We start from the raw sequence: 53098 nt of genomic DNA, 5'->3' as shown, positions 1-53098 counted from the left end.
GGGTGCTGCCGCCCCGGCGCCGGCGCCCGCGCCGCTGCCGCCGGTCGGCCCGATCGTCTTCGCGGAAGAGAACAAGGTGCGCCAGGTGGTCACGAACCTCATCGGCAACGCGCTCCGGTTCACCAAGGACGACTCCCCGATCGAGATCGTCGTGGATGTCGACCGCGCGGGGCGCTACGGCGTCATCGCGATCGTCGATCACGGTGAGGGCATCCCGCCGCAGTTGCGCGAGAAGATCTTCCAGCGCTTCTTCCGCGCCGACAGCTCGCGCACCCGCGACACCGGGGGATCGGGCCTCGGCCTCGCGATCGTGGCAGGAATCATCGCCAACCACGAGGGTTACGTCGAAGTCGTCGAGACACCGGGAGGTGGCGCGACCTTCCGGGTCAGCCTTCCGCTCCTCCCCAGCGACACTCCTGCCGCTGCATCCCCCGAACCGGTTCCTCCACCACGGGGGCGTGGCCGGCGTCCCTAGCGTTCCGGCTATGACCAGATACCAGATCGACTCCGAAGCGGTCGCCGCGGCGACCTCGTCCGTTCAGGCGGCTGCCGGCCGCATTCAGGCCGACGTCAGCGGACTGCACGCCCAATTGCTCGACCTCCAGAGCTCTTGGACCGGTCAGGCGGCCGCGGCGTTCCAATCCGTGGTCGCCGACTGGACCGCGACACAGCGGCGCGTCGAGGAGAGCCTGCAGATGATCAACGCCGGCCTCGCCCAAGCGGGGCAGCACTACGCCGAGATCGAACTGCAGAACGCCCGACTCTTCGCCCGCTGACCCACCCAGGTCAGTGGTTTGCGTCGAGTGCCCGCAATCACTCAATTGCCCTCGACGCACATCGGTGCTCTCGAACGACAAAGCGGGCGGCTCCTTGTGGGAGCCGCCCGCTGATCTGTCGCAGTGCGGAGTGGGGTCTCGACACGCGTCGCGCTGCGCGCGGCGCTACTCGACCTTGACCTGCGATTGAGCCTTCCTACGGAAGCCTCAACCTACGGTCAAAAGTCCATTCCACCCGTCGGGTCGCCGGCCGGAGCGGGGTGCCTCTCGGGCTTGTCGGCCACGACCGCCTCGGTCGTGAGGAACAGACCCGCGATCGACGCGGCGTTGAGCAGCGCCGACCGGGTGACCTTCACCGGGTCGTTGATGCCCGCGGCGAGCATGTCGACGTACTCACCGGTCGCGGCGTTGAGTCCGTGACCGACCGGCAGGTTGCGCACCTTGTCGACGACGACGCCGGGCTCGAGACCCGAGTTGAGCGCGATCTGCTTGAGCGGAGCGTCGATGGCCACACGCACGATGTTCGCGCCCGTCGCCTCGTCACCCTTGAGGCCCGTGACGGCCTTGCCCTCGAAGGCGGTCTTGCCGGCCTGGATGAGCGCGACGCCACCACCGGCGACGATGCCCTCCTCGACGGCGGCCTTCGCGTTGCGCACGGCGTCCTCGATGCGGTGCTTGCGCTCCTTGAGCTCGACCTCGGTCGCGGCACCGGCCTTGATGACCGCGACACCACCGGCGAGTTTCGCGAGGCGCTCCTGCAGCTTCTCGCGGTCGTAGTCGCTGTCGGTGTTCTCGATCTCCTGGCGGATCTGCTTGACCCGTCCGGCGATCTGGTCGGCGTTGCCGGCACCTTCGATGATCGTGGTCTCGTCCTTCGTGACGATGACCTTGCGTGCCTGGCCGAGCTGTTCGAGCGTGGCGTTCTCGAGCTTGAGCCCGAGCTCTTCGCTGATGACCTCGCCACCGGTGAGGATGGCGATGTCGGCGAGCTGCGCCTTGCGGCGGTCACCGAAGCCGGGGGCCTTGACGGCCACCGACTTGAAGATGCCGCGGATCTTGTTCACGATCAGGGTCGCGAGCGCCTCGCCGTCGACATCCTCGGCGATGATCAGCAGCTGCTTGCCCGCCTGGATCACCTTGTCGACGATCGGCAGCAGGTCCTTGATGTTGCTGACCTTGCTGTTGACGATCAGGATGTAGGCGTCTTCGAAGACGGCTTCCTGACGCTCCTGATCGGTGACGAAGTACTGCGACAGGTAGCCCTTGTCGAAGCGCATGCCCTCGGTGAGCTCGAGGGTCGTGCCGAAGGTGTTCGACTCCTCGACGGTGACGACGCCCTCCTTGCCGACCTTGTCGATCGCCTCGGCGATGAGCTTGCCGATCTCCTCGTCGCCGGCGGAGATGGACGCGGTGGCGGCGATCTCCTCCTTGGTCTCGACCTCCTTGGCGTTCTTCACGAGCTCAGCGGTGACGGCCTCGACGGCCTTCTCGATGCCGCGCTTGAGGCTGATCGGGTCGGCGCCGGCCGCGACGTTGCGCAGGCCTTCGCGAACGAGCGCCTGGGCGAGCACGACCGAGGTGGTCGTTCCGTCGCCGGCGACGTCATCCGTCTTCTTGGCGACCTCCTTGACCAGCTCGGCGCCGATCTTCTCGTAGGGGTCGTCGAGCTCGATCTCCTTGGCGATCGAGACGCCGTCGTTGGTGATCGTGGGGGCTCCCCACTTCTTCTCCAGTACGACGTTGCGGCCGCGGGGCCCGAGCGTGACCTTGACGGCGTCAGCCAGGATGTTGAGCCCACGCTCGAGGCCGCGGCGGGCCTCTTCGTCGAAAGCGATGATCTTTGCCATGAGTGTGTGTCGTCCCTCCCGGACGTAGAAACTTGGCACTCGCGACGCGCGAGTGCCAGGGTTTATCTTGGCACTCGCCTACGGAGAGTGCAAGCCGCGGGCCGACCGGCTACGGTGCGGGAGGCTCTGTCGGCACCGGCGCCGGGGGTGCCGTGAAGGCGACACTGCCCGCGTTGGGCACGAGTTCGACCCAGCTGTTGCCCGGGGCGAGCTGGATGACCGTTCCCGTGTCGTCGACCAACCGGATGGGGGCGGTCTGCGAATCCTTTGACCACGTCGCGTGAATCGTCATGCCGCCGCTGCTCACCCAGGCCTCACCCGAACCGATCAGCTCGGTCTTGGGGATGCTCTGCGTCACGGTGACGGGCACGCGCACGATGACGATGTTGACGGCCGAGAAGGGCACGCCGCCGGTGTCGAGGTCGGGAGTGCCGTTCTGCGATCGAGCCCACACGCCGCGGGCGGCATCCCACACCCAGGACGGCGCGGACGCCGCACCGAAACGCAAGGCCATCGACTCGGTCGGGGTGCCTCCGATCACGGCCGACGACGAGGCGACATCGGGAGCGAAGGCGAATTGCTGAACAGGTGCCGTGAGGTCGAGATGCCGGGCGATCAACTCCGGAGCCCGCACGAGCACGTCGTGGGGGCCGGGGCGTCCGTCGACGCGAAACATCAGGTCGTCGGTATCGGCCTGTCCGTGGATCGCGTTGTAGACGTTCGTCTGCTGCATCATCACGACGAACCGGTACTGGCCGCCCGAGTAGGCGATGATGCCGCCCAGTGGCGACACGATGTCGGGATCCATCGGGCGGATGCTGCGCACCGGGCCGATCTCGGCGGGCACGTCGGAATGCCACACTGCCACATAGCGGGTCAGCCCGCCCTCGACGAGCTCTTCGAAGACGAGGTCGGTGCGCTCGAGCCCGAACTGCGGGCGGGCATTCGGATGATTGTCGACCTTCGCGGCGAGCGAGGGTGCCGTCAAGGATCCGGCCGGCACCGTCTCGCCCGTCAGCGGCGCAAGAGCGGTCGGCTCGGGCGTGAGGTACGTCGACGAAAAGGTCGGCGTCGGCATGGGGGTCAGGCTCGGGCCCTGATTCGCGCACCCGCCCAGGAGCACGACGACACCGACCGCGGCGAGGGTACCTCCTCGCGATCTCCTACCCCGACTCATGCCGTCATGGTAGGCGGAGGCAGCTCAGACCGGCCGTACCGACTCGGCCTGCGGGCCCTTCGGGCCGGTGCCGACATCGAAGGTCACCGCCTGGCCCTCGTCGAGCACCTTGAACCCGGGCATGTCGATCGCCGAGTAGTGCACGAAGACATCGTCGCCACCCCCGTCCAGGGTGATGAAGCCGAAGCCCTTCTCGGCGTTGAACCACTTGACGGTGCCCTGAGCCATCCGTACTCCTCTGCTGCGTATCCCCGCGATCCCAGACCGCGGCTCTGCTCGAAATGCTAACGGCGGCATGCGGAACGAATTCGCCACCGGCTGGCCGTGCGCGGCCGATCGTCGAGGATTCAACACAGATTAAACACAGCCGTAACATCCCTGACCCCTACGGGGCAGGAATCCCGGAACTCAGGCGGCCGGCGGGGTGTAATCGGCGCCGAGCACGATCGTGACCCAGGCGCCGAGGTAGGCGTCGGAGTTGACGATGTTCGCGGGGTCGGTGCCCAGCAGTTGGGCGAGGCCGAGGGCGATCGGCTCGTACTGCGCGCCGTTGTAGTAGATGACCGTCGACTCCTGGTCGCGCGAGGTGGCGACTGCCGCGGCTGGTTCCGGCCAGCCGGCGAGCGCGATCTGGGTCGAGGCGGCGTCCTCCTGATCGGCGGTCGGCGAACCGTTGAGCACGGAGATCGTCAACGTGAGGGCGGGGTCTACCAGGGCAGGATCGGTCAACGGGGTCGCTTCCGGTTGCGGGGTCGCCGTGACTCCCGGCTCCGCCCCGCCGCCTGCCAGCACCGGGATCTCGAACGAGATCGCCGGGTTGACGCGGGACAGGCCGTACAGGCCGCCGACGATGAGCACACCGGTTGCGAGTGCAGCCCAGGCGAAGTTCACCCAGCCGCGACCGCGCCGGGCGGGCGCACGATGCGCCCCGACGCGCCGGAGGTCGTCAGGGATGTCGTCGAAGCGATCGAGGGGCGTGCTGGCCATCTAGTCGGTACGGTCCTGGCTGTCGGAAGGAATGCTGCTGCGGGAGATGAACGGGCGGGCTCGAGCTCGACGCCGCGAGCCGCGGAGCCGCTGGAGACGGCGTACAAGGAGCGGATCGTGGCGCACCGCGATGGGTGAATCGATGAGCGCGTACAACATTTGATAGTACCGAGCTGAAGAGACGCCGAACTCGGCCCGGATGGCGGCCTCCCGATTGCCCACCCGGTCGGCCCACGATCGCTCGAACGCGAGCAGACGCAGCTCGGTCTCGTCGAGTTCTGTCCGCGGGGGTTCCGCGGCGCGCGGGTCGGTCACGCGGCGATCTTAGGGATGGGCGTCGGGCAGGCCAGGATGCCTCGCCGCGCTCCGGCGGACGCTCAGAGCCGTCAGGCGGTCGCCGTGGGGACTCGCCTCGGCGATCGCCTCACCGTCGAGGGCCAACACGAACCGCCCGGCGGACACCCGGCCCTGCGGCCGGTCGGCGATCCCGCTCTGCTCGAGGGTGACCAGGCGTGCACCCGCCTCGGCGACGGCGACGGGGAACGCCGCGCGTGCCTCGGGCGGCAGGTACACCAGCGTGCCCAACGACACGACGACGAGCGTGAGGTCGGCCGGAGCCTGGGCGGCGGCATCCGCGAGATCGTGCAGCGCGTCGCCGGCGATCACCCGCGGCGGGTCGTCGCGGGCGGTGGCGAGGGCCGCGCGGAGCCGCGCCCGGCGATCGGATCGGTCGAGCGGCACCAAGGCTTCGAGCCACCCGGTGTCGGCGGCATCCGCGACGGAAAGCGGGTGCAGGTCGAGGCCGAGCTGCCAGCGGATGTCGGGGAGCGAATCCGGCACCAGGTCCGCCCCTTCGACGACACAGTCGATCAGCGGCTCGCCGGCGCCGAGGACCGGGCGTTCGCCGAACCGGTAGGCGTACCGTTCCGGGATCGCGCACAGGCCGGCGGCGGCGCCGACCTCGAGCAGGGCGAGGGGGCCGGGGATGCGGGCGAGCGCGACGACGAGGGGCGCGCACCGACCGACCTCGTTCGTCTGAGTGCGACGCTCGCGTGCGACCGCTTCGACGGCGGGCCAGTGCTCGACGAGCCAGGCGCGAAACGCGGGGTAGTCGGTCGCCTCTGCGCCGAGCCAGGTGGCGACCGAGAAGATCAGCGACGGCTGGCGCCGCTCCCGGGGCAACCGGTCGAGAAGCCCCACCACGTCGTCATCCGCGGCCACGCCGGCCGCCCACTCCACGTGCAGGGCGGAGTGCCCCACGAGGTCACGCGTGGCGGCGCGGTCGTACCAGTCGGCCGTGTCGAAGGGCATGGCCGTCATCCTGCCAGGCACCGCTGAACGGCGGCGGGAACGGAACGGCCCCGGCTCGGGTTGAATAGGGAGGCGGCCATCCGGCCCGCCGTGGATGCCCGAAGAGGACACGAGATGAACACCAACGGCAAGGACTACGCGGTCGAGAAGACCGACGAGCAGTGGCGGGCCGAGCTCACGCCCGAGCAGTACAAGGTGCTGCGCGAAGCCGGCACCGAACGCGCCTGGACGGGCGAGTTGCTCGACGAGAGCCGCTCGGGGCTGTACACCTGTGCGGCCTGCAACGCCGAGCTGTTCAAGAGCGGCACCAAGTTCGACTCCGGCTGCGGCTGGCCGTCGTTCTACGACTCGGTGAATCCGGATGCCGTCGAGCTGCTGGAAGACCGCTCGCTCGGGGTCGTGCGCACCGAGGTGCGGTGCGCGAACTGCGGCTCGCACCTGGGGCACGTGTTCGACGACGGCTTCGGCACCCCCACCGGCCTGCGCTACTGCATGAACTCGCTGTCGCTCGGGTTCCACGCCGAGTCGTGACGACCGGTCCGATCGCCGACGGGATGCGGCGGCGGCGCTCGCATCCGGCGGTGACCGACCATGCGCCGACGAAGCGCGAGCTGCTGCCGCTCATCGAGGCAGCGGCATCCGTCGCCGACCACGGCTCTCTCCTGCCGTGGCGCCTGATCGCGTTGCGCGGAGAGGCCCGCGTGCGCCTCGGCGCGGCGATCGTCGAAGCGCTTGGGCTCGAGGGCGGCGCCGCCGAGAAGATGGCAGCCAAACCCCTGCGGGCACCTCTCCTGCTGGCGATCGTCGTCTCTCCGAAGCCGAGCCACAAGGTTCCGGGGTGGGAGCAGGAGGCGGTCGCATCAGGTGTCGCCCACGCGCTGAGCCTCGTGCTCGACGAGGCCGGGTGGGGAGTCATCTGGCGCACCGGACCCTACACCCGCTCCGGCGCCGTGCACCGCATGCACGAGCTGAAACCCGACGAGTATCTGCTGGGCTGGCTCTACGTCGGCGGCACGAAGAAGACGAAGGGCGGCCGGCGCAAGCCGGTGAAGGCGAAAGACCTGCTCAGCTCGCTCTGACTGCGCGGGTCGGCCACGCGGCCACGACCACCGCGATCATCACGAGCACACCTCCGATGACGGTGACGAGGTGAAGGCCGGAATCCGACACCGGCAGTACCAGGTCGAAGACGACGGATGCCGCCACCTGCCCGGCGAGGAGGGCGAGCCCCATGAGCAGCACGCCCGTGTGCCGCACGATGATCGCTTGAGCGCCGATGAAGATGCAGCCCGCGAAACCCCCGAGGTAGAGCCACCACTGCGGGGGAAACTCCGGATCCCATCCCGCGACGGCGATGTGGATCACCAGCGCGAGACCGAGAACGACCGTGCCGACCACGAAGTTGCCGAGCGTCGCCGTGAACGCCGAACCCGACACCTGTCGCACCTGGCCGTTGACGGCCTGCTGCCACCCGACGACGAGGCCGGCCACGAGCGGGATGACCAGGGCCAGGTACGGAGCGTCGGGGCGCAAGCGATCGGAGACGGCGACTCCGACCGCGATGACTGCGAGCGCAGCCCCGACAACGCGACGCGGGGTCGCCGGGGTCGCCGGCATGAGGGGGTATCCCCGGTGCGCGAGCCCCCAGTGGTCGAGCAGCAGCGAACTCACCGTCTGCCCGCAGACCACCGCGATCGTGTAGAGCGCCACCCCGAGCAAGCCGATCGTGAGCCCCTGCCCGAGCACGAAGAACGCGCCCCCCGCGCCCCCGAGCACCAGCCACCAGGGGATGCTGCGCTCCCGCAGGGCCACGGCGACCCGCACGACGCCGCGTCGACCGGGACGCCAGAACACACTCGCGACCGCAAGGATGACGAGTCCCGACCCGAACGAGATGAAGGCGGCCAGGAACCCGTCGCCGAGCCGCAGCCCGAGCTCGCCGTTGATGCGACTCTGGGTCGCCACAATGACGCCGGTCCCAAAGGCGGCAGCGAGGGCGACGGCGAGCCGGGCTGGGGACACAACGGGGATGGGCGAGGACATCAGTAGGAGAGCCCGGCCCGATACCGCTCGCGGCGGTAGTGGCGACCCTTGCCGCGATTGCGCGCCTTGAAGGTCGGCAACTGGCTGTCGCAGTTGGGACAGATCATCCGCACGTTGTCGCGCACGTGGTTGCCGCCGTCGCCGTCGATGTGGTCGAGCACGAACACCAGCGTGGCACCATTCCAGGTCGGGGCCAGACCGCAGATCTGGCAGAACCCGTTCTGCTCCATCATGATCCACTCCCGGATCGCGCGGCGGAGTGTCTGCGGCCCGGGCAAGCCTGTCGCGAGCCATCGCTTGATGTGCCGCTCAGCGAGGGCATCCCGGTGGCACGCCAGTGAGCAGTAGAGACGCCTCCGCCGGTCGACTGGAGCGCGACACAGGCGACACTCGCTAGGGGCCTCGCCGTGGCGGCGTACGCCACGGTTGGTGACCGACGCACTGCAGCTCTTCGAGCAGAACTTGGGGTTGCGGGTCTCGGTTCCACAGTGGGCGCAGGGCTTCATGTGCGCACGGTACGACCGACGCCAGAGAGAGCCTCCTGCCGGTCACGATCCGGCCGCCTTTTCATTACAAGTGAAACGCTCTACCCGATGAGCTAAGGAGGCGAGAGGTCAATCGTACTTTGCTACGGGGCGGGTGTCTCGGTCGTCGTCGGCGTGGGGGTGGGCGTCGGGTTGTCGCTGAACGACTGCCCCGCCGCGCGGGCGACGAACTGCGCGAACTCGTTGGGGTCGAACGCCGTTGTGTACGTGAACTCGACGCCGTTGACGATGATCGTCGGCGTCGACGCGATCGCCTCCACCTCGGTGCCGGGGATCGGGCCGCTGAGCGCCCGCTGGGTGGCCTCGGTCACCCAGACCCGGAACCGCTGCTCAGCGACGCACTTCTCGAGGTTGCCGAGTCGCTCGACGCCGGCCGCCCGGGCGATGTCGATCAGCTCGTTGTCGGTGAGCCCGGGCGTGTTCTCTTCCGGCTGGTCGGCGAACAGGGCCTCGTGGTACGCGAAGAACTGGTCGGGCGAGAGTTCGGCGACGCAGGCCACCGCGTTCGCAGCCCGCAGGGAGTACTGCGTGCCCATCGACTTCGGCGTGAAGACCGCGATCGGGTGGTACTCGACGGTCGCTGCGTTGTTCTCGATCCAGTCGCGCAGTTGGGCGCCGTTGCGTTCCTCGAAATCGCCGCAGTTGGGGCAGAGGTAGTCGTAGTAGATCTGGATGTCGACGACATCCGACGGATTCGGCTCGGAAGCGACCGGGCTGTCGCCGACCTTGAGAGCCGGTGTGCGCACGGCTAGGAAGCCCTCCCCGATCTTGAGTCCGTCGCTCTGCATGTTCTGCGGGCCGCGCGTCGCCGGGGGCGTCGAGGTGATGAGCACGAGCGTCACGATGAGCCCGGCCGCGAGCACCCCGCCGACGATCCCGGCGGTGATTCCGAACCGACGCCGACGGTCGCGCTTGCGGTGCTCTGCGCGCAGTTGGCGCGCACGCTCCCGCGCGGCTTCGCGCGATTCACTCATGAGTCCTCGTTCGGGTGGGTCAAACGGCGCCAAGCTACTGCACGCGCCGGGCCAGGAGCAACCGCGGTCAGAAGGCGGGCCCGGGTGCGAGCGTAGGTGGCCTCGCTGGGAGGTGGCCGGATACCGGCTGAATCGCCGCCGCGCCGACGTGCCATAATCGGGTGGTGCCGAGCGTTCCCGCTTGCGCACGTTTCATCCATTCACTACGGATCGTCCGGCACGTACCTGCCGGTGAACGGGAGCAGTATTCCTATGGCTACGGTCACTTTCGATAAGGCGAGCCGGGTCTACCCGGGCTCGACCATCCCCGCCGTCGACCAGATCGACCTCGAGGTCGCTGACGGCGAGTTCCTCGTCTTGGTCGGCCCCTCGGGTTGCGGCAAGTCGACGACTCTCCGCATGCTCGCCGGCCTCGAAGAGGTCAACTCGGGCCGCATCCTCATCGGGGATCGGGACATCACCGATGTTCCGCCGAAGGATCGCGACATCGCGATGGTCTTCCAGAACTACGCGCTTTACCCGCACATGACGGTCGCCGAGAACATGGGCTTCGCGCTCAAGATCGCCGGCGTCAACAAGGAGGAGCGGGCGCAGCGCGTGCTTCAGGCCGCACAGCTGCTCGACCTGGAGCCCTACCTCGGTCGCAAGCCGAAGGCGCTCTCCGGTGGTCAGCGTCAGCGCGTCGCGATGGGTCGCGCCATCGTGCGTCAGCCCCAGGTGTTCCTCATGGACGAGCCGCTGTCGAACCTCGATGCGAAGCTGCGCGTTCAGACCCGCACCCAGATCGCATCCCTCCAGCGCCGCCTCGGCGTCACCACGGTCTACGTCACCCACGACCAGACCGAGGCGCTCACGATGGGTGACCGCATCGCGGTCCTCAAGGATGGCGTGCTGCAGCAGGTGGGCACCCCGCGTGACCTGTACGAACACCCCGAGAACGTCTTCGTCGCCGGTTTCATCGGCAGCCCCGCGATGAACCTGTTCGACGCCGACATCGTCGACGGCGGGCTGAAGTTCGGCACGGGTACCGCGAAGGTCGACCGCGAGGTGACCGCCAACACGAAGGCGAAGAAGGTCACGATCGGCGTTCGCCCCGAAGACCTGGTCATCTCCACGTCGGGCCAGGGTCTGCCGGTCGAGGTCGATGTCGTCGAAGAGCTCGGTGCCGACGGCTACCTGTACGGGCACACCGAGGTCGACGGCTCGCGCGTCGAGATCGTCGCGCGCGTCGACGGCCGCAACCACCCGAACCCCGGTGAGAACATCATCGTCAACCCGACGCCGGCGCACATCCACGCGTTCGACTTCGAGACCGGGCAGCGCCTCTCGAAGCCGGTCGCGACGAAGAGCGCCGCCGCTTCCTGACCCAACCGCGTTACGGCCTCGCTCCCTACTGGGGGCGGGGCCGTTTCGCGTTCAGAGGCGTGGAAGCGGGGGGAGCGCGGCTCGGGCCGCGATGAGGTCGACGGCGTGGGCATCCAGTCGCCGGTCTTCGTCGCTGACCAGGTCGAGCGACCGCACGGGGAGCGCGCGACCGTCGGGCCCGCGATCAACGAAGACGGTCATGCACAGCGTCGTCGCTGCCATCGCCGTCGGATCGGTCGCCGGCCCTGAGCGCACGTGCACGGCCACGTGCATGCTGTGCGGGCCGGTGTGGATCAGCCGAGCGTCGAGTTCGACGAGGTGGCCGATGCGGATCGGCTGGAAGAAGTGGATGCCGCCCGAGTAGACGGCCACCGCGCGGTCCGACGACCAGCTCGCCGCGCAGGCGAACGCGGTCTCCTCGATCCAACGCATCACCGTGCCGCCGTGGGCGTTGCCGCCGAAGTTGGTGACGGCCGGTTGGGCGAGAAATCGGAACGTCGTGCGCGGTGTCGTGCCGGCATCCGTGTACTGCTGCGCGAGCATCGCGTCGCGGATCTCGCGGCGCGCCTCGAGCCGGCCGGCGGCGTTCTCGTGCAACAGCCGATCCTCTTCCGTTCGCGGCGACCAGGTCGGCACCTCGCGGGGGCGGCCGTCGCTGTCGACCGCCACGAAGACGAGGATGCAGTGGGTCGCCCTCGCGTAGACGCGCGTCTGCACATCCGCCGCTTCGATCACGACGAGCACCTGCATGCTGGAGCGGCCGGTGTGGATGACACGGGCGTGGGCCTGCACGAGGTTGCCGGCGGCGATGGGTCGGCTGAAGTGCACGTTGCCGACGTACGCGGTGACGCAGTACCCCGCCGACCAGCCGACCGCGCAGGCGTAGCCCGCCTTGTCGATCCACTCGAGGACGCTGCCGGCGGCGACGATCTCGCCCCCGACCGTCGAGTCCTGGGGCGTCGCCAGGAAGCGCAGCGTGATGCGGTCGTCCATCGCCCCAGGATGGCAGCTCTAGGCTCGATGGGTGCCATCACCCCCGCTGTCGATCACCTCGGCCGTTCCCGACCCGGCCCTGCTCGACCTGCCGTGGCACCTGCCGCTCGAACTGTGGCCTGATGAGACGATCGCCGCGCTGCCGAAAGGCATCTCGCGCCACCTGGTGCGGTTCGTGCGTTTCGGCGAGCACGTGCTCGCGATCAAAGAGACCACCGAAGAGATGGCGAAGGGCGAGTACGACCTGCTGCGCACCCTGAACCGTCTCGACATGCCCTGCGTCGAGCCGATCGCCGTGATCACCAACCGCCGGGCGGCCGACGGTGAATCCCTCGCGCCGGTGCTGGTCACCCGGCATCTGCGCTTCTCACTGCCCTACCGCGCGATCTACTCGCAGTCGCTGCGGCCCGACACCGCGACCCGGCTCGTCGACGCGCTCGCCGTGCTGCTCGCGCGGCTGCACGTCGCCGGGTTCTTCTGGGGCGACGTATCGCTGTCGAACACGCTGTTCCGCCGCGACGCGGGTGCCTTCGCGGCATACCTCGTGGATGCCGAGACCGGCAAGCTCTACGACGCCCGGCTGAGCGACGGGCAGCGTGACCAGGATCTGGAGATCGGGCGCGTCAACATCGCCGGCGAGCTGCTGGACCTGCAAGCGGGCGGCAGGCTCGATGACGATGTCGACCCGGTCACCGTCGCCGACCGCATCGTCGCGGCGTACCGCGAGCTGTGGACCGAGCTGACGGCATCCGAATCGTTCCCCGAGAACGAACGGTGGCGCATCGCCCGCCGCGTCGAACGACTCAACGACCTTGGGTTCGACATCGAGGAGCTGAGCATCAGCCGCGACGACACCGGCGCCCAAGTGCTCATCCAGCCGAAGGTCGTGGATGCCGGCCACCATTCGCGTCGGCTCCTGCGGCTCACCGGTCTCGATGCCGGGGAGAACCAGGCACGGCGCCTGCTCAACGACCTCGACGCTTACCGCATGGTCGGCACCCGGGCGAACGAAGACGAAGAGGTCGTCGCGCACGAGTGGCTCGCGACGGTGTTCGAGCCGGTCGTCCGGTCGATTCCCCGCGATCTGCGCGGCAAACTCGAACCGGCCGAGGTGTTCCACCAGTTGCTCGAGCACCGCTGGTATCGCTCGCAGGACGAGAAGCGCAACGTGCCGCTCGCCGAGGCGCTCACCTCGTACATCGAGACCGTGTTGCGGCACCGGCGCGACGAGATGACCGTGGTCGGGCCGCCGACCGGGGCGATCGGCGCCGTCACCGGGCCGAACGAGGTCGTCGACTGGCGCGACAAGGTCTGACCCGATCGGCACCGCGGATGTCGGTGCCGACTTGTTTACTTGCGAAGCGACATGCCGCTAAGTACACTGACGCGTAAACATAGGAGACGATGTGACGCGGATCGAACCGGAACGCTCCCGGCTTCCCCGTGCGGCGCGCCGGGAACAGATCCTCGAGGCGGCAACAACGGCATTCGCGCGCACCGGGTTCGCGGGCACGGGGCTCGACGACATCGCGTCGGAGGCCGGGGTGACGCGGGTGATTCTTTACCGGCACTTCGACTCCAAGACGGAGCTCTACCGGGCGAGCCTGGACCGCTTCTGCGCGGTGCTCCGCGCTCACGTGTCGAAGCCCGTCGGTGGCTTCACGGATGCGACGATCGACGGGCTCGTTCGTGCGGCGGCGACCGAGCCGGACGGCTTCCGGCTACTGTTCGTGCACGCGGCCCGAGAGCCCGAGTTCGCCGCGATCGCCGAACGATTCCGTTCAAGTATCACGCGAACGGCTCGCATTCAGATCGCGGGCGTCGTGGCCGACCGCGCCTGGGCCGACTGGGCGGCGGAGCTGGCCCCGACGGTGGCGATCGAATCGATCGTCGCGTGGCTCGACGCCGGGCAACCCGATCCCGATCTCACCGCGAACCGCATCCGCCATCTCATCGCCGAAGTCATCGCCGCCGCCGGATCCACGGTCGAGCATCCCGACTCGCTGCCGCCCACGAGGACACCATGACGGGATCCGCATTCCAGACCGCCAGGGTTCTGCGCACGTGGGAGAAGAGCGCCCCCGACTTCGACCGGAAGATCGCTTCGTTCGAGAAGGGGCCGTTCGCAGGCGGCCGGGAGTGGATCGGGGAACGCGCCACCGGGCGGATCCTCGACGTCGCGACCGGAACGGGTCGCAACCTTCCCCACTTTCCGGCGAACGCGACCGTGACCGGAATCGACCTGAGCCCCGCCATGCTGAGTCTGGCCCGCCGACGGGCCGGCGACCTCGGTCGCGACGTCGCGTTCGAGCAGGGTGACGCCGAGCAGCTGCCGTTCGAGGCGAGCACCTTCGATACGGTCGTATGCGCGCTTTCGCTCTGCTCGATCCCCGACCCGACCGCCGCCATCGGCGAAATGAAACGAGTTCTCACCCCCGGCGGTCGACTCCTGCTCGTCGACCACATCCGAAGCACCTGGCCCCCGATCTTCGTCGCGCAGTGGCTACTGGAGCGAATCACCATCCCCATGGCAGGAGAGCACTTCACCCGACGCCCCTTGATCCTGGTCCAATCGGCCGGCTTCGAGATCGTCGAAGTCGAGCGACTCAAGGCGGGCACGATCGAGCGGGTCTACGCCCGCAAGCCGCGATGATGATCGGACCCGCCCTCGGGGCCGGCCGGGAAGCCGAGGTGTTCCCGTGGGAGCCCGACGCGGTCGTGAAGCTCTACCGAACCGGATTCCTCGGGTACGAGGCGGAGGGCTCCGCCCTGCGACTGCTCGACGTTCACGGCATCGCGCCGAGACTGATCGACGTCGTCGACGTCGACGACCGGCGGGGGCTGGTGCTCGAGCGCCTTCGCGGGTCCGACATGCTCACGATGCTCGAACGCCGCCCCTGGCGTCTCCCGTTCCTCGCGCGACGGCTTGCGGCCGCCCACCTTCGCTTCAACAGGATCACGGCGCCCGACAGCCTCCCCGATCTCCGCGAAGTCATGGAAGCGCGAATCCGTCGCGCGCCGCTGTCCGCGGAGCTGCGCGCGTTCGCCTTACGCGAGCTCTCGGCTCTGCCCGGCGGCGACCGGCTCACGCACGGCGACTTTCACCCCGGCAACATCCTGATGACCGGCGACCGGGATGTCGTGATCGACTGGGCCGGCGCAGCGCGCGGTGCTCCCGAAGCCGACCATGCCCGCACGCTGCTGCTGCTTCGATGGGCCGATCCGCTGCCCGGGACGTCGCCGCTGGCGCGCAGACTGATCGTCGCCGGTCGGTCGATCTTCGCCCGCGCCTACGCGTACCACTACCGGCGCGGTGGGGCGGCATCCCCACATGACCTCTCGTCGTGGCTGACCGTTGTCATTGCCGCACGCATGAGCGAGGGCATCGAGGGTGAGCACCCCAAGCTTCGCGCCCTCCTCGAAGCAGCACAGCGTCGGAGCCTCCGGCACCATGCCGGAACCGACTGAAAGGAACTGATCGGATGGCTGAGACGCTCCCCCGACCTCGACCCGGCGCGGTCAGCCGACTCGCCGGCGTGACGGCGCGGCATCCGATCGCAACGGTCGTCGCCTGGGTGCTGCTCCTGGCGCTGGCGGTCGGCACCGCGGTGTTCGGCCTCACCGGCGAGACGCTCTTCCAGCGACTCGAAGGCGACGCCCCGAGTGTCGACGGGGAGGCCTCTCACGCCGACGACGTGCTCGCCGGCGACGAGGCCGAGCGGGAGTCGTACACGGTTCTCGTCTACGGCGTGCCGTGGACCGACCCGGGTGCCGCAGCGATCACCGCGGATCTCGCCGCCGAGCTCGCGGGCGACGACGCCGTCACCCTCGCGGCGCCGTTCGGAGTTCCACCGCTCGCCGACGGCTCCCCCGATCCGCGCGTCGCACGCCTCGTCGCCGAGGACGGCGAGGGCTTTCTGATCACCGCGACCGTCGAAGGCTCGGCGACCGAGGAGCCGCCTGCCGCGCTCGTCGACGAGGTGCTGACGACCGTCCAGGAGGCGGCGGACGACTTCCGCGCCGAGTTCCCCGACGCGACGGTGGAGGTCGGAGGCAGCTCTCTCATCGTCGACTCGATCCTCGCGATCTCCGAGAACGACCTGCGGCGCGGCGAGACCGTCGCCCTGCCGATCGCCCTCGTCGTCATGCTCATCGTCTTCGGCGGGTTCATCGCCGCGGGAGTCCCGCTCGTCGGCGCGGGAGCTGCGATCGGCGGCGGCCTCGGCATCCTGTTCGGTGTCACCCTCGTGACCGATATCGACACGACGGTCATCAACGTGGTCACAGCCGTCGGGCTCGGACTCTCGATCGACTACGGGCTGCTCATGGTGTCGCGCTTCCGCGAGGAGTATCGGGGCCGGGCCGGCGTCGACGGCATCGGGCGGGCGACCCGGCTCGCCGCGATCGCCCGCACCGCCGGGTCGGCGGGTCGCACCGTCGTGTTCTCGGGGGTGATCTTCCTGATCGCGTCCGCCGGGCTGCTCGTCTTCGAACCGCGGATGGTGCGCGCCGTCGGGTTGGGCGCGATGGCTGTCACACTCATCGCGATCGTCTCGGCGCTGACCCTCATCCCGGCGCTGTTGTCGCTCACTGGTGACCGCCTGCTGCGCCCCGGCCTGCTGACCCGCATCCCCGGCGTCGGCCGGCTCATCTCCCGGTTCGGCGACGTCGCCCCCAAGGAGGGGTTCTTCTCGAAGCTCACGCGACGTGTGCAGCGGCATCCCGCGATCGTGACGATCGCCTGCGCGCTCGCGCTGATCATCGTGGGCAGCCCGATCGCGACGCTGCGGCTGGCGAACACGAGCGTCGACGCGACGCCAAGCTCCTCGGTGCAGTACGACTTCATCCGCACGCTCGAGACCGAGTTTCCGGATGCCACCACCCCGCGGGTTGCGCTCGTGACGCAAACTGAAGCCGACGGCGAGGAGTGGGGGCAGGCGGTCGCCGACCTCGAGCACGTCGCGTCGGTCGGCGACACCCGCGAGGTCGGCGAGGCCTGGCAGACGGATGTGCGGCTCGACGATCCCCAGAACGGAGTCGCCGTCGTCGGCGAGATCCGCGCGGACCGGGCCGCCGTGCAGGCCGACGCGCGGGCCAACGGGCTGGGTGACGCCTGGGTGACCGGCACCGACGCCCGCACGACCGACCTCGGCAACTCGCTGTTGGCATCCGCGCCATGGGCGGTGCTCATCCTCGCCCTCGGCACGATCGTGCTGATGTTCCTGATGACGGGGTCGCTCGTCATCCCGATCAAGGCCCTCGTCGCGAGCGCCCTGTCGCTCGGAGCGTCGATCGGCGTGCTCGTCTGGGGTTTCGAGATGGGCAACTTCGCCGGCATCATGGGCTTCGACGCGAGCACCGTGCACGGCGTCGACGTGCTCGTGCTGCTGTTGACCTTCATCTTCGGCTTCGGTCTCGCGATGGACTACGAGATGTTCATCCTGTCGCGCATCAAAGAGCAGGCGGATGCCGGCGTCGAAGCGACGGAGGCGATCGCGATCGGCCTGCAACGGTCGGGCCGCATCATCACCTCGGCTGCGCTCATCATCATCGTCGTGTTCGCCGGCTTCGCCACGGGCGACCTCATGGTGATCAAGCAGCTCGGCACGGCCCTCGCCGTCGCCGTGCTGCTCGACGCGACCCTGGTGCGGTGTCTGCTCGTGCCCGCCTTCATGACCTGGCAGCGCCGCATCATGTGGTGGGCACCCCGCTGGATGAAGCGCCTGCACGCCCGCTTCGGGTTGACCGACTGACCCGTCAGAGCAGCGCCGAGACCGGATTCTCGATACGGCGCACGAAGGCGGCCATCCATTCGGCTCCGACGGCGCCGTCGACGACCCGGTGATCGGCCGAGAGGGTGACGGTCATGACCGTCCCGACAGCGAGCACTCCGTCGTCGGCAACCGGCTGCTGTTTGGCGGCGGCGACCGCGAGGATGCCGGACTGCGGCGGGTTGAGGATCGCCGAGAACTCGTCGACGCCATACATCCCGAGGTTCGAGACCGAGAAGCTGCCCCCCTCGAGCTCGTGCTGCTGCAGCTTCCCCGCCCGCGCACGTTCGGCGAGTTCGGCAACCGTCGCACTGACCTCGAGGAGTGACATCCGATCGACCCCGCGCAGCACGGGCGTCAGAAGGCCGCCGTCGACCGCGACCGCGACCGCGATGTCGGCTCCCGTGAAGCGCAGGAGGCTGTCGCCGCCCCAGATGGCATTCGCCGCGGGCACGTCGATGAGGGCTCCCGCGACGGCCTTGAGCACGAAGTCGTTGACCGAGACTTTGCGTTCGGCCGCCTCGTTGACCTGAGCACGGAGCGCCATGAGCCGATCGACGCGGCAATGCGCCGTGATGTAGAAGTGCGGAACCGTCGTCTTGCTCTCGGTGAGCCGCCGCGCGATCGCCTTGCGCATGCCCGTGAGCTTCTCGGGGATGCCCTGCGCCGCACCCGCCGACGGGAGCGGGGGCTGGGTCGCAGCACCAACCGGCGCGGCGGCGACACCGTCGAGGTCTCGACGCACGATCCGTCCCCCGGGTCCGGTGCCGGCTAGCGTCGCGAGGTCGATACCGCGCTCGCGCGCGAGCCGTCGCACGATCGGGCTCGCGACGCGCCTGCTGGGATCGGCCTGCGGCGGAGGCGACGCCACCGATGCCTCCGCCACAGGGATCTCTGCCGCCGGCACCTCGGGCACCGGGACCTCCGAGGCGCCGGCGGCGGCGAGCGCGGGCCCGATGGCATCCTCCCCTTCGCCCGTCGCGAGTATGACGGCGATCGGCGCGCCGACCTCGATGCTGTCGCCTTCGCTGACGAGCAGCCGTCCGACGGTGCCCGCCACTTCGCTGGCGTACTCGACGACGGCCTTCTCGGTCTCGATCTCGGCGAGCAGATCGCCGACGGCGAGCTGCTGTCCGGGCTGGACGATCCAGGTCTGGATCGCGGCTTCGGTGACCCCGGCGAGAGCGGCCGGCATCCGCACCACGCTCACCATCAGCGGCCGCCCATCCCCGCGCGCACGCGTTCGAGGCCGGCGACGACCTCTTCCGTGCGGGCGATGGCGGCGCGTTCCAGCACCTTCGAGATGCTCGGGCTGGCCTCGCTTCCGGTGACCCGCTGCACCGGCTGATCGAGCCAGTCGAACAGCCGCCGCTGGATCTCGTCGGCGAGCCAGCCGCCATACGACGTGCCCTGCGCGCCCTGCTCGACGATGAGCACGGCGTTGGTCTTCTTCACACTGGCCTCGATCGTGGCCCAGTCGAGAGACGCGCGGTCGAGCCACCGCAGGTCGATCAGTTCGGCGTCGATGCCGGTCTGCTCGATCGCCTCGAGGGAGTGCCCGACCATCGAGAGGTAGGAGATGACGGTGACGTCGGAGCCTTCCCGCCGGATCGCCGCCGTGCCCGGCGGGATGATGTAGTCGAGGTCGCCCTCGGGGACACGATCGGCGGTGCCGTACAGATCGACGTGCTCGATCACCAGCACCGGGTCCTGGAGCGCGAGCGCTGCGTTCATCAGGCCGACATAGTCGGCCGCCGTCGACGGGGCCACGATGCGCCAGCCGGGGGCGGTCGCGAAAATGCCCGCCGGGTCCATGAGGTGCTGCGAGCCGTAACCCGAGCCCATAGCCACCTTCGTGCGCAGTACGAGCGGTACCGGGTTGTCGCCGCCGAACATGTGGCGGGCCTTGCCGATCTGGTTGAACACCTGATCCGCGGCCACCCACATGAAGTCCGGGTACATGAACTCCACCACCGGCCGGAAGCGGCCGTCGAGCGCGAGTCCGCCGCCGAGGCCGGTGAAGGCGTTCTCGCTGATCGGGGTTCCGAGCACGCGCCCGTCGCCCGGGGCGTCGGCTCCATACTTCTTCCACAGACCCTTGGTCGCTCCGTTCGTGCCGCCGTTCAGGCGGTGCACATCTTCGCCCATCACCACGATGCGCGGGTCCTGCTCCATCCGGCGGTCCATGACCCCGGCCACGGCATCCACGAACGTCGTGTCGGTCCAGGCGCCCGTGTGCGTCGCCGGTTCGAGCACGCGCATCCCGTCGAGCTCGCTGCCGTCGCCGCGGATGCCGACATCGACGAAGCCCGGGTCGGGCCACAGCTCGGGCCGGATGCGGCGCTTGCCGGGGTTGTCTGGATCGGCTTCGACGAGTTCGCCGGCGACCTCGGCCATCACCGCTTGAACCGTCGCGCGCACGGCGAGCGCGCCGGCGTCGTCGAGCAGTCCGAGCTTGGTCATCTCGGTCGCGACGCGCTCGAGCGGGTCGCGACCGCGCCAGGCTTGCTCCTCTTCCTTCGTGCGGTAGCCGAAGGCGCTTCCCGGGTACGGGCCGTTCTGGTGGAAGAACCGGTACACCTCGGCCTCGATCACGGCGGGGCCGTCGCCCGCGCGCATCCGCTCGGCCGCCTCCTCCATCGCGAGGTGGACGGCGAGGGGGTCCATGCCGTCGACCCGCCAGCCCGGGATGCCGAAGCCCTGCCCGCGCACGGACAGGCGGGTGTCGGCGGTGATCTCGGAGACGTGGGTGGAGACGCCGTACAGGTTGTTCTCGATGAAGAAGGCGACGGGCAGCTTCCAGGTCGCGGCGAGGTTCATCGACTCGAGAACCGAGCCGATCTGGCTCGCGCCGTCGCCGAAGTAGTTGATCGTGAGGTCGCTGGTGCCGCCCGCGGGAGTGCTGTGCTTCTGAGCCCAGGCGTTGCCGGCCGCCATCGCCGCGCCGCCGCCGACGATCGCGTTGGTGCCGAGCGCGCCGGCCTCGAACCACTGGAGGTGCATGGAGCCGCCCCGGCCGCGGCAGTACCCGTCGGCGAGCCCGAGGATCTCGGCGAGGGTGCGCCGCAGCACCGTGCGGATCTCGGGCGTCACCGGGTTCGCCAGGTCGAGCCGGCCGCCGGAGACGTGCGTGATCGCCTTGGCGAGGAATTGGTGGTGCCCGCGGTGTGAGCCGTTGACGGCATCCGTCGAGCGCAGCCCGACGATCGAGCCGACCGCACCACCCTCCTGCCCGATGCTGGAGTGCGCGGGTCCGTGAACGAGGCTCTCGGCGGCGAGCTCGAGCACGGTCTCCTCGAAGGCGCGGATGAGGTGCAACTGGCCGAGCATCGTCTGAAGCAGCGCGGGGTCGGCAGCCTTCCAGTCGGCGGGGGTGGTCGAGAGTTCGACCCAGGGCGTCCCGGTCTGCAGACTCCGTCGTTTCGGCATAGGGGCAGAGTAGACCTGATTGAATCCAATCGCAATCCAAGCGCCGCAGAAAGGCCTCATCTGGGCCGGTCTGTTCGTGTTATTGTATCCAACATGGCGACTATGCCGGGACTGCGTGGTGCCGAGCACCTCGGTTTCACGGTGCCCGATCTCGACGAGGCGGAGCGTTTCCTCGTCGAGGTGCTCGGCGCCGAGAAGGTGTATTCGCTCGGCCCGTTCGAACGCGACGACGACTGGATGAGCGTGCACTTGGGCGTGCACCCGCGCACCGTCATGCGCGAATTGCGCTTCTTCCGCCTGGGACATGGGCCCAACCTCGAGGTATTCCAGTACGAACCCGCCGACGGTCAGAACCCGCCGCCCCGCAACAGCGATCTCGGCGGGCACCACCTGGCTCTCTACGTCGATGACCTCGATGCCGCGATCGCGCACCTGCGGGAACACCACGTCGAGATCATGGGTGGGCCGACCGCGAGTCGCGGGCCCAGCGAAGGTCAACGCTGGGTGTACTTCCGCGCTCCGTGGGGCATGCAGTTCGAACTCGTCTCCTTCCCCGCCGGGAAGGCCTACGAAGCGGGTGCGCACACACGGCTGTGGCATCCCGCGAACCCTGCAGAATGAAGCCTGTGACCGAGCTCGCCGCCCATGGCGCCGCGGGGGCCAGAATCGCGAGCGAATTGCGCGACGCGATTCTCGACGGCGAGTACGCCCCCGGCACGCGCATCCGCCAGGAAGATCTCGCCGACCGGTACGGCGTGAGCCGCGTGCCGGTCCGTGAGGCGTTGCGGATGCTCGAAGCCGAGGGGCTGCTGACCCTCGTCGCCAACACGGGCGCCTGGGTGACCCGGCTGACGCTCGCCGACTGCGAAGAGCTTTACCGCATCCGCGAGCGCATCGAGCCGCTGCTGCTCGCCTACAGCATCCCGGCCCTGACACCGGCGGCGATCGATCGGTTCGCCGAACTCGCCGACGCGATGGAGGCGGCCGACGACGTCGAGGAGTTCCTGCGGCTCGACCGCGAGTTCCATCTCGGCAGCTACGCGGGCGCCGACACGTCGGTGCTCGGCGACCTCGTGCTCGGGTTGTGGAACCGCACCCAGCATTACCGCCGCGCCTTCACCCGGGTGTTCCGTTCCGAGGGCGACCGGAGTGTGCATCACGATCACCAGCTGCTCGTCGCGGCCTTTCGGCGCCGCGACGCCGAGGAGGCCGAGCGGATCCTCGCCGCCCACATCCGCCGCACCCGCCTGGAGCTGGCGCGGCATCCCGATCTCTTCAGTTAGGACCCCGCATGGCCATCGCGACCGTCAATCCCGCAACGGGCGAGATCGAGAAGACTTTCGATCCGCACTCCCCCGCCGAGGTCGAGCGGCGTCTCACCCTGGCGGCCTCGGCGTTCGCGACCCTGAAGGGGACGACGTTCGCGCAGCGCGGGGAATGGATGCGCTCGGCCGCCGACCTGCTCGAAGCGGATGTCGACCCGCTCGCCGAGATCGTCACGCGTGAGATGGGGCGGCCGATCGGCGGGGCGCGTGCCGAGGTGCTGAAGTGCGCCAAGGGGATGCGGTTCTATGCCGACCACGCGGAGGAGTTCCTGGCCGACGAGCCGCTCGACGATCCCTCGAAGGTCGGCGCCTCGCGGGCGGTCGCGCGCTATCAGCCGCTCGGTGTCATCCTCGCCGTGATGCCCTGGAACTACCCGCTCTGGCAGGTCGTGCGCTTCGCCGCACCCGCCCTCATGGCGGGCAACACCGGTGTGCTCAAGCACGCATCCAACGTGCCGCAGTCGGCGCTCTACCTCGACACCCTGTTCACTCGCGGCGGGTTCCCGGAAGGGGCCTTCACGAGCCTGTTGATCGGCTCGGCGGAGGTCGCGGCGGTGATCGAAGACCCGCGGGTGCGTGCCGTGACCCTCACCGGCTCCGAACCGGCAGGCCGCTCGGTCGCATCGACCGCGGCCGCTCAGGTGAAGAAGTCGGTGCTCGAACTCGGCGGCTCCGACCCCTTCATCGTCATGCCGAGCGCCGACCTCGACGCGGCCGTGACCACCGCCGTCAACGCCCGCACCGTCAACAACGGGCAGTCGTGCATCGCGGCCAAACGGTTCATCATCCACGAGGCGGTCTACGACGCCTTCATCGCAGGTTTCACCGACGCGATGGCCGGCCTCCGGGTCGGTGACCCCCTCGATGAGCAGACCCAGATCGGCCCGATCGCGACCGCATCGGGCCGGGATGAGCTGAGCGAACTCGTCGACGACGCGCGGGCAAAGGGCGCCGATATCCTCACCGGCGGCTCCGCATCCGACGGGCCCGGCTGGTTCTACCCGCCGACCGTCATCGCCGGCGTCACCCCGGCGATGCGCGTCCACCTGGAAGAGACCTTCGGGCCGGTCGCCACGGTCTACCGAGTGAAGGATGCCGACGAAGCCATCGCCCTGGCGAACGTCAACGACTTCGGGCTCTCATCGAGCGTCTGGACCACGGATGCGGCCGAGCGCGAGCGCTTCGAGAACGAGATCGAAGCCGGCGCCGTCTTCGTCAACGGCATGACCGTCTCCTACCCCGAACTCCCCTTCGGCGGCATCAAGAACTCCGGCTTCGGCCGCGAACTCGCCGCCGCCGGCATCCGGGAGTTCTGCAACCTCAAGACCGTGTGGGAGGCGTGATGGCGCGTGTCGGGTTCCTCGGCCTCGGCACCATGGGGCGCGAGATGGCGCGGCGTCTCGTCGACGCCGGGCACGACGTCGTCGTGTGGAATCGCTCCGCCGAACCGGTCGCGGCGCTCGTCGCCGCCGGCGCGACCGCGGCGGACACCCCGGCAGCCGCTCTGGCCGCTCCGATCTCTTTCTCGATCCTGGCGAACGACCAGGCCGCCGAGCAGGTGCTCTCGCCCGCCAACCTCGGCGACCACCCGGGTCGGCTGCACGTCGCCATGGCGTCACTGAGCCCGTCGGCTGCCGACCGGCTCAGTGCGCTCCACGCAGATCTCGGGATCGGCTACCTCGCCGCGCCGGTCGTCGGGCGTTCCACCGTCGCTGCGGCCGGAGGGCTCAACATCATCGCGGCGGGCGCCCCGAGCGACCTCGAGCGCGCCGCCCCCTACTTCGAGATCATGGGCAAGCGGGTCTGGACGGTCGGCACCGAGGCTCGCACGGCGAATGTCGTCAAGGCCGCCGTCAACTACACCATCATCCACGCGCTCCAGGCGATCGGCGAGTCCGTCGCGTTGGTCGAGGCGAACGACGTCGATGCCGGCCTCTTCACCGAACTGCTTTCCTCGACCCTCTTCCCGGGACCGGTGTACAGCGGCTACGGCTCGATGATCGCCGAACGCCGCTACACGCCGCCCGGCTTCACGATGGCGCTCGGCTCGAAAGACCTCGGTCTCGCCGAGGCGATCGCCGCCGACGCCGGCATCGCGATTCCGACCGCGCCGGTGCTTCGTGAGGTGTTCGACGCCGCCCTCGCCTCCGAAGACCTGAAGGACCTCGACTGGTCGGCCGTGGCCGAGATCACCCGGCAGGGAAGGTACCCCGCCAGGTGAATCAGTGGCGGGTCTCGCCTCGTCCCGCGGGAGTGTTGAGGTGGGATTGCGCATCGCGAGCCGCGAGCATCGGCCCGTCGAAGCTGTAGTAGCGGGTACCGGCGATGAGCAGGTCTTCGGCCGGGAACTTGGTGATGACCTCGCACCCGTCGGCGGTCACCACGACCTCCTCCTCGATGCGTGCGGCACCCCAGCCGTCGGCGGACGGCCAGTAGGTTTCCAGCGCGAACACCATTCCCTCCTCGAGCACCTCGGGGTGCTCGAGCGACACCAGGCGGCTGAACACCGGCTTCTCCCAGATCGACAGGCCGACCCCGTGGCCGTACTGGAGCGCGAAGGCGGCCTCCTCGTCGGCGAACCCGAACTCCTGCGCGGTCGGCCACACCTTCACGATGTCGGCCGTCGTCGCTCCGGGCTTCACCAGGGCGATCGCCCAGTCCATGTACTCCCGTGCACGGGTGTATGCGTCCCGCTGCGCGTTCGAGGCGGAACCGACCGCGAAGGTGCGGTAGTAGCAGGTGCGGTAGCCGTTGAAGGAGTGCAGGATGTCGAAGAACGCCGGGTCGCCCGGCCGGATCAGCCGGTCCGAGAAGACATGAGGATGCGGCGAGCAGCGCTCTCCGGAGATCGCATTGACCCCCTCGACGTACTCCGACCCGAGGTCGTAGAGCGTCTTGGCGACCAGCCCGACCGCCTCGTTCTCCCGCACGCCCGGCTTCAGGAACCGGTACAGCTCGTCGTAGGCGGCGTCCACCATCGACGCGGCCTGGGTGAGCAGCCGGATCTCGTCGCCCGTCTTGACCCGCCGCGCCTCCATGAAGACCTGCTGACCGTCGAGCACCGTGATGCCGGCCTTCTGAAGCGCGAACAGGATCGGCAACTCGATCACGTCGACCCCGAGCGGCTGGTCGGCGAGACCGAACTTCTCGAGCTCCCGCTTGATCTTCGCCGCGACGGCATCCGCGATCCCGGCGTCGGGCGTGAACGCTCCCCGAAGCGTCGAGATGCCCGCCCGTGCGCCACTTTCGAGCCGCGGGCGCACCGCGCCCTCGTGCGGCGCGTTGGGGTCGGCATCCATCTCGGCGGTCGTCACGTCGAGCCACGGGTTGTAGAGCCCGTGATGCTTCGCGGCCGACCCGAAGTCCCACGAGATCGGATCGGAGTTGCGGGTCAGCAGCGCGAAGCGGATGAGCTTGTCCATCGCCCAGGTACCGATGTGCGTCGACGTCATGTACCGGATGTTCGAGAAGTCGAACGCGAGCACCGCCCCGAGTTCGCTGCGCTCCAGCTGCGCTTTCAACCGGGCCAGCCGTGCCGAACGCAACCGGTCGAAGTCGATCCGCGCCTCCCAGTCGACGGCGTTGGTCCCCGTTGATGCTGTGTTCTTCACGTACTGGTCCTCTCGGTCATTCCGGCACCACGTCGGCGGGCGGGGCGGGCATGTCCAACTCGAAGCCCATGACGCGGTGGAATCGCGCGAGCGCGTTCCACACCGAGATGGACATGACGAGTTCGACCGTCGCCTCATCGCTGAACTTGTCGGTCCATTCGGCCGAGAGGTCGGCCGGAACGACGTGCGGCTCGGCCGCGAACGACACGACCGGCGGGTCTTGGGTCAAGCGCACGGTCAACTCGAGAGCGAGGCGAAGGTCGGCATCGAGAGCCTCCCAGTCGCGCTGAACGACCTTTCGAATGATGTCGTCGGGGATTCCGTTGCGCCGTGCCGACGCGTACCGATGGCTCACCGTGTAGCGGCAGTGGTTGAGGTGCCCCACCAGCAGTGCCGACAGCTCCTTGATCGCGATGTCGACGACGCCTGGGCTCGCGACGGCGCGAAGGAACGGCAGGTAGGCCGAGAACAGCCCCGGACGGTTCAGGATCGCCTGCCACGTGGCGAGCAGCGTGCCGTACTGGGCGAGCCCCGACTCCACCATCGCCAGATCCTCTGCTGCGACGGATTCTCGCGACACCAGGCCGACGAGGGTCATCGGCTGCCCTCCGCGAACATCGCGGCGAACATCTCGAGCGACCGATCCAGTGCCTCGGCGTACGGCAGTTGTTCGAGAACGTGGGCAGACGGTCGACCGGCCGCGACGGCACCCCCGGCCCGTGCCGCGTTCTGCAGCCAACCCTCCGCCGACGTAGCAAGCTCACCAGGTTCGACGACGCGGTTGATCAGGCCGATCTCCTGGGCGCGCTGAGCGGTGAACGGCTCTCCCGCGCCGATGTTCTCCATCGCGGCGCGCACCCCGAGCCGCTTGATGAGCGGAACCTGGGCCACCATGGGCCAGATTCCGACGCTGACCTCGTAGGTGCCGATGAGTGCGGTGGGGACGGCGACGGCGTAGTCGCACGCGGCGACGATCGAGGCGCCCGACGCGACGGCGTCGCCGTTCACCTGGGCGACGACGGGCTTCGTCAGCAACGGGAAGATCTTCAGCAGGGCGACGAGTGCCGTGGCGAACTCGACCGGATCCGCTCCCGCACGCAGGGCCCCGACGTCGAGCCCTCCGCAGAAGACGTCGCCGGCGCCCGTCAGAACGATGCCACTCACACTGCGATCGTCGTCGGCGGCCCGCAGGCCGTCGACGAGCCTCGCCATCGACGTCGGGTCGAGCAGGTTGCGCCCCGTTCCTTCGATGGTGACGGTCGCGAGGCGCGGGGTCTGGTCGTGGGTCATGGTGCGATCTGCCTTTCGACGGGGGGCGTGGCCGACTTTCGGCCGGCGGCTCGCAGCACCCGGATGCGACGTCCGGCCCGGACGATCAGGCCGACGGCGCCGTCGGGGAAGAACCGAACGATGAGGATCACCACGGCGGCCTCGATGAGCGTGGCCCAGCCCGCGAAGTCCGCGGTGTACTGGCGCAGGAGGAAGACGACGACGGCACCGAGGATCGGTCCGGACAGGGTGCCCATCCCGCCGATGACGCACACGACGACGGCATCCAGGGTGTATTGCACGCTGAACGCCGAGTTCGGCGTGAGGTTGCCGTTCTGCAGAGCGACGACCGCACCCATCGAGCCGGCGAGGAAGGCGCTGATCGCCCACACCGGCACGAGGGTGCTGAGCCGCCGGACCCCCAGGCTCACCGCGCCATCCTCGTTGTCGCGCAAGGCAAGCAGACGAAGCCCCAGGGGCGAGTTCTTGACCACCAGTACGACGAGGAAGGTGACCACGGCCAGCACGATCGCGACCCGCAGAAGCGTGGTGAGGTCGAGCATCGCGCTCGGGGGAATCGGGTAGCCGCGCGAGGCTCGCGTGAAGTCCCAGTTGAGCATCCACCCCAGCGCGGCGAGGGCGATGCCGAGGGTGCCGATCGCGAAGTACGGACCCCGGAGCCGCAGCATCGGATACGCGAGCACGACGCCGATCGCCGCGGAGGCAAGGCCGGCACCGAGAAGAACGGGGATGAGTGGCCAGCCGGCGTAGTCGAGCACGACCGCGGCGGTGTAGCCACCGACCCCGACGAAGATCGAGTGGCCGAGTGAGAACTGGCCGCCGAAGCCGCTCACCAGGTTCCACGCCATGGCGAGACACGCCAGCAGCAGCAGGCTGGTGAGCTGGTTGGTGATCGCGAGGCGGAACAGGTCGGCGGTGGCGAACAGCGCCGCTGCGACGACGATCGGCACCGCATACTGCGCGACCGTCGTCACTCGGATGGGAGGCTTCACGGCGACTCCTGACGGGGCGGCGGTCATGCGCTGCGCACCCGGGCGAACAGGCCGTTCGGCCGTAGCAGCAGAACGACGACGAGGATGCCGAAGACGACGACATCGCGGTACTGGGCGCCGAAGATCACGGCGCCCGCGCTCTCGACGATGCCGACGATGAGTCCGCCGACGAGGGTCCCCCGAATCGAGCCCAGCCCGCCGATGACGACGACCGTGAACGCCCTCAGCAGCCACGAGGTCCCGGACACCGGGTCGACCGAGAACGACAGCGCGATCAAGGTGCCGCCGATCGTCGCGACGGCCGCCGCGATCGCGAGCACCATCGCGTAGGTGTGCTTGAGGTCGATGCCGACGAGCCCTGCCGCCTCCGGGTCGATCGCCGCGGCCTTCACCTGACGACCGAAGCGGGTTCGGTTCAGAACAAGGTCGAGGACGACGACGAGCACGATGGCGATCGCCAGCGCGATGAGCAGGGACGTCCGCATCCCGATTCCCGCGATCTCGATCCGGCCGTTCGCGTAGTCGGCGTTGATCGTGCGCGGATTGGAGGTGAATGCCAGGAGCAGGAGGCTCTGGATCACCACGGAGACACCGAACGTCGCGGTGATCGGTGCCTCCGTGCTGTGGAGCAGAAGCGGGTTGAGGACGAATCGCTGGAGCGGGTAGGCGACCAGACCGACGATCAGCGCGGCCGGGATCGCCAGGAGCAGCGGGTCTCCGCCGATGGCCACGACCAGGACCGAGGTGAGAAACGCACCGACGACCAGGAACTCACCGTGCGCGAGGTTCACCATGCGGATCACCCCGAACACGAGAGACAACCCGAGTGCGGTCGTCGCGTAGAGCCCCCCGAGAAGGACTCCTTGCACCACTACATCCATTGATTCGTCCTCAACCTCACGACTCAGCGCAGCCCGGGAACGGGCGCCTGAATCGGCTCGGCCGCGGCGCCGTCGGCGTCGAGTACCAGCACCTGGTCGCTGCCGACCCACTGCGTCTGAACGGCAGGCAGCGCTGCCGCGTGCCCGTCGTCGAACGCGATCTCTCCGGCGGGGTAGGTCGCGTCCGTCTCGGCGATCGCGTCGCGGATGGCCTCGGGATCGATGCTTCCGGCCGCCGCGATGGCGTCCAGCAGCACCTTGGCGGCGGTGTAGCCGTAGACGATCGTGCCCAGATCGGAGTTCACGCCACCGGTCGTCGCCGAGAACTCATCGATGAACTCCTGCTCACGATCGAGCCCCATGCCCGCGGCGAACCAGTTGGCGGCCAGGACACCGTCGGCGAGTCCATCGCTGAGCCCGGGGTAGCCTCCCGTGTTGCCGGCCTTCTCGAGGAAGACGACCTGCGGGTCGTAGCCCTGCGCCTTCATCTCGCGAAGCAGCGCGATTCCGTCCGGCGGGATGACCTGGGCGATCACGACGTCGGCTCCCGCCGCCTTCGCCTCGGCGACCTGGCTCGAGAAGTTCGTGTTGCCCACCGGGAACTGCTCATGGGCGACGATCTCGTAGCCGAAAGACTCGGCCTTGTCGCTCCAGAGGCCACCCATGACGATGCCGTCCTCCTCCTGGTCGGTGAAGAGCGCCACCTTCTTGTTCGTCTCGACGAGGTCGGCCGCCTGGAACTGGGTGTCGGTCATCTGGACCTCGTCGAAGAACAGGTCGAAACTCCAGTTCCAGCCCTCCGGAGCGCCCCCCTTCCACGCCTGGATCGGCGTGATCGTGATGACCGTCGGGATCTGCAGCTGCTCGGCCACGACCGAGACCGGGATGCTGAGCGGCGGTGTCGCCGGGCCGAGAAGCGCGACGGCGCCGGCGTCGAGAACGAGGTCGCGCGCCTGTTCGCTCGCGGTGTCCGATGCGGAGGCGTTGTCCTGAACGACGAGCTCGATCTCGCGGGCGTTCCCGTCGATCGAGATGCCGCCCGCTTCGTTCACCTCGTCGATGGCGAGCTGGTACCCGGTCTGCAGCGACGTGCCGAAGGCCTGCAGCGGACCGGTCAACGGCAGGGTGGCGCCGATCGTGATCGGCTCAGCCGATCCTTCGGCTTCGGCAGTACAGGCGGACGCGCCGAGAGCGACCGCGAGGGCGATCGGGACGGCGAGAACTCTGGTGCGGTTCATGCAAACAACTCCTTTGTCTGGTGCACGGGTTTTCTGGTATTCGGTGGCGTGCTCATTCGGTTCCGCCGAGTCCCAGGTATGCCTCCTGGAACTCCGCGTCGCCGAGGTCGTCGGGAGCCCCGTCGAAGACGATCTCTCCCCGTTTGAGGAGAACCGCTCGGTCGGAGAGCTCCAGAGCTTGATGGACGTTCTGTTCGATCAGAACGACGGCGGTACCCCACGCCGCGATCTGCTCGACCGCCGTGAGCATCCGGTCGACGATCACCGGGGCGAGGCCGAGGGAGAGCTCGTCGAAGACGACGAGCCGGGGTTCCGAGGCCAGGGCACGCCCGATGGCGACCATCTGCTGCTCGCCGCCGGAGAGGGTCCCGGCCTGGCGTCCGGCGAGGTCGACGAGTCGCGGAAAGAGTTCGTAGACCCGGTCCAGTGGCCCGGTGTCCCGGGAGTGACGTAGCCCGAGTTCGAGGTTCTCACGCACCGACATCGTGCCGAACAGCCGACGACCCTCGGGAACGAGCGACATCCCCGCACGCACCCTGCGGTGCGGACTCACGCGGGTGACGTCGCGACCGGCGAAGCGGATGCGACCCGAGCGTGCGGCGATCGTGCCCTGGATGGTGCGCGCGAGGGTCGACTTCCCCGCACCGTTCGCTCCGAGCACCGCGACGACTTCACCCGGGTGGACCGTGAAGGACACGGCGGGAAGAACCCGGACCGCGCCGTAGCCCGCCGAGACCGACTCCAGTTCGAGGAGCGGGGCGCCGGTCGTCGCGACGGCCGCCCGGGCCTCCGCTTCACGCTCGCGCGGCTGGCCGATGTAGATCTCGATGACTCGTGGGTCGGCAGAGACCTGCTGAGGCGTGCCCTCGAGGAGCTTCTCTCCCCATTCGAGGACCACGACCCGCTCGGCGAGCCGGTGGAGCACATCTTGTACGTGCTCGACGATGAGGATCGTGCGACCGCTTTCGCGGATCGCGGCGATCAGCTCGATCAGGTCCTCGAGGTCCTTTCCGGTGAGTCCGGCGGCGACTTCGTCGAGCAGAACGAGCTGGGGGTCGAGCGCCAGCACACGCGCGAGCTCGAGGCGCTTCAACTCGAGGAGGCCGAGATTTCCCGCCGGAACCTCGGCCTTCGCCGACATCCCGCTGAGCGCGAGTGCGTCGCGGACGACGTGCGCGCGACGCGATCTCGGAACCACCTGTGCCGCTACCTCGAGGTTCTGCCGCACCGTGAGCTTGCGGAAGGGCTTGGGGATCTGATGTGCGAGGCCGATGCCGCGACGCGCCGCGTCGACCCGGGCGGCGCGCGTCATGTCGAGGCCACAGACCTCGAGCGTGCCGCTGGTGGGGCGCCGTGCTCCGCACAGCATCGACAGCAGTGTGCTCTTGCCCGCACCGTTCGGGCCCATGATGCCGACGACCTCGCCGCGGCGCACCTCGAGTTCGACCCCCGAAACGGCGGTGACGCCACCGAAGGCCATCGTGAGTCCCGACGCTCGGATCACCACCTCGTCCGACTGATCGTCGGGCGAGGAGATTTCGCCGGGCTCGTTCATACTCCGACCTGAGCCGGGACGACGGTGTCCATGACCACGTCGAAGTGAGCGCGCATGGTTTCGACATCCGGGGCGGTCGCCGCGACGTAGAAGTCGGGGCGCACCAGGAGGTGCTGGATGCCGTGCGCGCGCATCCACTCGGTGTACGTTCCGTCGAGGTCGATGACGTCGGCCGCCACCCCGAGGGCACCCACCGCGAGCTCGCGACCGCCGGCCGCGACGAATCGCTCACGCTGCGCCACACTGAGGGGCGACGCGGCGTCCGCGGACGAGAGCAGGAACCAGCCCCGGCCGACGACGTCGTCGAAGCGTCCGGTGCGGCCCGCGTGGGCGACGCGACCCTGGATCGACGGCTTGCCCGCCAGGGGGTCGGTCGACACCCAGGTGCCTTCGCCGAGCAGCGCCTCGTGAGACGACACCGGGCCGAGCTTCGACTGCACCGCGTACTCGGCCTTCATCCGCTCGTCGCGCGCGGCCGCCTCGGCGGGATCCGCCACGCAGATGACGCGCCCGAGATCGGCCGAGAAGTTGATGTACCACTTCGCCTGTTCACGCCGCTCGTTCGCCCACTCGTCGAGAAGGGCGGTGTCCGAGACGCCGGAGAGCACGAGGTCGAGCCGCCAGATGAGGTTCTCGATGTCGCGAAGGCCGGCACACATCCCCTCACCCGCGAAGGGTGGCATGAGGTGTGCGGCGTCTCCCGCGAGGAGGGCGCGGCCGGCTCGCCAGTTCTCGACGTACTTGGCCTGGAACCGCCAGACGACAGCCCTGTCGAGCTTGGTGTTGTCGGGGGTCAGCCCCCACGGCTCGAGCAGGCTCCACACCTTCGCGGGCGACGCGAGTTCGGTGAGGTCGTCGTCGGGCAGCGCCATGAACTCCCAGCGCCGGCGTCCGGGGCCCCCGGGAACGACCGTCGTCGGCCGTGCCGGGTCGCAGATCTGAAAGTGGGCCGTGCGGTAGGTCGGCATCACCTCGGGGGTCACGTCGACGACCAACCAGTCCGAGAAGAAGTTGAGGTCGGTGAACTCCCGGCCGGTCGCCGTGCGGATGAAGCTGTTGGCGCCATCCGAGCCGATCGCGTAGCGCGCGCGAACCGAACCCGAGCGACCGCCTTCCTTGCGGACGGCGACCGCGCCATCGGCGACGACTTCGTGGAAGGTCACGGTGACCTCGTCGTCGGTCTGCTCGAAGCCGTCGACCTGGTTGCCCGGGAGGAGCCGCACCGACGGCAGCGAGGTGATGATCGCGCGAAGCCGATCTTCGAGCTCGGGCTGACTGAACCAGTACCGATTGCGCCAGCCGTCGGGCGCCTTCGACACCCAGTCGACCTCCATCAGGATTTCCTCGGCCGCGTTCAGCCAGTAGTAGTGATCGTCATGGAAGTCGACCGAGCTGTCGTTGTCGGAGTCGATCCCGATCTGCGACAGGATGCGCGCGATCTCGTGGTCGAAGGTCACGGCGCGCGGCAGCGGGTAGGGGCTCGGCCAGCGCTCGATCCCGACGACCGAGTATCCGCGTTGCCCGAGAAGAACAGCGGCGAACAGCCCGACCGGACCGAGACCGACGATGACGACATCGGCTTCGAGATCGGTGCGCGAGGCGTCGGAAGGAACTTGCGACATTGAAAACTCCAAAAGTGACGAGTCGTTCATCTGTGAACGGCACCACGTTATAGAGTGGAATCTCAGAAAGTCAAGCGACACTGGTCGCACCCCGGCGGACTTGGATGACTCGGTATCGTGGGGCGAGACGTGGCAAGGGAGCAAGCACAGCGATGGCACACGGGACAGTCGCAGTCAGCTCGACCGAGCAGCCGCCCGGCAGGCGAGTTCGCAAAGCCGAGCTGACGCGCCGACGCATCCTCGATGCGGCGCGCGCGCTGATGGCCGAGGCGGGGCCGGAATCGGTGACGATCCTCGCGATCACCGAACGCGCCGACATCGGCCAAGGCACGTTCTACAACTATTTCCCGTCCCGTGACGCGATCGTCGATGCCGTCATCTTCGACGTCGTGGAGACCCTCGGACAACGACTCGACGCCCTCACCGCCGGGATGTCGGACGCCGCCGAGATCTACTCGTTCTCGCTGCGGCACCTCATGCAGACCGCCGTGAGCGATCCCGTCTGGGGCTGGTTCGTCGTGCGACTCGGTATCGCTCAAGACGGCCTGCTCAAGGCGCTCGGCCCGCGGGCCTCGCGCGACATCCAGATCGGTGTCGACAGCGGGCGCTTCAACGTCGATGACGTCGCGCTCGCATCGGCGATGACCTTCGGCTCCCTGCTGGCGGCGATGCACAGCTACCTCGACAATCGCAGCGCCGAAGACCCGAGCCAGCACTATGCCGAGAACCTTCTGCGCATGGTCGGGTTGTCGACCGAGGAGGCGCACCGCGTGTCGCGTCTGCCCCTTCCGCCCCTCCCCGACCTCCCGCGCTAGGCCGACGGAAGGCAGCCTGGCGTTGCCGCGAACGCCAGAAAGTGGCCGCCCTACGGCTCCAGCGCGCGCAGCTTCGAGATCTCGTACAACGTCACCGACACGGCGATGCCGGCGTTGAGCGACTCGGTCGCGGAGTCGATCGGGATGCTGACGACGGCGTCGCAGGTCTCGGTGACGAGCCGCGACAGGCCCTTGCCCTCACTGCCGACGACGATCACGACCGGCTCCTTCGCGAGGGCGAGGCCGGGCAGCGACACGTCGCCGCCGCCGTCGAGGCCGAGCACGAAGACGCCCCGGCTCTTGAGGTCTTTCAGCGTCTGGGTCAGGTTCGACGCCATCGCGACCGGCACGCGCGAGGCGGCGCCCGCGGACGTCTTCCAGGCGGATGCCGTCATCCCGACACTGCGCCGCTGCGGCACGATCGCGCCCTGACCGCCGAACGCGGCGATCGACCGCACGATCGCGCCGAGGTTGCGCGGATCGGTGATGCCGTCGAGCGCGACAAGCAGCGGCACCCGGCCGCGCTTCTCGATCTCGTCGAGCATCTCGAGCGGGTGCGCGTACTCGTACGCGGGAACCTTGAGGGCGATGCCCTGGTGCACGGAGTCGGGCCCCGACATGCGGTCGATCTCCTGCCGCATCACCTCGAGCACCGGGATGTGGCGCTTGCCGGCGAGGGAGATCGCCTCTTTCACGCGATCATCCATCTCGAGGCGCGAGGCGATGTACAGCGTCGTCGCGGGGATCTTCGCCCGCAGTGCCTCGACGACCGAGTTGCGGCCGGTGACGACCTCGGCCTCGCCCTCCTTCTTCGGGGCGCGGCGTTGCAGCGCGGGCTTGCCGTCGGCTGTGCCCTTGCCGTGCTTCGCGCGCGCGGCATCCAGTCGTTCCTGCGCCGCCTTCCGCTTGCCGGCGACGTGCCAGGAGCGGTCGGTCGCCTTCGGAGTCGGACCCTTGCCTTCGAGCGCCTTGCGGCTGTGCCCGCCGGTGCCGATGGTCGGGCCCTTCTTGTTCTTGCGTGCGCCGGGGCGCCCTGGCTTGGCCATCAGGTCGTCCACCTGGTTCCGTCGGGGCCGTCTTCGAGGGTGATCCCCGCAGCGGCCAGGGTGTCGCGAACCGAGTCGGCCGCGGCGAAGTCTTTGGCCGACCGGGCGGCTTCGCGCTGCCCGATCAGGTGCTCGACGAGCGAGCCGAGCACGGCATCCGTCTTGCTGTCTTCCTGCTGGCCCCACTCGGGAGCCGCAGGGTCCAGCCCGAGGACGCCGAGCATCCCGACCACCTCGGCGCGCAAGCGGGCGGCGAGGGCGACGTCTTTCGCGTCGAGGGCGGCGTTGCCCTGCCGCACCGTCTCGTGCAGCACGCCGAGCGCCTGCGGAACGCCGAGGTCGTCATCCATCGCGGTGGCGAACGCGTCGGGCACCGGCAACACGCCGGTCTGCTCGACCTCGGGCGTCGCCTCGACGGCGCGCGCGGCCCGGTCGAGGAAGCCCTCGATGCGGGCGAACGCCGCCTCGGCCTCGCCGAGCGAGCCCTCGTGGTAGTCGATCGTCGAGCGGTAGTGAGCGCTGCCGAGGTAGTACCGCACGACGATCGGCCGGGCCGCGGCGAGGAACTCGGCGGCGTAGATCGAGTTGCCGAGCGACTTCGACATCTTCTGCCCCTCGACGACGACGAGGCCGTTGTGCACCCAGTGCGTCGCGAAGGCGTCCCCCGCCGCCGTGCTCTGCGCGAGCTCGTTCTCGTGATGCGGGAAGCGCAGGTCGAGCCCGCCCCCGTGGATGTCGAACGCCGTACCGAGGTACCGCCGCGACATCGCGGAGCACTCGATGTGCCATCCCGGGCGTCCCGCGCCCCAGGGTGACTCCCACGACGCCGACGCGGGTTCCCCGGCCTTCCACCCTTTCCAGAGGGCGAAGTCGCGGGGGTCGCGCTTGCCGCGCGTCTCGGCGTCGCCGGAAGCCTCCATGTCGTCGGGCTTCTGGTTGGTGAGCGCTCCGTACGACGGCCACGACGAGACCGCGAAGAACACGTCGCCCGTGCCGTCGTCGGCGACGTAGGCGTGGCCTTTCTCGATGAGGTCGGCGATGAGTTCCTGCATCCCGGGGATGCTCGCCGTCGCCCGGGGCTCGTACGTCGGCGGCAGGATGCCAAGGGCGTTGTAGCCGCGCGTGAACTCGAGTTCGACGCGGTACGCCACGGCCCACCACGGGTCGCTGTCGCTCGCGTTGTCGAGCACCTTGTCGTCGATGTCGGTGACGTTGCGCACGAACGTGACGTCGAGGCCGCGGTAGCTGAACCAGCGCCGCCACAGGTCGTAGGCGAGGGCACTGCGCAGATGTCCGATGTGCGGGCTCGACTGCACGGTCGGCCCGCAGACGTACATCCCGACCTTGCCCGGCTCGCGCGGAACGAAGTCGGCGAGGCCTCTCGCCTTCGAGTCGTAGAGCCGGATGTTCACCCGTTGAGCTTAGGGCGCGCCTCTACGCTGTTACCCGTGTCCCAGCTCGTCTTCCGCGTCGACGACTTGAGTGGGGGCGCCACCCGCGAACTCGTCTCGCGTCATCTCACCGGAATGCACGCCACGAGTCCCGCCGAGAGCGTTTTTGCTCTCGACATCGACGGGCTGCGCGACCCTGCGGTCACGTTCTGGTCGGGATGGCGCGGGGACCACCTCGTCGCGATCGGCGCCCTGAGGTCGCTCGACGACATGAACGGCGAGCTGAAGTCGATGCGGGTCGCCGACACCCACCTCGGAACCGGTGCCGGCCGTGCGATGTTGCAGCACCTGATCGCCGAAGCACGCAGCCGCGGGATGCGCACGCTGTGGCTCGAGACCGGCAGCACCGACGACTTCCAGCCCGCCCTCCGCCTCTACGCGAGCGAAGGGTTCACCGAGTGCGGCCCCTTCGGCGACTACCCCGAGAACCCCTTCTCCGTCTTCATGACGCTCTCGGTGGTCGAGTAGCGCGCAACGCGCGCGTGTCGAGACCCTCAGGCGGATGCCGACAGCAACGCGGTCGCGATCGCCGCGACACCTTCGCCGCGGCCGGTGAACCCCAGGCCGTCGCTCGTGGTCGCCCCGATCGTTACGGGAGCCCCGACGAGGCTCGACAGGTGCGCTTCAAGCTCACTGCGGCGGGGCGCGATCTTCGGCCGCGTGGCGACGAGCTGCACCGCGACGTTGACGACCGCGAACCCGGCACCGTCCACCACGGCAAGCGTCTCCCGCACGAAGACCTCGCTCGCGGCGCCGGCGAAGCGCGGGTCGGTCGTGCCGAAGCGGCTGCCGACGTCGCCGAGCCCCGCCGCCGAGAGCAGGGCGTCGCAGATGGCGTGCAGCACGGCATCCCCGTCACTGTGCCCCGCCAGGCCCGGCTCGCCGGTCCAGTAGAGGCCGCCGAGCCAGAGCGGGGCCTCTTCGTCGTAGGCGTGCACGTCGATTCCCATGCCGGTGCGCAGCCCCGCCGTCTGGGCGCCGAGGACGTTCTCGGCGCGGCGCAGATCCCATGGCGTGGTGATCTTGAAGGCGCGCGCCTCGCCCTCGACGACGGTCACGGCACGACCGGATGCGGCGAACAGAGCGGCGTCGTCGGTGTATTCGACGGGCGCTGCCTCCTCGCTCGCGCTGGCGTAGGCGGCCACGAGGTCGGCCCGCGGAAAGCCCTGCGGGGTCTGCACGTGCACCAGATCGCTGCGGTCGACAGTGCCGAGCACCGCGGCATCCGCCCCCACGCGTTTCACCGTGTCGGTCACGGGTAACGCCGGGATGACGCCGCCGCCCGTCGCCCGCACCGCCCGGGTGACCCGGTCGAAGAGGGCGGCAGGAGTCAGCGCACGGGCGGCGTCGTGCACGAGCACCGTGTCGACGCCCGCCGGCAGGGCGGCGAGGCCCGCGGCGACGGAACCCTGCCGCGTCGCGTCACCCGCGACGACGGATACCGAATCGGATGCCGCTCCCGCGACGCGATCCGCGATCCCCCGGGCCGCCTTGAGGTGCGACGCCGGCGCGACGATCACCACGTGGGCGGGCTCGACCGAGTCGAACACCCCGCGCAACGCGCGCTCGAGGATCGGCACGCCGCGCACAGCGACGAACGCCTTCGGATCGGAGCCGCCCAAGCGGCTGCCGCTGCCCGCAGCGACGACGACGATCCCGAGCGCCGGGGTCATGGCAAGCGACCGCTAGGAGGCGAGAACCTCGTCGAGAACCGTCGAGGCCTTCTCTTCGTCGGTCTTCTCGGCGAGCGCGAGCTCGGAGATCAGGATCTGGCGAGCCTTCGCGAGCATCCGCTTCTCGCCCGCTGACAGGCCGCGGTCCTGGTCACGACGCCACAGGTCGCGCACGACCTCGGAGACCTTGATGACATCGCCCGACGCGAGCTTCTCGAGGTTGGCCTTGTAGCGGCGGCTCCAGTTGGTGGGCTCTTCGGTGAACGGGGCACGCAGCACCTCGAACACCCGGTCGAGCCCCTCCTTGCCGATGACGTCACGGACGCCGACGAGATCGACGTTGTCGGCGGGGACCTCGATGGTCAGATCGCCCTGGGTGACGTTGAGCTTCAGGTACAGCTTCTCTTCACCACGAATGACGCGGTTCTTGACCTCGATGATCGTCGCGGCGCCATGGTGGGGGTAAACGACGGTTTCGCCGACCTCAAAAAGCATGGAGTTGTTCCTTCCGCAGACCAGCCAGTCTACCACGGCGAGCCGGGCGTCAGCCCGGCCGAGTCCGACCCGGGCCCGCGCGCCGCTAGGCTGAGCAGGCACCTGAAAGACAACGACCGGAAGGGTCGCAGTGAGAGTTCGTACCGGAGCTTCGATCGTCGCCGCCTTCGTCCTCGCGGTGGGCCTGAGCGCCTGCAGCGTCTTCAATACGCCGCAGACTCAGAAGCCGTATGACTCCAGTGATGGCGTGAGTGTGACCGTCGGCGACATCCGCGTGCTCAACGCGATCGTCTTCACCGACGATGGCGAGAACGGCAACTTCTTCGCCGCGGCCGCCAACTCCGGTGACAGCGATGTCGACCTCAAGCTGCAATACCAGTCCGGCGGCGAGAAGGTCGACGTCGTCGTCGAAGTGCCCGCCGGCGAGACCGTGTACCTGGGTGGAGCCGAGGGACAGGTCTTCCTGCCCGGCATCGACGCGCTCGCGGGATCACTGCTGGCGATCTACTTCCAGTACGGCGACACCCCGGGCAAGCAGATCGACGTTCCGGTGCTCGACACCGCGCTCGAGCAGTACGAGGGCCTGCTGCCGACTCCGACGCCCACGCCGACTCCGACGGTCACCGCGACCCCCGAGCCGTCGCCGACCCCGTAGGCGCTACCCCTCGAAGCGGTAGCCCAGGCCGCGAACGGTAAGCAGCAGCTTCGGCTCGGAGGGTTCGTCTTCGATCTTCGATCGGATCCGCTTGATGTGCACATCGAGCGTCTTGGTGTCGCCGAAGTAGTCCGACCCCCAGACCCGGTCGATCAGTTGCCCGCGGGTGAGCACCCTCCCGGCGTTGCGCATCAGCAGTTCGAGCAGTTCGAACTCCTTGAGCGGCATCGCCACCTCGGCGCCACGCACCGCGACCGAGTGCCGCTCGGTGTCCATGCGCACCGTGCCGACCTCGACGACGCCGTGGTCGTCGCCGTCGTCGACCTCGGTGCGGCGGCGCAGCACGGCTCGGATGCGGGCCAGCAGCTCCCGCGACGAGTAGGGCTTCGTGACGTAGTCATCCGCCCCGAGTTCGAGGCCGACGACGATGTCCACTTCGCTGTCTTTCGCGGTGAGCATGATGATCGGCACCGTGGAGCGCGACCGCAGCTCTCGGCACACCTCGGTGCCCGAGAGTCCCGGCAGCATCAGGTCGAGCAGCACGAGGTCGGCGCCCGCGCGATCGAACGCGGCGAGCGCGGCTCGGCCGTCTTCGGTGACCTCGATGTCGTATCCCTCCTTCCGCAGCAGGAACGCGAGCGGCTCCGAGAGGGAGGGCTCGTCTTCGACGATGAGGATGCGCGTCACGTGGTGGCTCCGAGAGTGAGGGGGTGGAATCGCGGGCCCGCGGGGCCCGCGGCTGCTTCGGGCAGGCGGATGGTGAACGTCGAGCCGCTGCCGGGATGCGACCACACCCGCACGTCGCCGCCATGGTTCTGCACGACGTGCTTGACGATGGCGAGGCCGAGGCCGGTGCCGCCGGTGTTGCGGCTGCGCGCAGCGTCAACGCGGAAGAAGCGCTCGAACACGCGATCGCGCTCCGATTCCGGGATGCCGACGCCCTGATCGGTCACGGCGATCTCGACGATTCCGTCCGAATGGCTCACCCCGATGCCGACCCGGGAGTTGTCGGGCGAGTACTGGATCGCGTTGGCGATGAGGTTGTGGACAGCGGTGACCAGCAGACCTGCGTCACCGAAGACCTCCGAACCCGCGTCGCCCCCGGACACGAGAGCGATGCCGTGCTTCTCCGCCGCGACCCGGTTGCGGTCGACCGCTTGCGCGATGACGGCATCCACGTCGACCGTGGCGGCTTCCTGCAGCACGTCTGAGGCCTGGAGCCGGCTCAGCTCGATGATCTCGTGGGTGATGCGCGCGAGCCGCTCGGCTTCGATCGAGAGGCGCTTCGCGAACCGCTTGACCTCATCCGGCTCTTTCGCGGCGGATTCGAGCGCCTCGGCGAGCAAGCTCACCGCCCCGATCGGGGTCTTCAGCTCGTGGCTCACGTTGGCGACGAAATCGCGACGCACATCCTCGAGCCGGTACGACTCGGTGCGATCCTCGGCGAGCACGAGCACGAAGCGGGTGCCGAGCGGAGCGACCCGCACGAAGACATAGATGGATGCCTCGCCGAACGGCCCGCGCGACAGGTGCAGTTCGCGGCCGATCGGGTCGCCGCTGCGCCGAACCTGGTCGACGAGGGCGACGAGTTCCGGATGCACGAGCGCCTGGTTCCACACCAAGCCGAAGGCCAGCGCGCCGGTGGAGGCTTTGAGCACATTGTTCGAGGCGTCGAGCACGATACCGGCCGACTCGAGTGAGTCGATGACCTCGTCGGCGCCTTCGGGAACCGTCGGGGTCGCCACGGCTACCGCGCGTTGCCCGCGGCGGTGGGCGGCGACGACCGCGACGACCGCGCCCGCTCCGAGCACGAATCCGAACACGATCGCGACCGGCACGAGCCAGGCCTGGTCCATGCGACTAGATTAGGGCGCACCACGACACCGTGACCGAACGGTTTGCCGATAGACCGGGCTGCGGCCGCCGAACGTTCAGTCGTTCGACACCGGCCGTTAACCTGGTGGGGGCAGCGTGGCTGTTGGCCGGGCTGCTCGACGCTGCCTGCCAGAAATGAGGATTCGAATGCGCGAGGTATTCCAGCAGGAGCTGCGCGAGGTGCAGGACCGGCTGGTCGAGATCGCATCCCTCGTGGCCGAATCGATCGCGAAGGCCACCCAGGCGTTCAACGAGTCGAACGTCGCGCTCGCCGAAGACGTCATCGCCGAGGACGACCGCATCGACATTGCGGCTTACGAACTCGACGAGCTCGCCATCCAGATCCTCGCCCGCCAGCAGCCGGTCGCCCGCGACCTGCGCATCGTCGTCAGCGCGCTGCGCATCAGCGCGTCGCTTGAGCGCATGGGCGACATGTCGACCCACATCGCACAGCTCGCGCGCTACCGCTTCCCCGAGAAGGTCGTGCCCAAGAAGCTGCGTCCGACCTTCGTCGAGATGGGTCGGCTGGATGTCGAGATCGCCCAGATGTTGACCGAGCTGTTGCGCACCCAGGACACCGCGATCGCCGAAGCGATCCGCAACGAAGACGACAAGGTGGATGCCCTCCATCTCTCGGTCTTCGACACCGTGCTCGGCGAGAGCTGGAAGGGCGAGGCGGTCGACACCGTCGACTCGACCCTCGCCTCGCGCTATCACGAGCGTTTCGCCGACCACGCCGTGTCGATCGCCAAGAAGGTGCAGTACCTCGCGACGGGCGACTGGGTCCCCTCCGACAGCTAGCGGTCAGGCCAGCTCCTGCATCCCGGCGAGCGCGCCCGCCTTCTTGTCGAAGGTGACCGTGTAGTCGGCGTCGATGCCGAGCCCGGCGATGACGGCGTCGGCCAGATCGGTGCCGTGTTCTTCGGAGTCGCGGATGGCCCGCCGCACGAGCTCGGGCGCCTGCACCACGATCTCCCGGGCGGACAGCAGCGCGCGGAGAGCCTGCGCGACGCGGTCCGACGACATCCGTTCTCGGGCTCGGAGGGTCCAGACGGCTTCCACGACGGCGACGAGGGAAACGAAGGCCGGATCCTTCTCCGATCGCGCCTCGAAGAAGGCCGCTGCCTGCGGCGACTGCCGAGGATCGTCGTCGAGGAGGTACCGCAGGAGCACGTTCGTGTCGACGCCGATCATCGGCGGCTCCGCTCGTCCTCCTCGACGACATGGGCTGCGATGGCCTCGTCCATCTCCTCGAGAGTCATCGGCCGGCCGTCATCCTTAAGCAGTCCGGCCAGCTCGCGAATCGACCGCGTTGCCGGCAGGAACTCGACGATCCCGTCATCTCGCACGACGAACTCGACCCGGGTGCCCGTCCTGATCCCCAGGCGCTCGCGCACCTCGACGGGAATCGTGATCTGACCCTTGCTCGTGACGGTTGCGGTCGGCATGGCCCGATCTTACCTCGACGCGGCATCCTTACCCATAGGTAAGGCGCTCGTCACCGGCCTACTTCTTGCCCTGCGCTGCGACGGCGGCCGCACCCGCAGCAGCGGCCTCCGGGTCGAGGTAGCGCGCCGGCGCGGTCGGGCGGAAGGAGTCATCCAGCTCGTAGACCAGCGGGATGCCGGTCGGGATGTTGAGCGCCGCGATCTCATCGTCGGGGATGCCGTCGAGGTGCTTCACGAGCGCGCGCAGCGAGTTGCCGTGCGCCGTGACGAGCACCGTCTTACCTGCGGCCAGATCCTTCGTGATGTCCGACTCCCAATAGGGCAGCATCCGGTCGATCACGAGTTTCAGGCTCTCGGTGCGGGGGAAGTCGGCATCCGGGATGTCGGCGTAGCGCTCGTCGCCGAACTGCGACCATTCCGCGTCGTCGGCGAGCGGGGGCGGCGGCACGTCGAACGAGCGACGCCAGGTCATGAACTGCTCTTCGCCGTACTTTGCGAGCGTCTCGGCCTTGTCGAGCCCCTGGAGCGAGCCGTAGTGGCGTTCGTTGAGCCGCCACGACCGCTTCACCGGGATCCAGGCGCGATCGGCGACGTCGAGGGCGAGGTTGGCGGTCTGGATCGCGCGAGTGAGCACGCTGGTGTAGAGGATGCCGGGTTTGAGCCCCGACTCGGCGAGCAGTTCGCCGGCACGCTTGGCTTCAGCGACGCCCTGTTCCGTGAGCCGTACATCGACCCAACCCGTGAACAGATTCTTGGTGTTCCAGTCGGAGATTCCGTGGCGGAGCAAGATGAGCGTCGACATGCGCTCCAGCCTATCCAGGCACGCCAACCCCCTCCCACCGTGCGCGGATCAGGAGATCCGGGTGAATTCGCGCGGCGGTCGCCCTGCGCGGCGCGGCCATCCTGATCCGCGCACGTTCGAGCAGAGAGAATCGGGGGATGGCGCGCGCGGAAGCACCCCGAGGGCGCATCACGCGGGGCACGACCAACGTGAACCGGCTGCGGCGCGTCGACAGGTGGATCGCTGCGCAGCCAGTCATCCGCACCGCCGACGACCCGCTCGTGGTTGACCTCGGGTACGGGGCCAGTGCCACGACGACGCTCGAGCTGCGCGACCGGCTCGCTGCCGCGCGGCCCGACGTGAAGGTCGTCGGCATCGAGATCGACCCGCAGCGGGTGCGAGCGGCGAACGCCGCGACGCGCGACGGAGTCGAGTTCCGCCTCGGCGGGTTCGAGGTGCCGCTGCCCGGGAATCGCGCGGCCGCCGTCATCCGTGCCCTCAACGTGCTGCGGCAGTACGACGAAACCGAGGTGGCGGATGCCTGGGCCACGATGTGCGGACGGCTTCAGCCGGGCGGGTTGCTCGTCGAGGGCACCTGCGACGAGATCGGCCGCATCGCATCCTGGGTCGGGCTCGAGCTCGCAGGCCCGCGCACGTTGACCATCTCGCTTCGGCTCGCCGGCCTCGAAACCCCGTCGATCGTCGCCGAACGGCTGCCGAAGGCCCTCATCCACCGCAATGTCGCGGGCGAACGCATCCACGAGCTGCTCGGCGCGCTCGACCGCCTCTGGGCGACGCACGCGCCCCTCGGGGTGTACGGGCCGACGCAACGCTGGCTGGCGGTCGTCGCCTCCCTCCGCGAGGCGGGATGGCCGGTGCGCGGCACGCGGGCGCGCTGGCGACTCGGCGAGCTCACCGTCGACTGGGATGCCGTCGCGCCCGGCTAGATCGGAGGCAGCAGGTCGCGCGCCTCGTCGTGCGGCATGCCGGTGCCGACCAGCACATCGACGACGAGCGGGCGCAGCAACAGCAGTGCGGATGCGTCGGCCAGACCTGCCTCGGGCATCAGCGTGACCGGGTCGAGACGTCGGGCGAGGCCGGTGAGCAGCGACCGGGCGGCACCGGCAGCTTGCGGATCCTGCAGCTCTTCGCCGAGCAGCCGCACCCCGGTCGCCACGGTCGTCAGCGCGTCGGCGAGACCAGGGCGGGGGATGCCGTCACGTACCAGATAGGTGCAGCGGCGGGCGATCATGCGCAGGTGGCGGATCGCGAAGTCGACGGCGTCGACGGCCTGGCCGTTGCGGCGCAGATCGGGCAGCCGGCCGCGGAGGAACGGCGAGACGCGGGCCACCGCGATGGCGGTGTCGAGCGACTGCTTCCAGGCGTCGAAGAGCGGGGCGGCCCGGCGCAGGCGGGACAGCGCGAGTTCGCCGGCCGCCTCGTCGCCGTCGCGCAGGGATCGGGCGATCGACGCCGCAGATTCGGTGAGTACCGCAAAGATCGCGTGACGGTCGCGAGCCGCGGCGCGCCCCGGATTGCGGGGGATGAGCGCGGTCACCAGCAGGGCGACGACTCCGGCGATGACGGCGTCGAGGATGACCTCGAACGGGCTGCCCCCCGCGGGAAGCACGACGACGATCGCGGAGGGGATCGCCGCGACGACGGCGAACTGCGGATTCGGTGACACGAACCGGCCGATGACGAACACGACGAGCAGCACGACCGCGAGCTGCCAGACGCCGCTGCCCACCAGCAGGGTGATCGATTCGCTCACCGCGACGCCGAGCACGATGCCGAGCAGGCTCTCGGCGACCCGACGCGGCCGAGCATCCCGCGTCAAGCCGAGCGAGGTGATGGTGACGGTGATGGCGAGCACCGGTACCTCGTGGCCGAGCATCCAGTGGGCGATCGAGTAGGAGATCACCACCGCGACGATGATCTGGATGATCGCGGGCAGCGACCCCACCACGCGACCGCCCGAGTCGCGCAGACGTGCGCGCATCGCAATGCGGCGTTCGAGCCGGCGCAACGCCCCGTCGTCGGGTGCGGTCATCCGTCGCGCCGAACCGCACCCAGCCGAGGCAGCCGCGGCACGTCTGCTTCGGCGCCGGCGTCGGTCGGCACGATGATCTCCTGCGTCGCCGCGACCATCCCGTCTGCGGCGGCGACGGTGAGGGGCTCGGCCGGATCCGTCGCCCGCCGCACGACCGCGAGCGCGATCGGACCCAACTCGTAGTGCGTGGCCGCGGCGGTGACCCGACCGACGACCTTCTCGCCCGCGTGCACCTCATCGCCGGCGGCGACCGCGACGTTATCGGACCCGTCGAGGTGCAGCATCACCAGCCGCCGCGGCGGGTGCCCGAGGTTGTGCACCTTGGCGACCGTCTCCTGCCCGCGGTAGCAGCCCTTCGCGAGGTGCACGGCGGAGCGCATCCAGTCGAACTCGTGCGGGATCGCGGTCCCGTCGAGCTCGGTCGCCGCGCGAGGCCGCCAGGCGGCGATGCGCAGCGCTTCGAGGGCGAGGATGCCGGCCGCCGGCCGGTCGGCAAACGCATCGAGCGCGTCGCGCGGCACCAGGGTCTCGGAGTACGTCCATGCGGCGCCGGGGTGATCCGAAACGGTGGCGTACTGGTGGCCCCCGGCGACGACCTCACGCCACGGGTCGCGCCAGGTGACGACGCCGCCGACGGGTTTGCCCAGAGTGCCGACGGTCGCGAACTCGGCCGAGCGATCGGCGACCTCGACACGCAACATGAACCGCATCCGCTCGAGGAATGCGGCCAGCCCGGCGCCGGTGCCGGCATCCATCAGCAGCCACGCGGTCTCGCCGTCGTCGACCACGCGAGCCGCGTACTCGATGCGACCGCTCGGGTCGAGCAGCAGCGCCTCGGCCGACTCGCCGGGGTTCAGTCGTGCCAGATGCTGCGAGAGCAGCGAGTCGAGCCAGCTGAGCCGGTCGGGGCCCGTGACGGTGACGGCATCCCGATCGGAGAGATCGACGACGGCGCGCCCGGCGGCCAGTTCGCGCTGCTCGGCGAGCGGTGAGCCGTAGTGCTGAGGCGGGTCGCCGACGGCGCCTTCTCGAACGGAAAAGAAGCTAGTCAACTCGAGCCAACCTTCCGGAGGCGTGGGTGCGCAGGTCTTGCCCGAGAGCGGCGATGTCCCAGGCCCACAGCAAGTGGTCGTCGACGAGCCCGTAGAGGCGGGTCGCTGCCGCGTACTCCTTCGCGGTCGCCGAGCGCACGACGGCGTCGGTGCCGAGGTCGATGCGGGGCCCGTCGACGGTACCGAGATAGAGCTCGCTCACCCCGCCCGGCTGGAGGATCGACACCTCGACGTCGAACGATCCGGCCGCGTTGCGCAGGGTTTCGACCGCCTCGGAGGTGGTGAACACCGGATCTCCGACGCCCGGCAGCATCCCGGGGCCGGGGTCGGCGGTACCGAGCGGTCGACTGAGGCGCCAGTAGCCGATCTCGGAGAAGAGGATGCCGTGCGCATCGTCGCCGAGCAACCAGGTCGAGCAGGCGTACTGCACGTGGGGCCCGCCGTCCTGGGTGAACGCGACACGTTGGCCGAACTCATGCTCGCGCACATCCTCACCGTGCCGGTAGGCGAGGACGCCGGTGCCCTCCCATACCCCGAGCAGCCACGACAGCGGGATGACCTCCGCCGGCAGGGAGGCGTCGATGTCGAACATCGCTACTCCCCGGGAATTCAGCGCTGGCCGCGGAACAGGTTGTAGAGCACGACCAGCGAGACGAAACCGATGGCGAGCACCGCGAGCCCGAGGAGCCCGATGAAGAAGAGTTCCAGGGCGAGCATCATGCGATCAGCCTATCGAGCGAGGCGGGATAGAGCAGGACGAGCACCACCGTCGTCACGGCGAGGATGACGAGCACACCGCCGACGCTCGCGATGATGCGGTTCACCAGACCCTCTTTGCGCTGCAGCGAGAGCTGGATCACGAACGTCAGCAACACGGCGGCGGCCGCCACGACGGGAATCCAGGTGAGGAACCGGTCGCCCGCGAACGACCCGACAAGGACGGCTCCGACGAGCGCGGCGAGCCAGACGGGCGGGACGCTGCGGGATCGGGCGGACACGAGTCAATCGTAGGTGTCCGTACACTGTCGGGTAGGCGTTTTGGAGGACTCCCGCGTGGCCCAGTTGCTGATCCTGACCTCAGCGGTCGAAGGTGACGTTCTGCCCGCCCTCGGACTGCTCTCCCACCGCACCCGCTCGATCCCCGCCGAACCGGCCGCGCTGATCAATGCCCCGACCGCCGACCTCATCTTCATCGACGCCCGGCAAGACCTGGCGAGCGCGAAGTCGCTGTGCAAGATCCTCACCACCACCGGCGTCACGGTTCCGCTCGTCCTGGTTCTCACCGAGGGCGGGCTGACGGCGGTCTCGGCCGACTGGGGAGTCGACGACGTCATCCTCGAGACAGCGGGGCCGGCCGAAGTGGATGCCCGCATCCGACTTGTCATCGGGCGCCTCGCGCAAGAGAAGACGGGGTCGAAGATCCAGGCGTCCGGCGTCGTCATCGATGAGGCGTCGTACTCGGCGAAGGTGCACGGTCGCCCGCTCGACCTCACCTTCAAGGAGTTCGAGCTGTTGCGCTTCTTCGCGACCCACCCGTCGCGCGTCTTCACCCGTGAGCAGCTGCTCAGCGAGGTGTGGGGCTACGACTACTTCGGCGGCACCCGCACGGTCGACGTGCACGTGCGTCGCCTCCGCGCGAAACTCGGCGATCTCGAGTCGCTCATCGGCACGGTACGCAACGTCGGCTATCGCTTCAACGTCTACGAAGACGAAGACCGCCTCGCCCCCGTCCCCTGATCGCCCGCCGACTTCCTTCAGGTCGTCGTGCACCTTTCCGTTTTCAGGAACATGTGGTGTGGATGTTTCAGGAGTGGCTGGTGAGACCACTTCAGCTGACTTCTTTGACTCTGGCAACACATCTTCCTGAAAACGGAAAGTCGATCACGCGGACAGGCCCGGGCTCGCCGCGGCGTGAGGGCCGTTCATCCACCGTTCACACGGACCCTGGAATGATGGGCGGATGGAGGACAGCCCGCTCGGCGATGCCACGATCGCCGCCGACCTGCTCGACGACTACGAGGCCGAGCCGATGTTCATCGACGACAGCGAACTGCCCGGCGATCGCTTCCTCGACCGGGAACTCTCCTGGCTGGCGTTCAATCAGCGCGTGCTCGAGCTCGCCGAGGATGACACGCTGCCGTTGCTCGAACGGGCCAACTTCCTCGCGATCTTCGCCAGCAACCTCGACGAGTTCTTCATGGTGCGCGTCGCGGGGCTCAAGCGCCGCATCGCGACCGGCATCGCCGTGCCGACCAACATCGGCCGGGCTCCCCTCGACGTTCTCGCCGATGTCGGTCGGCGTGCACACGAGCTGCAGGAACGCCACGCTCAGGCCTTCCAGGCTCTGAAACCCCTCCTCGATGACGCCGGCATCCACGTCGAGCATTGGAGTGACCTCGACGAGCGCGACCGCGTGACCCTCGACGAGACCTTCTCTGGTCAGATCTTCCCGGTGCTGATGCCCCTCGCTGTCGATCCGGCGCACCCCTTCCCGTACATCTCGGGCCTGTCGCTCAACCTCTCGATCCGGGTGCGCAACCCGAAGACCGGCAAGGAGGAGTTCGCGCGGCTCAAGGTGCCGACGAACCTGCCGCGCTTCGTGAAGCTGCCCGACGCCGGCACCGGCGTGCTGCGCTTCATCCCGCTCGAAGACCTGATCTCCAACCATCTGGAGGAGCTGTTCCCCGGCATGGAGGTGCTCGAGCACCACGAGTTCCGGGTGACGCGCAATGAAGACGTCGAGGTCGAGGAAGACGACGCCGAGAACCTCATCAACGCCCTCGAGAAAGAGCTGCAGCGCCGCCGGTTCGGCCCGCCCATCCGCCTCGAGATCACCGACGACATGGATGAGGTCACCCTCGGACTGCTCATGTCGGAGCTGCAGATCACCGAGCAGGAGGTCTATCGGCTGCCGGCACCCCTTGACCTCTCGGGGCTTTTCGAGGTCACGCGGATCGACAAGCCCGCGCTGAAGTACCCGCGGCACGTGCCCACGACCAGCGTCAACCTGCTGCCGACCGAACCGAATGAGCGACCGGATGTCTTCGCCTCGATCTCCCGCGGCGACATCCTGTTGCACCACCCCTACGAGTCGTTCGCAACGAGCGTGCAAACGTTCATCGAGCAGGCCGCTCTCGACCCGGACGTGCTCGCCATCAAGCAGACCCTCTACCGCACCTCGGGTGACAGTCCGATCGTCGAGGCGCTCATCGACGCCGCGGAAGCCGGCAAAGCCGTGCTCGCCCTCGTCGAGATCAAGGCCCGCTTCGACGAGCAAGCCAACATCGGCTGGGCGCGCAAGCTCGAGAAGGCCGGGGTGCACGTGGTCTACGGTCTCGTGGGGCTCAAGACGCACAGCAAGCTCGCTCTCGTGATCCGCCAGGAGGGCGGCCGCCTGCGGCACTACAGCCACATCGGCACCGGCAACTACAACCCGAAGACGAGCCGCATCTACGAAGACCTCGGGCTGTTGACCGCCGACGACACCGTCGGCAAAGACCTCACCCGGCTGTTCAACGAGCTCTCCGGCTACGCGATCGAGAAGAAGTTCAAGCGGTTGCTCGTCGCCCCGCGCTACCTGCGCAAGGGCCTGCTCAAGCAGATCGCCCGCGAGGCCGAGAACGCTCGCGCCGGGAAACCCAGCGGCATCCGCATCAAAGTCAACTCGATGGTCGACGAAGCCGTCATCGACGGACTCTACCGGGCCAGCCAGTCCGGCGTTCCGGTCGACATCTGGGTGCGCGGCATCTGCTCGCTCACCCCCGGAGTCGAAGGGCTCAGCGAGAACATCCGGGTGCGCAGCATCCTCGGCCGCTACCTGGAGCACTCGCGCATCTTCCGCTTCGAGAACGACGGCGATCCGCAGGTGTTCATCGGCAGCGCCGACATGATGCACCGCAACCTCGATCGGCGCGTCGAGGCCCTCATCCGGCTCACCCGAGCCGAACACCTCGACGAGCTGCAGCGCCTGTTCGACCTCGCGATGTCCGACGAGACGTCGGCGTGGTGGCTCGGCTCCGACGGGGTGTGGAACCGCCACGACCGGAATGACGCGGGCGAGCCGCTCCCCGACCTCCAGAATGAGCTCATGAGGCAGATCGCGGCGCGCAAGCGCTCCGGGGTGCGATGACGCTTCGAGAGCCTCAGCGCGGCGGCGGCCCCATCCTCGCCGCCGGCGCGGTGTGCTGGAAAGTCACGCCCAAGGGGAAGCTGCGCGTCCTCGTCGTGCATCGAACGCGGCTCACAGACACCTCGCTGCCGAAAGGAAAGCTCGACCCGGGCGAGACGCTGCCGGAGACGGCCGTGCGCGAGATCGCCGAAGAGACCGGACTCATCGTGGGACTCGGCGCGCCCCTGGGAATCGTCGAGTACGTGATGCCCAACGGGCGCGAGAAGAAGGTCTATTACTGGTCGGCCGAGGTCGACCCGCTCGCGATCGCCAACTCGACCTTCGTCTCCAACGACGAGATCGAGCAACTCACCTGGATGAGCCTGAAGAAGGCCCGCGCACAGCTCAGCTTCGCCGCCGATCTCGACATCGTCGAACGCTTCGGCGAACTCTACGAACAGGGCCGTGCGCGCACCTTCGCGATCATCGCGCTCCGGCACGGCAAGGCCACTCCTCCGCAGGACTGGGCGGGACCCGACGCGACCCGCCCGCTTCTGCCGCGAGGCGAGGTGCAGGCGCTCAGTGTCGCGCCGGCCATCGCGGCGTTCCGGCCCGCGAAGCTGATCTCCTCGACCGCGGTGCGGTGCACGACGACGATCGCGCCGGCGTCGCGGCTGACCGGCTTCGAGGTGACTCAGAGAGACGAGATCAGTCAGGATGCCTACACCTCACGGGGCGACGCGGTGCGGGATGTCGTGGCGAAGCTCCTCGCGAAGCGGGTGACGACGGTGCTGTGCAGCCACGGCCCGGTGCTGCCCCAGATCATCGATGCTGTCGCGCGGGCTACCGGTACCGCAGACAGCACCCGACTGCACCGGGCTGCATCGCTGTCGACGGGCGAGTACGCGGTGCTCCACGTTCCGGTCGACGCGCCCGACAGCGGACTGGTCGCGGTCGAGATCCACGGGCCCGCCGTGTGACGGGTCGTTAACCTCCCGTTCACCGAAATCGCGAAGGGTGGACACGCACCCCCTCCCGGAAGGCACCAGCTTGAGCATCCAGCGCCCTGGCGGCATCGCCGCCATCGCCGCCATCGCCCTGATCGGAGCACTCGGCTTGAGTTCGTGCGCCGTCAATGAGCAGAATCTGCCGGAGACGGACAGCGATCTCTCCGGTACCCTCGTCGGCGCCGGTTCATCGGCCCAGCAGTCGGCTCAGGAGGCGTGGGTCTTCGGCTTCCAGGTCGCCAACCCCGACGTCACGGTCGAGTACGACCCGATCGGGTCCGGCGGGGGTCGAGACACGTTCGCGGCCGGCGGCAGCCAGTTCGCGGGCACCGATCGGGCGTTCAACGACGACGAAGTCGCAGCCGACGAGTTCGCGGGATGCGTGCCGGGAAGCGGCATCGTCGAGATCCCGAACATGATCTCGCCCATCGCGGTGATCTTCAATCTCGAGGGCATCGAGTCGCTCGACCTCGACGCGGCGACGATCGCGGGTATCTTCACGGGCGACATCACGAGCTGGAGCGACTCGGTGATCACCGAGCAGAATCCCGACGAGAACCTCCCCGACCTGACGATCACGGCCGTGCACCGTGCCGACGACTCGGGTACGACGGCGAACTTCACCGACTACCTCGCCGCGAACGCTCCGGAGGTGTGGACCGCCGGCGCCGTGGACTCGTGGCCCGAGGAGTATCCGGGCGAGGCGGCCCCGCAGACGTCGGGTGTCGTCGATGCCGTCACCAACGGCACCGGAACCATCGGCTACGCCGACGCTTCGCGGGCCGGAAACCTCGGCACCGTCTCGGTGCGGGTGGGCGACGAGTACGTGCCCTACTCGCCGGAGGCAGCGTCGGCCATCGTCGACGTCTCGACCTTCGTCGAGGGCCGCGGCCCCTACGACCTGGCG

At 68.9% G+C, this 53098-nt stretch carries 56 protein-coding genes and 1 tRNA gene; 23 read left to right on the top strand and 34 right to left on the bottom strand.

Annotation, left to right across the window (positions count from 1 at the left end):
- Both WBL06_RS14250 and WBL06_RS14245 read left to right on the top strand, forming a co-directional pair.
- Window positions 1-475: sensor histidine kinase (locus WBL06_RS14250; protein ID WP_424457153.1), on the top strand; the 475-nt coding region annotated here is incomplete at its 5' end.
- Between the two features lie 10 nt (window positions 476-485).
- Window positions 486-776 carry a WXG100 family type VII secretion target gene (locus WBL06_RS14245; RefSeq protein ID WP_424457151.1) on the top strand — a complete coding sequence of 97 codons (291 nt, stop codon included), beginning with the start codon at window positions 486-488 and terminating at the stop codon, window positions 774-776.
- 218 nt (window positions 777-994) lie between these two features.
- On the opposite strand, the gene groL is transcribed toward WBL06_RS14245, so the two are convergent.
- From groL to WBL06_RS14215, 6 genes are all read right to left on the bottom strand, one after another.
- The gene (gene groL / locus WBL06_RS14240) at window positions 995-2623 is read right to left on the bottom strand and encodes a chaperonin GroEL (RefSeq protein WP_424457149.1); all 1629 of its coding nucleotides are present in this window, start codon (window positions 2621-2623) and stop codon (window positions 995-997) included.
- Window positions 2624-2732: 109 nt separating this feature from the next.
- Window positions 2733-3701, bottom strand: coding sequence for a DUF3048 domain-containing protein (locus WBL06_RS14235; protein ID WP_424457147.1), 969 nt, complete (start codon window positions 3699-3701; stop codon window positions 2733-2735).
- 123 nt (window positions 3702-3824) lie between these two features.
- Window positions 3825-4028 carry a cold-shock protein gene (locus WBL06_RS14230; RefSeq protein ID WP_424457145.1) on the bottom strand — a complete coding sequence of 68 codons (204 nt, stop codon included), beginning with the start codon at window positions 4026-4028 and terminating at the stop codon, window positions 3825-3827.
- A 180-nt stretch (window positions 4029-4208) separates the two neighbouring features.
- Window positions 4209-4787 (bottom strand): LytR C-terminal domain-containing protein, encoded by a 579-nt coding sequence (locus tag WBL06_RS14225; RefSeq protein WP_424457143.1) that lies wholly within the window; start codon window positions 4785-4787, stop codon window positions 4209-4211.
- On the bottom strand, window positions 4788-5102 hold the full coding sequence (locus tag WBL06_RS14220) for a DUF3263 domain-containing protein (RefSeq protein WP_424457141.1): 315 nt from the start codon (window positions 5100-5102) through the stop codon (window positions 4788-4790). It lies immediately after the preceding gene.
- A 9-nt stretch (window positions 5103-5111) separates the two neighbouring features.
- Entirely contained in the window at window positions 5112-6098 is a 987-nt protein-coding gene (locus WBL06_RS14215; protein ID WP_424457139.1) for a DUF2332 family protein, read from the bottom strand.
- Window positions 6099-6212: 114 nt separating this feature from the next.
- Here WBL06_RS14215 and msrB point away from each other — a divergent pair, with 114 nt between their 5' ends.
- Both msrB and WBL06_RS14205 read left to right on the top strand, forming a co-directional pair.
- Window positions 6213-6629: a peptide-methionine (R)-S-oxide reductase MsrB gene (gene msrB, locus WBL06_RS14210; protein ID WP_424457132.1), complete on the top strand. Its 417-nt coding sequence runs from the start codon at window positions 6213-6215 to the stop codon at window positions 6627-6629.
- Window positions 6630-6652: 23 nt separating this feature from the next.
- Window positions 6653-7177 (top strand): nitroreductase family protein, encoded by a 525-nt coding sequence (locus tag WBL06_RS14205; protein ID WP_424457155.1) that lies wholly within the window; start codon window positions 6653-6655, stop codon window positions 7175-7177.
- On the opposite strand, the gene WBL06_RS14200 is transcribed toward WBL06_RS14205, so the two are convergent.
- The 4 genes from WBL06_RS14200 to WBL06_RS14185 all read right to left on the bottom strand — a co-directional run bounded on the left by WBL06_RS14200 (window position 7164) and on the right by WBL06_RS14185 (window position 9660).
- The gene (locus WBL06_RS14200) at window positions 7164-8141 is read right to left on the bottom strand and encodes a DMT family transporter (RefSeq protein ID WP_424457130.1); all 978 of its coding nucleotides are present in this window, start codon (window positions 8139-8141) and stop codon (window positions 7164-7166) included. The two genes, WBL06_RS14205 and WBL06_RS14200, sit on opposite strands and share 14 nt — an antisense overlap.
- A complete protein-coding gene (locus WBL06_RS14195) occupies window positions 8141-8374 on the bottom strand; it encodes an HNH endonuclease signature motif containing protein (protein WP_424457128.1) in 234 nt (77 codons plus the stop codon). The genes WBL06_RS14200 and WBL06_RS14195 overlap by 1 nt, the downstream gene beginning before the upstream one ends.
- 302 nt (window positions 8375-8676) lie before the next feature.
- Window positions 8677-8749, bottom strand: a tRNA-Thr gene (locus WBL06_RS14190).
- 20 nt (window positions 8750-8769) lie between these two features.
- Window positions 8770-9660 (bottom strand): DsbA family protein, encoded by an 891-nt coding sequence (locus WBL06_RS14185; protein ID WP_424457127.1) that lies wholly within the window; start codon window positions 9658-9660, stop codon window positions 8770-8772.
- 252 nt (window positions 9661-9912) lie between these two features.
- Here WBL06_RS14185 and WBL06_RS14180 point away from each other — a divergent pair, with 252 nt between their 5' ends.
- Window positions 9913-11025 (top strand): ABC transporter ATP-binding protein, encoded by a 1113-nt coding sequence (locus WBL06_RS14180; RefSeq protein ID WP_424457126.1) that lies wholly within the window; start codon window positions 9913-9915, stop codon window positions 11023-11025.
- Between the two features lie 51 nt (window positions 11026-11076).
- Here WBL06_RS14180 and WBL06_RS14175 read toward each other — a convergent pair whose 3' ends face one another.
- On the bottom strand, window positions 11077-12018 hold the full coding sequence (locus WBL06_RS14175) for an acyl-CoA thioesterase (RefSeq protein ID WP_424457124.1): 942 nt from the start codon (window positions 12016-12018) through the stop codon (window positions 11077-11079).
- Between the two features lie 31 nt (window positions 12019-12049).
- Here WBL06_RS14175 and WBL06_RS14170 point away from each other — a divergent pair, with 31 nt between their 5' ends.
- From WBL06_RS14170 to WBL06_RS14150, 5 genes are all read left to right on the top strand, one after another.
- Window positions 12050-13333 (top strand): DUF4032 domain-containing protein, encoded by a 1284-nt coding sequence (locus WBL06_RS14170; RefSeq protein ID WP_424457123.1) that lies wholly within the window; start codon window positions 12050-12052, stop codon window positions 13331-13333.
- Window positions 13334-13424: 91 nt separating this feature from the next.
- A complete protein-coding gene (locus tag WBL06_RS14165) occupies window positions 13425-14045 on the top strand; it encodes a TetR/AcrR family transcriptional regulator (RefSeq protein ID WP_424457121.1) in 621 nt (206 codons plus the stop codon).
- Window positions 14042-14671: a class I SAM-dependent methyltransferase gene (locus WBL06_RS14160; protein WP_424457119.1), complete on the top strand. Its 630-nt coding sequence runs from the start codon at window positions 14042-14044 to the stop codon at window positions 14669-14671. The genes WBL06_RS14165 and WBL06_RS14160 overlap by 4 nt, the downstream gene beginning before the upstream one ends.
- The gene (locus tag WBL06_RS14155; protein ID WP_424457117.1) at window positions 14671-15486 is read left to right on the top strand and encodes a phosphotransferase family protein; all 816 of its coding nucleotides are present in this window, start codon (window positions 14671-14673) and stop codon (window positions 15484-15486) included. Before WBL06_RS14160 ends, WBL06_RS14155 begins: the two co-directional genes overlap by 1 nt.
- A gap of 14 nt (window positions 15487-15500) precedes the next feature.
- Window positions 15501-17771, top strand: coding sequence for an MMPL family transporter (locus WBL06_RS14150; RefSeq protein ID WP_424457115.1), 2271 nt, complete (start codon window positions 15501-15503; stop codon window positions 17769-17771).
- A gap of 4 nt (window positions 17772-17775) precedes the next feature.
- Here the strand turns inward: WBL06_RS14150 and WBL06_RS14145 are convergent, their stop codons facing one another.
- A complete protein-coding gene (locus WBL06_RS14145; RefSeq protein WP_424457113.1) occupies window positions 17776-18984 on the bottom strand; it encodes a dihydrolipoamide acetyltransferase family protein in 1209 nt (402 codons plus the stop codon).
- 17 nt (window positions 18985-19001) lie between these two features.
- On the bottom strand, window positions 19002-21218 hold the full coding sequence (locus tag WBL06_RS14140) for an alpha-ketoacid dehydrogenase subunit alpha/beta (RefSeq protein WP_424457111.1): 2217 nt from the start codon (window positions 21216-21218) through the stop codon (window positions 19002-19004).
- A 93-nt stretch (window positions 21219-21311) separates the two neighbouring features.
- Between WBL06_RS14140 and WBL06_RS14135 the strand changes: the two genes are divergently transcribed.
- The 4 genes from WBL06_RS14135 to WBL06_RS14120 are packed head-to-tail and all read left to right on the top strand — an operon-like array spanning window position 21312 to window position 24764.
- Window positions 21312-21839 (top strand): VOC family protein, encoded by a 528-nt coding sequence (locus WBL06_RS14135; RefSeq protein WP_424457110.1) that lies wholly within the window; start codon window positions 21312-21314, stop codon window positions 21837-21839.
- Between the two features lie 5 nt (window positions 21840-21844).
- Window positions 21845-22501, top strand: a complete 657-nt coding sequence (locus tag WBL06_RS14130) for a GntR family transcriptional regulator (RefSeq protein ID WP_424457108.1) — start codon at window positions 21845-21847, stop codon at window positions 22499-22501.
- 8 nt (window positions 22502-22509) lie between these two features.
- Window positions 22510-23886: an NADP-dependent succinic semialdehyde dehydrogenase gene (locus WBL06_RS14125; protein ID WP_424457106.1), complete on the top strand. Its 1377-nt coding sequence runs from the start codon at window positions 22510-22512 to the stop codon at window positions 23884-23886.
- Window positions 23886-24764 (top strand): NAD(P)-dependent oxidoreductase, encoded by an 879-nt coding sequence (locus WBL06_RS14120; protein ID WP_424457104.1) that lies wholly within the window; start codon window positions 23886-23888, stop codon window positions 24762-24764. Before WBL06_RS14125 ends, WBL06_RS14120 begins: the two co-directional genes overlap by 1 nt.
- A gap of 1 nt (window position 24765) precedes the next feature.
- Here the strand turns inward: WBL06_RS14120 and WBL06_RS14115 are convergent, their stop codons facing one another.
- From WBL06_RS14115 to WBL06_RS14080, 8 genes are read right to left on the bottom strand one after another with little or no spacing between them, the layout of a single operon-like run.
- Window positions 24766-26154: a M24 family metallopeptidase gene (locus tag WBL06_RS14115; protein WP_424457102.1), complete on the bottom strand. Its 1389-nt coding sequence runs from the start codon at window positions 26152-26154 to the stop codon at window positions 24766-24768.
- 16 nt (window positions 26155-26170) lie between these two features.
- On the bottom strand, window positions 26171-26752 hold the full coding sequence (locus WBL06_RS14110; protein ID WP_424457100.1) for a carboxymuconolactone decarboxylase family protein: 582 nt from the start codon (window positions 26750-26752) through the stop codon (window positions 26171-26173).
- Window positions 26749-27444 carry an enoyl-CoA hydratase/isomerase family protein gene (locus WBL06_RS14105; protein ID WP_424457098.1) on the bottom strand — a complete coding sequence of 232 codons (696 nt, stop codon included), beginning with the start codon at window positions 27442-27444 and terminating at the stop codon, window positions 26749-26751. Before WBL06_RS14105 ends, WBL06_RS14110 begins: the two co-directional genes overlap by 4 nt.
- Window positions 27441-28436, bottom strand: a complete 996-nt coding sequence (locus WBL06_RS14100; protein WP_424457097.1) for a branched-chain amino acid ABC transporter permease — start codon at window positions 28434-28436, stop codon at window positions 27441-27443. Before WBL06_RS14100 ends, WBL06_RS14105 begins: the two co-directional genes overlap by 4 nt.
- Window positions 28437-28459: 23 nt before the next feature.
- A complete protein-coding gene (locus WBL06_RS14095; RefSeq protein ID WP_424457095.1) occupies window positions 28460-29317 on the bottom strand; it encodes a branched-chain amino acid ABC transporter permease in 858 nt (285 codons plus the stop codon).
- Window positions 29318-29340: 23 nt separating this feature from the next.
- Window positions 29341-30555 carry an ABC transporter substrate-binding protein gene (locus WBL06_RS14090; protein WP_424457093.1) on the bottom strand — a complete coding sequence of 405 codons (1215 nt, stop codon included), beginning with the start codon at window positions 30553-30555 and terminating at the stop codon, window positions 29341-29343.
- A gap of 52 nt (window positions 30556-30607) precedes the next feature.
- Complete coding sequence (locus WBL06_RS14085) at window positions 30608-32110, bottom strand: ATP-binding cassette domain-containing protein (protein WP_424457091.1); 1503 nt, start codon at window positions 32108-32110, stop codon at window positions 30608-30610.
- On the bottom strand, window positions 32107-33732 hold the full coding sequence (locus WBL06_RS14080) for a bifunctional 3-(3-hydroxy-phenyl)propionate/3-hydroxycinnamic acid hydroxylase (protein ID WP_424457089.1): 1626 nt from the start codon (window positions 33730-33732) through the stop codon (window positions 32107-32109). Before WBL06_RS14080 ends, WBL06_RS14085 begins: the two co-directional genes overlap by 4 nt.
- Before the next feature lie 152 nt (window positions 33733-33884).
- Here WBL06_RS14080 and WBL06_RS14075 point away from each other — a divergent pair, with 152 nt between their 5' ends.
- Window positions 33885-34547, top strand: coding sequence for a TetR/AcrR family transcriptional regulator (locus WBL06_RS14075; protein ID WP_424457087.1), 663 nt, complete (start codon window positions 33885-33887; stop codon window positions 34545-34547).
- 50 nt (window positions 34548-34597) lie between these two features.
- On the opposite strand, the gene rlmB is transcribed toward WBL06_RS14075, so the two are convergent.
- Both rlmB and cysS read right to left on the bottom strand, forming a co-directional pair.
- Complete coding sequence (gene rlmB, locus WBL06_RS14070) at window positions 34598-35593, bottom strand: 23S rRNA (guanosine(2251)-2'-O)-methyltransferase RlmB (RefSeq protein WP_424457085.1); 996 nt, start codon at window positions 35591-35593, stop codon at window positions 34598-34600.
- The gene (gene cysS, locus WBL06_RS14065) at window positions 35593-37005 is read right to left on the bottom strand and encodes a cysteine--tRNA ligase (RefSeq protein WP_424457083.1); all 1413 of its coding nucleotides are present in this window, start codon (window positions 37003-37005) and stop codon (window positions 35593-35595) included. Before cysS ends, rlmB begins: the two co-directional genes overlap by 1 nt.
- 36 nt (window positions 37006-37041) lie before the next feature.
- Between cysS and WBL06_RS14060 the strand changes: the two genes are divergently transcribed.
- Window positions 37042-37512 carry a GNAT family N-acetyltransferase gene (locus tag WBL06_RS14060; protein ID WP_424457081.1) on the top strand — a complete coding sequence of 157 codons (471 nt, stop codon included), beginning with the start codon at window positions 37042-37044 and terminating at the stop codon, window positions 37510-37512.
- A 26-nt stretch (window positions 37513-37538) separates the two neighbouring features.
- Here WBL06_RS14060 and ispD read toward each other — a convergent pair whose 3' ends face one another.
- Window positions 37539-38717 (bottom strand): 2-C-methyl-D-erythritol 4-phosphate cytidylyltransferase, encoded by a 1179-nt coding sequence (gene ispD / locus WBL06_RS14055; RefSeq protein ID WP_424457079.1) that lies wholly within the window; start codon window positions 38715-38717, stop codon window positions 37539-37541.
- Window positions 38718-38729: 12 nt separating this feature from the next.
- Complete coding sequence (locus tag WBL06_RS14050) at window positions 38730-39212, bottom strand: CarD family transcriptional regulator (protein ID WP_191283440.1); 483 nt, start codon at window positions 39210-39212, stop codon at window positions 38730-38732.
- A gap of 130 nt (window positions 39213-39342) precedes the next feature.
- On the opposite strand from WBL06_RS14050, the gene WBL06_RS14045 reads away from it, so the two are divergent.
- Window positions 39343-39867 carry a hypothetical protein gene (locus WBL06_RS14045; RefSeq protein WP_424457078.1) on the top strand — a complete coding sequence of 175 codons (525 nt, stop codon included), beginning with the start codon at window positions 39343-39345 and terminating at the stop codon, window positions 39865-39867.
- A 3-nt stretch (window positions 39868-39870) separates the two neighbouring features.
- On the opposite strand, the gene WBL06_RS14040 is transcribed toward WBL06_RS14045, so the two are convergent.
- Window positions 39871-40554, bottom strand: a complete 684-nt coding sequence (locus WBL06_RS14040; RefSeq protein WP_424457076.1) for a response regulator — start codon at window positions 40552-40554, stop codon at window positions 39871-39873.
- Window positions 40551-41723 carry a sensor histidine kinase gene (locus WBL06_RS14035; protein WP_424457074.1) on the bottom strand — a complete coding sequence of 391 codons (1173 nt, stop codon included), beginning with the start codon at window positions 41721-41723 and terminating at the stop codon, window positions 40551-40553. The genes WBL06_RS14040 and WBL06_RS14035 overlap by 4 nt, the downstream gene beginning before the upstream one ends.
- A gap of 166 nt (window positions 41724-41889) precedes the next feature.
- Here WBL06_RS14035 and phoU point away from each other — a divergent pair, with 166 nt between their 5' ends.
- Complete coding sequence (gene phoU, locus WBL06_RS14030; protein ID WP_424457073.1) at window positions 41890-42543, top strand: phosphate signaling complex protein PhoU; 654 nt, start codon at window positions 41890-41892, stop codon at window positions 42541-42543.
- Between the two features lie 3 nt (window positions 42544-42546).
- On the opposite strand, the gene WBL06_RS14025 is transcribed toward phoU, so the two are convergent.
- Genes WBL06_RS14025 through WBL06_RS14015 form a run of 3 tightly spaced genes read right to left on the bottom strand, consistent with a single transcriptional unit; the run spans window position 42547 to window position 43992 of the window.
- The gene (locus WBL06_RS14025; protein WP_424457071.1) at window positions 42547-42936 is read right to left on the bottom strand and encodes a PIN domain-containing protein; all 390 of its coding nucleotides are present in this window, start codon (window positions 42934-42936) and stop codon (window positions 42547-42549) included.
- Complete coding sequence (locus WBL06_RS14020) at window positions 42933-43190, bottom strand: AbrB/MazE/SpoVT family DNA-binding domain-containing protein (RefSeq protein WP_424457070.1); 258 nt, start codon at window positions 43188-43190, stop codon at window positions 42933-42935. The genes WBL06_RS14025 and WBL06_RS14020 overlap by 4 nt, the downstream gene beginning before the upstream one ends.
- A gap of 58 nt (window positions 43191-43248) precedes the next feature.
- Entirely contained in the window at window positions 43249-43992 is a 744-nt protein-coding gene (locus WBL06_RS14015; RefSeq protein ID WP_424457068.1) for a phosphoglyceromutase, read from the bottom strand.
- Window positions 43993-44129: 137 nt separating this feature from the next.
- On the opposite strand from WBL06_RS14015, the gene WBL06_RS14010 reads away from it, so the two are divergent.
- Complete coding sequence (locus WBL06_RS14010) at window positions 44130-44918, top strand: class I SAM-dependent methyltransferase (RefSeq protein ID WP_424457067.1); 789 nt, start codon at window positions 44130-44132, stop codon at window positions 44916-44918.
- Here WBL06_RS14010 and WBL06_RS14005 read toward each other — a convergent pair.
- The 4 genes from WBL06_RS14005 to WBL06_RS13990 all read right to left on the bottom strand — a co-directional run bounded on the left by WBL06_RS14005 (window position 44915) and on the right by WBL06_RS13990 (window position 48074).
- Entirely contained in the window at window positions 44915-46024 is a 1110-nt protein-coding gene (locus WBL06_RS14005; protein ID WP_424457065.1) for an FUSC family protein, read from the bottom strand. The two genes, WBL06_RS14010 and WBL06_RS14005, sit on opposite strands and share 4 nt — an antisense overlap.
- Window positions 46021-47076, bottom strand: coding sequence for a YgfZ/GcvT domain-containing protein (locus WBL06_RS14000; protein WP_424457064.1), 1056 nt, complete (start codon window positions 47074-47076; stop codon window positions 46021-46023). The genes WBL06_RS14005 and WBL06_RS14000 overlap by 4 nt, the downstream gene beginning before the upstream one ends.
- Window positions 47069-47668, bottom strand: a complete 600-nt coding sequence (locus tag WBL06_RS13995) for an FABP family protein (RefSeq protein ID WP_424457062.1) — start codon at window positions 47666-47668, stop codon at window positions 47069-47071. The genes WBL06_RS14000 and WBL06_RS13995 overlap by 8 nt, the downstream gene beginning before the upstream one ends.
- Before the next feature lie 124 nt (window positions 47669-47792).
- Window positions 47793-48074, bottom strand: a complete 282-nt coding sequence (locus WBL06_RS13990; protein WP_424457061.1) for a hypothetical protein — start codon at window positions 48072-48074, stop codon at window positions 47793-47795.
- Between the two features lie 55 nt (window positions 48075-48129).
- Between WBL06_RS13990 and WBL06_RS13985 the strand changes: the two genes are divergently transcribed.
- From WBL06_RS13985 to WBL06_RS13970, 4 genes are all read left to right on the top strand, one after another.
- Window positions 48130-48813, top strand: a complete 684-nt coding sequence (locus tag WBL06_RS13985; RefSeq protein WP_424457060.1) for a winged helix-turn-helix domain-containing protein — start codon at window positions 48130-48132, stop codon at window positions 48811-48813.
- A 223-nt stretch (window positions 48814-49036) separates the two neighbouring features.
- Window positions 49037-51205: an RNA degradosome polyphosphate kinase gene (locus WBL06_RS13980; protein WP_424457059.1), complete on the top strand. Its 2169-nt coding sequence runs from the start codon at window positions 49037-49039 to the stop codon at window positions 51203-51205.
- Window positions 51202-52164: an NUDIX hydrolase gene (locus tag WBL06_RS13975; RefSeq protein ID WP_424457058.1), complete on the top strand. Its 963-nt coding sequence runs from the start codon at window positions 51202-51204 to the stop codon at window positions 52162-52164. Before WBL06_RS13980 ends, WBL06_RS13975 begins: the two co-directional genes overlap by 4 nt.
- Before the next feature lie 70 nt (window positions 52165-52234).
- Window positions 52235-53098: phosphate ABC transporter substrate-binding protein PstS (locus tag WBL06_RS13970; protein ID WP_424457056.1), on the top strand; the 864-nt coding region annotated here is incomplete at its 3' end.

It is taken from the genome of Pseudolysinimonas sp. (assembly GCF_049651805.1).
Classification (GTDB): Bacteria; Actinomycetota; Actinomycetes; order Actinomycetales; family Microbacteriaceae; genus Pseudolysinimonas_A.
Note: the sequence above shows the minus strand (reverse complement) of the source record. Positions and strands in the feature narration are given on the sequence as shown.

Coding starts and splice junctions, on each gene's coding strand:
- WBL06_RS14075 (WP_424457087.1), top strand. CDS start 33,885: ATGGCACACGGGACAGTCGCAGTCAGCTCGACCGAGCAGCCGCCCGGC.
- WBL06_RS14155 (WP_424457117.1), top strand. CDS start 14,671: ATGATCGGACCCGCCCTCGGGGCCGGCCGGGAAGCCGAGGTGTTCCCG.
- WBL06_RS14090 (WP_424457093.1), bottom strand. CDS start 30,555: ATGAACCGCACCAGAGTTCTCGCCGTCCCGATCGCCCTCGCGGTCGCT.
- WBL06_RS14160 (WP_424457119.1), top strand. CDS start 14,042: ATGACGGGATCCGCATTCCAGACCGCCAGGGTTCTGCGCACGTGGGAG.
- WBL06_RS14185 (WP_424457127.1), bottom strand. CDS start 9,660: ATGAGTGAATCGCGCGAAGCCGCGCGGGAGCGTGCGCGCCAACTGCGC.
- WBL06_RS14245 (WP_424457151.1), top strand. CDS start 486: ATGACCAGATACCAGATCGACTCCGAAGCGGTCGCCGCGGCGACCTCG.
- WBL06_RS14175 (WP_424457124.1), bottom strand. CDS start 12,018: ATGGACGACCGCATCACGCTGCGCTTCCTGGCGACGCCCCAGGACTCG.
- WBL06_RS14125 (WP_424457106.1), top strand. CDS start 22,510: ATGGCCATCGCGACCGTCAATCCCGCAACGGGCGAGATCGAGAAGACT.
- WBL06_RS14095 (WP_424457095.1), bottom strand. CDS start 29,317: ATGGATGTAGTGGTGCAAGGAGTCCTTCTCGGGGGGCTCTACGCGACG.
- WBL06_RS13995 (WP_424457062.1), bottom strand. CDS start 47,668: ATGTTCGACATCGACGCCTCCCTGCCGGCGGAGGTCATCCCGCTGTCG.
- WBL06_RS14015 (WP_424457068.1), bottom strand. CDS start 43,992: ATGTCGACGCTCATCTTGCTCCGCCACGGAATCTCCGACTGGAACACC.
- WBL06_RS13980 (WP_424457059.1), top strand. CDS start 49,037: ATGGAGGACAGCCCGCTCGGCGATGCCACGATCGCCGCCGACCTGCTC.
- WBL06_RS14135 (WP_424457110.1), top strand. CDS start 21,312: ATGGCGACTATGCCGGGACTGCGTGGTGCCGAGCACCTCGGTTTCACG.
- msrB (WP_424457132.1), top strand. CDS start 6,213: ATGAACACCAACGGCAAGGACTACGCGGTCGAGAAGACCGACGAGCAG.
- WBL06_RS14105 (WP_424457098.1), bottom strand. CDS start 27,444: ATGACCCACGACCAGACCCCGCGCCTCGCGACCGTCACCATCGAAGGA.
- WBL06_RS14225 (WP_424457143.1), bottom strand. CDS start 4,787: ATGGCCAGCACGCCCCTCGATCGCTTCGACGACATCCCTGACGACCTC.
- WBL06_RS14195 (WP_424457128.1), bottom strand. CDS start 8,374: ATGATGGAGCAGAACGGGTTCTGCCAGATCTGCGGTCTGGCCCCGACC.
- WBL06_RS14140 (WP_424457111.1), bottom strand. CDS start 21,218: ATGCCGAAACGACGGAGTCTGCAGACCGGGACGCCCTGGGTCGAACTC.
- WBL06_RS14080 (WP_424457089.1), bottom strand. CDS start 33,732: ATGTCGCAAGTTCCTTCCGACGCCTCGCGCACCGATCTCGAAGCCGAT.
- WBL06_RS14120 (WP_424457104.1), top strand. CDS start 23,886: ATGGCGCGTGTCGGGTTCCTCGGCCTCGGCACCATGGGGCGCGAGATG.
- WBL06_RS14010 (WP_424457067.1), top strand. CDS start 44,130: ATGGCGCGCGCGGAAGCACCCCGAGGGCGCATCACGCGGGGCACGACC.
- WBL06_RS14025 (WP_424457071.1), bottom strand. CDS start 42,936: ATGATCGGCGTCGACACGAACGTGCTCCTGCGGTACCTCCTCGACGAC.
- WBL06_RS14235 (WP_424457147.1), bottom strand. CDS start 3,701: ATGCCGACGCCGACCTTTTCGTCGACGTACCTCACGCCCGAGCCGACC.
- WBL06_RS13975 (WP_424457058.1), top strand. CDS start 51,202: ATGACGCTTCGAGAGCCTCAGCGCGGCGGCGGCCCCATCCTCGCCGCC.
- WBL06_RS14150 (WP_424457115.1), top strand. CDS start 15,501: ATGGCTGAGACGCTCCCCCGACCTCGACCCGGCGCGGTCAGCCGACTC.
- WBL06_RS14180 (WP_424457126.1), top strand. CDS start 9,913: ATGGCTACGGTCACTTTCGATAAGGCGAGCCGGGTCTACCCGGGCTCG.
- WBL06_RS14035 (WP_424457074.1), bottom strand. CDS start 41,723: ATGGACCAGGCCTGGCTCGTGCCGGTCGCGATCGTGTTCGGATTCGTG.
- WBL06_RS14230 (WP_424457145.1), bottom strand. CDS start 4,028: ATGGCTCAGGGCACCGTCAAGTGGTTCAACGCCGAGAAGGGCTTCGGC.
- WBL06_RS14205 (WP_424457155.1), top strand. CDS start 6,653: ATGCGGCGGCGGCGCTCGCATCCGGCGGTGACCGACCATGCGCCGACG.
- WBL06_RS14020 (WP_424457070.1), bottom strand. CDS start 43,190: ATGCCGACCGCAACCGTCACGAGCAAGGGTCAGATCACGATTCCCGTC.
- WBL06_RS14110 (WP_424457100.1), bottom strand. CDS start 26,752: ATGACCCTCGTCGGCCTGGTGTCGCGAGAATCCGTCGCAGCAGAGGAT.
- phoU (WP_424457073.1), top strand. CDS start 41,890: ATGCGCGAGGTATTCCAGCAGGAGCTGCGCGAGGTGCAGGACCGGCTG.
- WBL06_RS14215 (WP_424457139.1), bottom strand. CDS start 6,098: ATGCCCTTCGACACGGCCGACTGGTACGACCGCGCCGCCACGCGTGAC.
- ispD (WP_424457079.1), bottom strand. CDS start 38,717: ATGACCCCGGCGCTCGGGATCGTCGTCGTCGCTGCGGGCAGCGGCAGC.
- groL (WP_424457149.1), bottom strand. CDS start 2,623: ATGGCAAAGATCATCGCTTTCGACGAAGAGGCCCGCCGCGGCCTCGAG.
- WBL06_RS14200 (WP_424457130.1), bottom strand. CDS start 8,141: ATGTCCTCGCCCATCCCCGTTGTGTCCCCAGCCCGGCTCGCCGTCGCC.
- WBL06_RS14085 (WP_424457091.1), bottom strand. CDS start 32,110: ATGAACGAGCCCGGCGAAATCTCCTCGCCCGACGATCAGTCGGACGAG.
- WBL06_RS14005 (WP_424457065.1), bottom strand. CDS start 46,024: ATGACCGCACCCGACGACGGGGCGTTGCGCCGGCTCGAACGCCGCATT.
- WBL06_RS14145 (WP_424457113.1), bottom strand. CDS start 18,984: ATGCCGGCCGCTCTCGCCGGGGTCACCGAAGCCGCGATCCAGACCTGG.
- WBL06_RS14050 (WP_191283440.1), bottom strand. CDS start 39,212: ATGCTTTTTGAGGTCGGCGAAACCGTCGTTTACCCCCACCATGGCGCC.
- rlmB (WP_424457085.1), bottom strand. CDS start 35,593: ATGGCCAAGCCAGGGCGCCCCGGCGCACGCAAGAACAAGAAGGGCCCG.